General features: G+C 52.8%; 34 protein-coding genes and 2 pseudogenes. 15 read left to right on the top strand and 21 right to left on the bottom strand.

What is annotated here, in order from left to right; translation table 11 throughout:
* Positions 1-94 precede the first annotated feature (94 nt).
* From PsAD37_RS29165 to PsAD37_RS14775, 4 genes and pseudogenes are all read right to left on the bottom strand, one after another.
* Positions 95-779: pseudogene (locus tag PsAD37_RS29165) on the bottom strand (IS3 family transposase); the annotation flags it as partial.
* A gap of 88 nt (positions 780-867) precedes the next feature.
* Positions 868-1173, bottom strand: coding sequence for a hypothetical protein (locus PsAD37_RS14785; RefSeq protein WP_063296809.1), 306 nt, complete (start codon positions 1171-1173; stop codon positions 868-870).
* 2 nt (positions 1174-1175) lie between these two features.
* On the bottom strand, positions 1176-1787 hold the full coding sequence (locus PsAD37_RS14780; RefSeq protein ID WP_063296808.1) for a cytochrome c oxidase subunit 3: 612 nt from the start codon (positions 1785-1787) through the stop codon (positions 1176-1178).
* 93 nt (positions 1788-1880) lie between these two features.
* Positions 1881-2804 carry a LysR family transcriptional regulator gene (locus tag PsAD37_RS14775; protein ID WP_063296807.1) on the bottom strand — a complete coding sequence of 308 codons (924 nt, stop codon included), beginning with the start codon at positions 2802-2804 and terminating at the stop codon, positions 1881-1883.
* A 149-nt stretch (positions 2805-2953) separates the two neighbouring features.
* Between PsAD37_RS14775 and PsAD37_RS14770 the strand changes: the two genes are divergently transcribed.
* The 4 genes from PsAD37_RS14770 (at position 2954) to PsAD37_RS14755 (ending at position 8339) form a co-directional block, all read left to right on the top strand.
* Positions 2954-3964, top strand: coding sequence for a TAXI family TRAP transporter solute-binding subunit (locus PsAD37_RS14770; RefSeq protein ID WP_063296806.1), 1011 nt, complete (start codon positions 2954-2956; stop codon positions 3962-3964).
* Positions 3965-4133: 169 nt separating this feature from the next.
* Positions 4134-6356, top strand: a complete 2223-nt coding sequence (locus tag PsAD37_RS14765) for a TRAP transporter fused permease subunit (RefSeq protein WP_063296805.1) — start codon at positions 4134-4136, stop codon at positions 6354-6356.
* A complete protein-coding gene (locus tag PsAD37_RS14760; protein ID WP_063296804.1) occupies positions 6353-7603 on the top strand; it encodes an FAD-binding oxidoreductase in 1251 nt (416 codons plus the stop codon). The genes PsAD37_RS14765 and PsAD37_RS14760 overlap by 4 nt, the downstream gene beginning before the upstream one ends.
* 10 nt (positions 7604-7613) lie before the next feature.
* Positions 7614-8339 (top strand): aspartate/glutamate racemase family protein, encoded by a 726-nt coding sequence (locus PsAD37_RS14755; protein WP_063296803.1) that lies wholly within the window; start codon positions 7614-7616, stop codon positions 8337-8339.
* Positions 8340-8344: 5 nt separating this feature from the next.
* Here the strand turns inward: PsAD37_RS14755 and PsAD37_RS14750 are convergent, their stop codons facing one another.
* From PsAD37_RS14750 to PsAD37_RS14735, 4 genes are all read right to left on the bottom strand, one after another.
* Positions 8345-20173 (bottom strand): LysM peptidoglycan-binding domain-containing protein, encoded by an 11829-nt coding sequence (locus tag PsAD37_RS14750; protein WP_063296802.1) that lies wholly within the window; start codon positions 20171-20173, stop codon positions 8345-8347.
* A gap of 32 nt (positions 20174-20205) precedes the next feature.
* Positions 20206-23799: a hypothetical protein gene (locus PsAD37_RS14745; RefSeq protein WP_063296801.1), complete on the bottom strand. Its 3594-nt coding sequence runs from the start codon at positions 23797-23799 to the stop codon at positions 20206-20208.
* 371 nt (positions 23800-24170) lie between these two features.
* Complete coding sequence (locus PsAD37_RS14740) at positions 24171-26357, bottom strand: xanthine dehydrogenase family protein molybdopterin-binding subunit (protein WP_063296800.1); 2187 nt, start codon at positions 26355-26357, stop codon at positions 24171-24173.
* Position 26358: 1 nt separating this feature from the next.
* Positions 26359-26820, bottom strand: a complete 462-nt coding sequence (locus PsAD37_RS14735) for a (2Fe-2S)-binding protein (RefSeq protein WP_063296810.1) — start codon at positions 26818-26820, stop codon at positions 26359-26361.
* A 277-nt stretch (positions 26821-27097) separates the two neighbouring features.
* Between PsAD37_RS14735 and PsAD37_RS14730 the strand changes: the two genes are divergently transcribed.
* The 6 genes from PsAD37_RS14730 (at position 27098) to PsAD37_RS14705 (ending at position 33432) form a co-directional block, all read left to right on the top strand.
* Positions 27098-28093 (top strand): AraC family transcriptional regulator, encoded by a 996-nt coding sequence (locus PsAD37_RS14730; RefSeq protein ID WP_063296799.1) that lies wholly within the window; start codon positions 27098-27100, stop codon positions 28091-28093.
* A gap of 65 nt (positions 28094-28158) precedes the next feature.
* Positions 28159-28686 (top strand): AAA family ATPase, encoded by a 528-nt coding sequence (locus PsAD37_RS14725; RefSeq protein WP_063291973.1) that lies wholly within the window; start codon positions 28159-28161, stop codon positions 28684-28686.
* 163 nt (positions 28687-28849) lie between these two features.
* Positions 28850-29518, top strand: coding sequence for a response regulator transcription factor (locus PsAD37_RS14720; protein ID WP_063296798.1), 669 nt, complete (start codon positions 28850-28852; stop codon positions 29516-29518).
* A complete protein-coding gene (locus PsAD37_RS14715; protein WP_063296797.1) occupies positions 29515-30828 on the top strand; it encodes an ATP-binding protein in 1314 nt (437 codons plus the stop codon). Before PsAD37_RS14720 ends, PsAD37_RS14715 begins: the two co-directional genes overlap by 4 nt.
* Before the next feature lie 205 nt (positions 30829-31033).
* A complete protein-coding gene (locus PsAD37_RS14710; RefSeq protein WP_063296796.1) occupies positions 31034-32350 on the top strand; it encodes a ferric reductase-like transmembrane domain-containing protein in 1317 nt (438 codons plus the stop codon).
* Between the two features lie 209 nt (positions 32351-32559).
* Positions 32560-33432: a DUF1989 domain-containing protein gene (locus PsAD37_RS14705; protein WP_063296795.1), complete on the top strand. Its 873-nt coding sequence runs from the start codon at positions 32560-32562 to the stop codon at positions 33430-33432.
* Between the two features lie 37 nt (positions 33433-33469).
* Here the strand turns inward: PsAD37_RS14705 and PsAD37_RS14700 are convergent, their stop codons facing one another.
* Positions 33470-34456 (bottom strand): zinc-dependent alcohol dehydrogenase family protein, encoded by a 987-nt coding sequence (locus tag PsAD37_RS14700; protein ID WP_063296794.1) that lies wholly within the window; start codon positions 34454-34456, stop codon positions 33470-33472.
* 299 nt (positions 34457-34755) lie between these two features.
* Here PsAD37_RS14700 and PsAD37_RS14695 point away from each other — a divergent pair, with 299 nt between their 5' ends.
* The 5 genes from PsAD37_RS14695 to queF all read left to right on the top strand — a co-directional run bounded on the left by PsAD37_RS14695 (position 34756) and on the right by queF (position 40045).
* Complete coding sequence (locus PsAD37_RS14695; RefSeq protein WP_063296793.1) at positions 34756-37512, top strand: hypothetical protein; 2757 nt, start codon at positions 34756-34758, stop codon at positions 37510-37512.
* A gap of 219 nt (positions 37513-37731) precedes the next feature.
* On the top strand, positions 37732-38430 hold the full coding sequence (gene queC, locus PsAD37_RS14690; RefSeq protein ID WP_063296792.1) for a 7-cyano-7-deazaguanine synthase QueC: 699 nt from the start codon (positions 37732-37734) through the stop codon (positions 38428-38430).
* Positions 38430-38786 (top strand): 6-carboxytetrahydropterin synthase QueD, encoded by a 357-nt coding sequence (gene queD / locus PsAD37_RS14685; protein WP_063296791.1) that lies wholly within the window; start codon positions 38430-38432, stop codon positions 38784-38786. Before queC ends, queD begins: the two co-directional genes overlap by 1 nt.
* Complete coding sequence (gene queE / locus PsAD37_RS14680) at positions 38765-39505, top strand: 7-carboxy-7-deazaguanine synthase QueE (RefSeq protein ID WP_063296790.1); 741 nt, start codon at positions 38765-38767, stop codon at positions 39503-39505. Before queD ends, queE begins: the two co-directional genes overlap by 22 nt.
* Before the next feature lie 72 nt (positions 39506-39577).
* On the top strand, positions 39578-40045 hold the full coding sequence (gene queF, locus PsAD37_RS14675; protein WP_057465235.1) for a preQ(1) synthase: 468 nt from the start codon (positions 39578-39580) through the stop codon (positions 40043-40045).
* A 128-nt stretch (positions 40046-40173) separates the two neighbouring features.
* Here queF and rbsK read toward each other — a convergent pair whose 3' ends face one another.
* From rbsK to PsAD37_RS14620, 12 genes and pseudogenes are all read right to left on the bottom strand, one after another.
* A complete protein-coding gene (gene rbsK, locus PsAD37_RS14670) occupies positions 40174-41091 on the bottom strand; it encodes a ribokinase (protein ID WP_063296789.1) in 918 nt (305 codons plus the stop codon).
* A gap of 9 nt (positions 41092-41100) precedes the next feature.
* Positions 41101-42096 carry a LacI family DNA-binding transcriptional regulator gene (locus PsAD37_RS14665; protein WP_057465237.1) on the bottom strand — a complete coding sequence of 332 codons (996 nt, stop codon included), beginning with the start codon at positions 42094-42096 and terminating at the stop codon, positions 41101-41103.
* A 69-nt stretch (positions 42097-42165) separates the two neighbouring features.
* The gene (gene rbsB, locus PsAD37_RS14660) at positions 42166-43047 is read right to left on the bottom strand and encodes a ribose ABC transporter substrate-binding protein RbsB (protein WP_063296788.1); all 882 of its coding nucleotides are present in this window, start codon (positions 43045-43047) and stop codon (positions 42166-42168) included.
* 29 nt (positions 43048-43076) lie between these two features.
* The gene (rbsC, locus tag PsAD37_RS14655) at positions 43077-44021 is read right to left on the bottom strand and encodes a ribose ABC transporter permease (protein WP_063296787.1); all 945 of its coding nucleotides are present in this window, start codon (positions 44019-44021) and stop codon (positions 43077-43079) included.
* 5 nt (positions 44022-44026) lie between these two features.
* Positions 44027-45520, bottom strand: a complete 1494-nt coding sequence (locus tag PsAD37_RS14650) for a sugar ABC transporter ATP-binding protein (protein ID WP_063296786.1) — start codon at positions 45518-45520, stop codon at positions 44027-44029.
* A 41-nt stretch (positions 45521-45561) separates the two neighbouring features.
* Positions 45562-45981 carry a D-ribose pyranase gene (gene rbsD, locus PsAD37_RS14645; protein ID WP_063296785.1) on the bottom strand — a complete coding sequence of 140 codons (420 nt, stop codon included), beginning with the start codon at positions 45979-45981 and terminating at the stop codon, positions 45562-45564.
* A gap of 378 nt (positions 45982-46359) precedes the next feature.
* On the bottom strand, positions 46360-47196 hold the full coding sequence (kduI, locus tag PsAD37_RS14640; RefSeq protein WP_063296784.1) for a 5-dehydro-4-deoxy-D-glucuronate isomerase: 837 nt from the start codon (positions 47194-47196) through the stop codon (positions 46360-46362).
* A 91-nt stretch (positions 47197-47287) separates the two neighbouring features.
* Entirely contained in the window at positions 47288-48046 is a 759-nt protein-coding gene (kduD, locus tag PsAD37_RS14635; RefSeq protein WP_063296783.1) for a 2-dehydro-3-deoxy-D-gluconate 5-dehydrogenase KduD, read from the bottom strand.
* 11 nt (positions 48047-48057) lie between these two features.
* Positions 48058-48525, bottom strand: coding sequence for a hypothetical protein (locus tag PsAD37_RS14630; RefSeq protein WP_208991887.1), 468 nt, complete (start codon positions 48523-48525; stop codon positions 48058-48060).
* 236 nt (positions 48526-48761) lie between these two features.
* Positions 48762-49748: pseudogene (locus PsAD37_RS14625) on the bottom strand (ABC transporter permease).
* 97 nt (positions 49749-49845) lie between these two features.
* Positions 49846-50019 (bottom strand): hypothetical protein, encoded by a 174-nt coding sequence (locus PsAD37_RS28795; protein ID WP_208991886.1) that lies wholly within the window; start codon positions 50017-50019, stop codon positions 49846-49848.
* A complete protein-coding gene (locus tag PsAD37_RS14620) occupies positions 50013-50426 on the bottom strand; it encodes a hypothetical protein (RefSeq protein ID WP_063296782.1) in 414 nt (137 codons plus the stop codon). The genes PsAD37_RS28795 and PsAD37_RS14620 overlap by 7 nt, the downstream gene beginning before the upstream one ends.
* Positions 50427-50588: the final 162 nt, after the last annotated feature.

Genomic DNA, 50588 nt, shown 5'->3' with positions numbered 1-50588 from the left:
CCCCGTAGCGGGAGACATGGCATGATCTCATTCTCCTTTCTAAAGTTGCATTCCAAACATATGCCTCCTCGGATAATCCGAGACGAGGCGCACCGTAGCTGATGTCAGCTCCCCACTTCTGATTGGGGCCGGTACAAGTGAAGTCCTGTTCCAGAAGGTTAGGGGCTACAGGCTTGTTGTGATGACTGTCTGTAGTTCTCTTGAATTTCTTTTTCCTCTCCACTTTCAGAGAGTTATCACGCATCAGGCGAACCACGCGATGCCTACCTACATTAAGGCCGTCAGCGCTAAGTTCAGCTGCAATGCGCCGTGAGCCATAAGCTCGGTTTGAGGCTTCAAACTTGTCCTTGATATGAGCAAGGAGCACCATATCCTCACGTTGTCTGGCGCTAGCAGGCCGCTTTCTCCAAGCATAATATCCGCTGCAACTGACACTCATAAAGGCGCAGAGGCTAGCAGTCGAATAAGACGCGTTCTGTGCATCGATAAACTGATATCTCATCGACTTGTTTCCCTGGCGAAGAACGCTGCCGCCTTTTTTAATAAATCTCTCTCTTGCCGTAATAGCTCGTTTTCTTTGCGTAAACGGCTAATTCTCTACTGGCATCCTCATGTGGTCCTGACAGCAAATCCTGATCCCGAAATTACTTGATCCAGCGGTTCAAGGTAGCTGGTCCCACGCCCAGATCAGCAGCGATTTCAGGAATGGGCCGACCACTCACTTCCACCAGCCGTACCGCTTCCCGTTTAAACTCTTCCGTATAATGTTTTCGACCCATGAAGTCCTCCTCAATTTATCGTATCAGAAGGCTCTCCAGTTTTCCTGAGCCAGTCCAGTTTCTGCTTTTGGCAGGTGTGTTCAGGTCTTTATTGCGTAAGCGCTGCTGAGCCGTAGGTGAGCAGTGCTGCACAAATCATTGTTAAAGTGAAAATCATAGAGGTGAGCATGGAGAGCCATGCAGGGCATCTGGTCAGGCCAAGGTATCGGGTCAGGATGATCCGCGCCTTAAACAGGATCAGCGCAGCGATGATCAGCGGGCCCACATAAACAAGCAATTCGCTGCTAAACAAGCTGAGGCCGTAGCCGAGCAGAGTGAGTGCAACCAAGACTACCCAGGCTTTGAGCAGATCGTTCATCTGGATGCTTTTAGAGGGTGTTTTGTTGGTGTCCATGATTACAGCCCCTGCCCCATGAGATAGAAAATGGGGAAAATGATCACCCAGATCAGATCAACCATATGCCAGAAGGCTGTGCCCGATTCCATATTATCCTCGGTGGGCCACAGGGCGATTATGCTGAGTATGATCAGGCCAAAGATCACGTGGGCCAAATGGAACCCGGTGACCAGATAGTAAAGCGTATAGAATGTGTTGGTTTCAACATTGAGGCCAAGGGCAAGCTTTTCCTTGTACTCGAAAATCTTGAGCGCGATGAACACGACGCCAAGACTTCCTGCCCCCAGCAATGCCAATCTTGTCTTCACAATCTCTTTGATTTTAGCAAAGCGTACCGCGATGGCGGCGAACAAGCCTGAGGTGAGCAGGATGATTGTGTTCAAGGTAGCAAGAGGCACGTTCAGGTGCGTGCGCGCCTCGCGGTAAATCTCAGGATTGAGCAGCTCATTGCCGGCGAAGGCCCACAGCGCTCCGCCAAACACGAGGATTTCGCTGACGATCAGGATCCACATCATGGGATCGCCGGGCAGATTTTCCAATGCCCATGGGGAAACAGGCTGGTGATAGACCCGTTCTGCAGTCTCGTTTTCTTTCTGGCAAGCCTCGTCCATTACGCCCTTCCAGCCGATATGAGTGTTTGAGGCAAAAGTAGATCGGTTTGCCTGCGTGGTCCTTGTTGGAGCGCTAACTGTAGCTGCTCTTTGCTATCTGATTGGCTGATTGATGGTTTGTTCCACCCAGTTTTGCCAGGAGGAGACGAAAGAGCTTGCCAATCGGGACAGTGGACGCTGGTGCGGCACGAGGATGGAGTAGCCAAAAGGCACTGTTGGCTCGAAGGGCAAAAACACGATTTTGGAGGCATCCCCGCGGCTGCGCTGATAGCTGACCGCACTCAAAGCATCGACAACTGCACAGATCTGTCCTACTTCGACGAAATGGAACAGTGGCAGGAAGTATTGAGTATCGATGCGGATATCAAAATGCGCGTCACTGGATTGGAACGCGGTTTTGGTGGCCTCAAAGGTGGAATGGCTGGGCTGGAGCACGCCCATGGGCACACCGTCCAGATCCTTCGCGTGGATCACCTTCTTGTTTGCCAGTGCTGATGTTTTCGGGACAGCGCACAGGCAGGTGCATGGGATTGTGGTGTTGTGAGACAGGACATCCTGCTCCGTGCCTACAGCTGCATCACAAAAGCCGATGTCAAAGCTTTGTGCGGCGATCAGATTGAGGATTTGCGGTGAGCTGCGCGTTGCCAGAGTGACCTTCACCTGCGGTTTGTCCTCGATGAAGTTGCTGATGAACTCGGGCAGCAGATAGGAGGATGGACCGGGCATGGCAACGATACTCAACGAGCCTTGCACCTGATCGCGCATGTTGCTGAGGTTCTGCTCAACCGTCTTCAAACGATCCAGAATGCCTGAAGCCTCCGAGAGCAAATAATGGGATTCTGGGACAGGAATCAGTCGGCGCCCTTCACGCAGAAAGAGCGGCATTCCCAAATCATCTTCCAGTGCTTTGAGCGATGCGCTGACGGCGGGCTGGGTGCGATGAAGATTTCGTGCAGCGCGGCTGACCGATCCGGTTTTCATAATTTCGCGGAAAACCGCCAGTTGCTGCAGGTTCATGGGCACCTCAATATATAAACAAAATCTATCATAACCATAATATTTCGAATTTGCTTTTATGAATAAGGCTAACCACCATGAGGCCAATAATTATAAATACCTATCACCTTGAATTGGGCTTATCTGAATTTATTAGAGGGGGGATACTCATGGGATTATTCAGTAAATGCGCCGGGATTGCGCTTGCTTGCACGATGATCAGTGGTGCAGCGGTTGCGCAGGACATCAAATTTTTCCGCATTGGTACGGGAGGTGCTGGTGGAACCTACTTCCCGATTGGCGGGATCATTGCCAACGCAATTTCCAACCCACCGGGCTCTCGTCCGTGTGATCAGGGCGGCAACTGCGGTGTTCCAAATCTGGTGGCGATCGCGCAGTCAACCAACGCGTCAGCGCACAATGTGAACGCCATTCAGGCGGGCCAGATGGAAGCAGGCTTGACGGGTGCTGCGACACTTCATTTTGCCTATCATGGTTCTGGCAAGTATGAGGGCAACGCCAAACCAGACCTTCGTGTGATTGCGAACCTTTACCCGGAAGATCTGCATCTTGTTTTGCCAAAGGGTGGTGAACTGGACAACCTTGCGGACCTGAAAGGCAAGCGGGTTGGTATTGCGCAGGCAGGTTCTGGAACACAGATTGCAGTTGAGCTCATTCTTGGTGACCACGGCGTCAATCGTGACAATATTGATGAGGCAGAGCTCAACAACTCTCAAAGCGCTGAGCGGACAGCTGATGGTCAGCTGGATGCTTACTTTTATGCTGCAGGAACCCCGGTTGCTGCCATGATCCAGCTGGATAACACCAAGGGCATGGATCTCTATTCCTTCACTGAGGCAGAAGTTGCTCAGGCGAACAAGACTGTTCCCTATTACATTCCCTCCACCATCCCTGCTGGCACTTATCCGGGCGTGACGCATGACATCAACACGGTGGCAGTGAGCGGCATGTTTGTGACCAATGCTAATATTGATGAGGAACTGGTCTACGAGATCACCAAGGCGCTTTGGTCCAAGACCGCCCGTAAACTGCTGGATAACGGACATCCGAAGGGCAAGGTCATCACCATGAAGAGTGCGCTTGACGGCATTGATGGTATTGGCGTGCCGCTGCACCCGGGTGCAGAGCGTTACTACAAAGAAGTTGGCCAGCTCGATTAATCACAGTCTGACTTAAAACGGCAGCGGGAGTGTTCTTCCGCTGCATTCTGTCGCCACCGGTGGTTCAGCCTTGCCGCATGCTTTTGTTTGCGCAGCTGTTGGTGTTGGGATGAGATAGCCCAACACGCTCTTACCACCGCATGACGCACCCCAGACCCGGGAGGGTTCCATGCCCCTACAATCGCACCTTGATAACAAGGCTCTGGAAGAGCTGGAGAAAAAGTATGACTCCGCTCTCCATACCCGTGACAACGGGCCAATCCTGACAAAAGTGGTTTATTGGGCGACCATTGCCTATGCGCTCTATCACTTCTGGACCGCCGGATTTGGCACGCCGGTTGATTATGTTCACATGGGCATCCATCTGGCCGGATTGTATTTCTTCATTTTTCTGGCGTTTCCGTTTCTCAAATCCGACCGTGCCTTGGCCAATACGCCCGGTAAGTTCTTGAGCTTTGGTAATGTCCCGCTCCTTGACTGGGTGATCATGATACTGGCGATGATGGGGTCGCTGTATCTGTGGTTCAGCTGGCGCGGGTTTGACCTTTTTGGCATCCAGGTTTCTGAGCAGGCCTTGCGACAAGGCAACCCAGCCGGACCGGATATCTTCTTCGGCACAATCATCATTTTAACAGTGCTGGAGATCGCGCGCCGGACCATTGGTATCGTGCTGCCGCTGATCATTCTGGTCTTCATCGGCTATGCGCTTTTGGGGCCATATATTCCGATCCAAATCCTGAAGCATCCGGGCGTGGACTGGCGGCAGTTCGTCAACAACATGTACTTCCCGTTTGAAGGCATTTTTGGCGTTACGCTCTGGGTCGTTTCAACTGTTGTGTTTCACTTCGTGCTGTTTGGTGTTGTGGCGCAGCGCATGGGGCTTGGGCAGTTCTTCGTTGACAATGCGATGATCCTAGCCGGACGCTATACAGGCGGACCTGCGAAGGTTTCCGTCGTCTCCTCCGCCTTCTTTGGCACAATCTCCGGCTCTTCCATCGCCAACACGGTTTCCACCGGTTCGCTGACCATTCCCAACATGAAGAAGCTTGGGTATCCGGGGCACTTTGCGGGCGGTGTTGAAGCAGCGGCCAGTGCGGGCGGTCAGATAACACCACCGATCATGGGGGCTGCGAGCTTCCTGATGGCTGAGTATCTGGAAGTGCCGTACACCACCATCGTGATTGCAGCGATTGTGCCTGCCCTGATGCACTATATCGGCGTCATGTCCATCGTGCACTTCACTGCAAAACGCCTTGGGCTGGAAGCCTACCCTAAGGACCAAATCCCGCAGTTTGTGCAGGTTTGGCGTGAGGGCTGGTTTACCGTGCTGCCACTCATCGGACTGCTCGTAGTGCTGTTTTCTGGCTACTCGCCTAACATGGCTGCGTTTATTGGCATTTCGCTTTGTGTTGTTGTTGGCTTTTGTGCCATCGATAAGCCGCTGTCTCTGGCTGTGCCACTTGCCTTGCTGGGCTTCATTTTCTGGAAGGCCTCGCCTTACTCCGGTGAAGGTTTCTCGCCAACGATGGCCGGAGTGCTTGGCGCACTGACCTTGCTGGGGTGTTTGCATCGCAATGAACGGCAGAGCTTTAAAGACCTGTTCGACAGCTGCCATGTGGGCGTGCAGTACGCACTGGCCGTGGGCGCTGCCTCTGCTGCTGTTGGTATTGTGGTCGGTGTGATCAACACGACCGGTGTTGGCTTCCGTCTTGGCTTTATGGTCACCAACGGCGCTGCAGATATGGCAGCCTCACTAGCTCCGCTGCTTGACTGGACCTCTCTGGAAGTGTTCGGGCAAGCCTCCATTCAACAGTTCCTGTCTCTGGTTCTGATCGCTATTGCCTGTATTTTGATGGGTGCTGGTCTACCGACAACAGCGCTTTACATTATGCTTGTCGCGGTGGCTCAACCGGCTCTGGCACAACTGGGCGTGCCTGCTTTGGCAACGCATATGTTCGTGCTTTATTATGGTGTTATCTCCGAGATTACACCGCCGGTTTGCGCCTCGGCCTATGCTGCGGCGGGCATTGCAGGGGCGAACCCGTTCAGGACTGGTGTGAGTGCCTTTACCTTGGGGCTTGGCAAACTCATGGTGCCAATGGTGTTCGTCTATGCGCCAACCATGCTGATTGTTTTGCCAGAGTACTTCACCCTCGTCTCGTTCTTGCAGGTCACGCTGACCTGTGCGCTGGGTGTGTTTGCTATTGCAACAGCCGTTTCCGGTTACTTCATGGCTCCGCTCAACGGTCTGTGGCGTGTGCTGATGGCTATTGGCGGATTGATGCTGGTTGCTCCAAGTCTGGGGTCTGATCTGGCTGCAATTCTCATCATCGCGCCTGTCTTGTTCCAGCAGGTTTCCAGCCAACGCAACTTGCAGGCGGCCACACAATGACAGAAGCTGTAGTACCTGACGTCACTGTGCTTGGTGCGGGGTTGGTTGGCATTTGCTGTGCTTTGTCGCTGGCCGAGAAAGGCTTGCGCGTGCACATGGTTGACCGGGATGCTCCCGGTCAGGCCACCTCTGCTGGCAATGCGGGGATTATCTCGCCGTGGTCCGTGGTGCCGCAATCCATGCCGGGTCTTTGGAAGAAGGTGCCCGGCTGGCTGATGGATCCGCAAGGTCCGGTGACGATCAAGCCCAGTTACCTGCCTCGCGTGGCCACATGGGGCCTGCGGTTTCTCTATGAGGGACGACAGGAGCGCATTCAGCCGATTGGCGATGCCATGCATGCTCTCAATCATGACTGCATTGAGCTTTACCGCCATCACCTTTCAGGCACAGGGCACGAAGGACTACTGCAAGACAGCTGGTATGTGCATGCATTTCGGGATGCCTCCCAGATTGATCTGGATGGCCCGGATTATGCCATGCGCCGCGCTGTGGGGGCTGAGATTGAAGAGATTGGAGCTGCGGCCTTACGAGATCTGGAACCTGCTTTAACCCATGAGTTTGAGGCCGCCATTCTCATCAAGGGACAGGCTCGGGCCGTTTCCCCCGGTAAGATCGGCGAAGTGCTTGCCGACAAACTACGCCAGATGGGCGGCACCATTGAGCAAGCCGAGGTGCACTCCATCACGCCAAACGACGGCGGCGGCTGGAGATATGTGACGGAGACAGGCGCGCATTTTGCACCGAAACTGGTGCTTTCCATGGGCGTTTGGTCTGCCAAGCTGCTGAAACCACTTGGGGTCAAGGTGCCGATGGAGGCTGAGCGTGGCTACCACGTGTCCTTCAGCAATCCCGGTGTTGCCCTCACGCATTCCATCATGGATATGGACATGAAGTTTGTCGCCTCCACCATGGAGAGCGCCATTCGGGTTGCCGGAACGGCTGAGTTTGCCGGGCTTGATGCGCCAATCAATCAGAAACGGCTGGATGGTTTGATGGAGCTTGCAAGCAAGCTGTTGCCTGACTTGCGGATGGATGACATCAGCACATGGTCCGGCCAACGTCCCAGCTTGCCCGACAGTTTGCCTTGCATTGGCGAAATTGACGGATTTCCGGATTTGATTGGCGCGTTTGGCCACAGTCATTACGGCCTGATGATGGCCCCAAAAACTGGAAGATTGGTTGCCGATCTAGTGACCGGCACCACCCCCAACATCAATATGACCCCCTATCACGTGACACGGTACTAAAGGATTTCGCATGACCATTCATCCTGGTGGCCAGAACATTTGCGGCGTTTCAATCGGCGTTCTTTCACTGGAAAGCTATTTCCCCAAGCCTCCCGGTCACATCAAGAACCCGTCGAGCCTGCCGTTTACAACAACCTATGAGATCCTGCATGGATTGACGGTACAGAAACTGCTGGCTGATCCCTCGCCTGAATTGCTTGAGCCGATCCTCAGCGCCGCCAAACGGCTGGAAGATCAGGGCGTGCATGCGATCACCGGGTCCTGCGGATTTCTGGCGATCTTTCAAAAGGAGATCGCAGCGGTGGTTTCTGTTCCGGTTTTCGTGTCTTCGCTCATACAGGTTCCCCTTGCCTACCACATGACCAATGCACCCGTTGGAGTCATCACAGCGTCCGCAGCCTCTTTGACGGACAAGCATCTGAAAGGTGTGGGTGCAGCCCATGTGCCGATTGTGGTTCAGGGACTGGATGATGCCCCTGAGTTTTCTGCTGTGATCTTACGCGGCGAACGCACACAGATGGACCTTGACAAGGTGACAGAAGAGCTGTTTGCTGCGGCAGATGACATGATTGAGCGATCACCGGATATTGGTGCCGTGGTTTTGGAGTGTACCGACCTGCCGCCTTATGCGCATCAGTTGCAAGCGCGTATCAAACGGCCAGTGTTTGACATCATCACTCTTGCCAGCATGGCACATTCGGTGGCGCATCGGCACGCCTTTCCCGGATTTATCTGAGTGTCTCACACCCCTTCCATTTCACCTTCATAAGATGGCAGAGGTGGAATGATGTCATCGGTGCACAGGTAGAGGTTTTGCAGGTTGAGCAAGGGCATGGGGTTTTCCGTTAGATTGGACATGATGTTCATGGCAATGTTCAGCTGAGCTGCGTTGCAGGATGGTTTATGCGCCTGTGCCCACGCCGTGATTGAGTTGGCAAGGTTTTCAAGGATATCGCCCTCAGGTTCGCCGTTGTTCTGGATGGTGACGGGGGTTGGCGGCAGAAGAGCGATTGGCAGATCGATTGGCTCTTCTGTGAGGCCTTGGGCAAGATGATAGCTGTAGCCGATATTAAGCTGCAGCGTAATGTCGCCAGCATACTCACCATGAAACAGCACGTAGAAGAGATGTTCCAGATGCTCCTTCAAGCTCCGCTGATAAGGCTCATTTGTGGGGTTGCCGAGGTATGCGATGTTGAGCGGTTGAAAGCTGGACAGTGTTGGGTGGCACGGGTTTTTAAAGGTAGCCGTCGGCGTTCTGAATACAAAGCCATCTGCGATTTTGCCGTGGATGTAGCTGTTGCGGATCATATACATGGAAGCCAGTGCATCCTGCCGCGCGAGCACCTGCATGCCCGGCATGACAACCTGGCGGTCACTCAAGGGCTGCGCAATATCCTGTGTCAGATAGGTTTGCTTACCCTTTGTTTTCTGCGTGTAATAGTAGGTGTAGGTCAGCTTTCCATCTACACATTCGCAATTGTCCTGGTGGCTTGTCCAATCCGGGATTTCGACCACAGGGTCTCCGGTTAATCCGGCAGGCTTGGTACAGTCTTCCAGGATCAATTTCACGATCCAACGCTGAGATGTTTGCTCCGTTGGAGTGCTATAATCCTGATTTTCCTCCAGAATGCTGAAACTGACTGTTTCGCTGCCCTCTTTTTGTGAGGTTGCTGCAAGCATCGCAAAGCTGCTGCTGGCGTTTGCTTTGCAGATTATGTCTTCGTTGACCTTGATGATCACAGCCAGAGCCTGAGCCGCTTTTTCGATGGCATCGGCTGACTGATTACCAGCGTTTATGATTGGAGCAAATTGGTCCAGCGTCGTGGTGAGGTTGTTCTGGATAGTGATGAACTGCACGAGTTCGGCAAAGGCATCCATAAAACCGGTGAGTTCACCTTGCGGTTTGTCTTTGAGGTTGAACTGGATTTGGCCATGAGCTTTGTCCTGAAGGTAATGGAAGTTCAGGCCGTAAGTGTATTCGTAGTTCCATTTGGTGATCTGGGAGAGCTTCTTAGCCTTCGTGTCATAGGCAGGGCCCGCTTGAGAGACCATGCGCGGTGTTTCCGGGAAACTGCGCAGCAAGATGGGCACTTTGAAAGACCCAAGCGGCTTTTCAAGAACAGGAGTGCCTTCCGCCTGGATCGGAGAGAGCCAGCTTGAGGCTTTGTAGTCGACTATGCCCTGAACCGGGCTGATCTGATGTTCGAGAGACGTGACTTTGTAGCTCAGATCCAGAGCGAGGCATTCCGTTGTCTCTCCCAGTTTTTCTGAGGCCTGAAGCAGGAAGGTGAGCGGTTGCTCTGCACCATCCTGCAATTTCAATTTGGCAGACGTGAGCGAGAAGAGGCTTGAAAGGGATTTAGCAGGTTTTGGCTCCTGCGCGTCTTCCTGTGCATCCGGTGGGCAGTCTGCCACGCTGTTCAGGTTGATGTTGCCGTAAAGCTGCGGCGTTTCTTCATCGCCTGTCAGCGGAATGTTGGCAGTGATATCCGCCCCGAATGAGAGGACAGCTTGTGTTGTGTAGAGGTTGGAAAGCTCTTCCAGCAGCGTTTGTTTGAAGGTTTCTTGTGCGGAGGCTAGCCGCGTACTGGTGCCGTCCTGATAGATAGGTGCCAGCATGCGTGCTGTGATCTGTGCAAGGCTTTTCTTTTGCTCCGTCAATGCCTCCATAAAGCCGCTGACAACTGCAGGGCTCTCACCAGCGCAGGAGACACTCTGCGGTTTATTGGCTGCGAGTTTGTCGATGAACAGGATTGAGGAGGAGTATTTTGGAGACAGCAGCGCGTCAAAAAATTCAAAGTACTGCTTCAGCCAAACGTCCATCTCTACATTCGAGAAGGTGCTTTGAATCGGAGTACTTGTGAACTTTCCTGTGCTTGCGTCAAAGTCGTCCAGTCCGGCGTAGGGATAAACCGAGGCACTGCGGGAGATCAGCGTGTTATTGACCGGAAGCGGTGCGTATATTTCTGGCTGGCTTTCATCTGAGATGTGGAAGGAGATTGGATCTCCTTGCTCTGTGCCGACACGAACGCCCCAGGTTGCGTTGGAAGACACGCCAGCAGACGGCGCATATCGGTTGATGCCGGAGGCGACCATCATCATGAAATCCGGACCATAGATAGACTGCGCTACACACTGCGCAAACTCTGCCAGAATGTCTGGCTTTGGCTTCGTCGGCTTTTCGGAGTTTGCGCCACCTTTTTTAGATTTCGGCGCACTGACGGATGTTCTGATTGCTATGGTGTTGGCAACAGATCGTGTCAACGGATCGGCTGCGTAATCACCGACCGCTATGCCGTGGGTTCGTTTGAAGACAAGCTGTGTTGTGATCTCAATGATTGGTTCCTGATTGAGGCTGCTCATTGACACGGTTACAGGCAATGAGAGCGGCGGAATTGTTTCAGAAGTATCAGTTTCTTCCGGGTTGCTTTGCTTGATCAAGAATTGCTCGATGTCTTGCCACCAGCCGACCAGCTGCTCAAGTTCGTGTGCTGAGAGCTGATAGGTGTTGAGCGAGAGTGTCGAGTTGACCTCTATTGCAAAACCGTTGGGGTCATTGAACTGGGCCAGCATATCTTCAACAATGACCAGTGCTGAGTGCGCTCTTTGCTGGGCGATCTCCGGGTTTTGACCTTTTTGCAGGATGAACGGCCCACTATCAAAGCTGAAGGTGATGAGGATCGTGAAGTTTTCCGGGGTCGTTTCGGCGCTACCCTCAGGCTGCACTGTCCAGTTTGCAGAGGTCGAGGGCCACTGAGAGAGCGGGATGATCTGATCTGTGTAGCCCTGAAGCGCCGGCTTGCTGTTCAGCTTTCCTGCGGGCTTTGTGGGCTCGTCCAATACCGTGAGAATTGTATTGCCGTAATAGTCGTTCCAGCTGAGTTGAGTTTGCAGGAGCAATCCGTTGGCACTGTACGGGTTCAGTGCTGTCCCTTCTGAGGCATTTTCGGGTTTTACAAGGCTGAGATACGAAATTACGCCATGATACATTTCCGCATCGCCAGCAGACGCTTCCAGAACGTATCGGATCTTTCCCTCATTGGGCGAGGTGGACTTGCCTGAAGCACCAATGGGCAGGCCCATATTGCTTGGTTTGAAGTCCTGATTTCCCAGAATTTTATAGGCCAGCAGGCTGTAGTTGTTGAGGAGCAAGGCCGTAGCATAGTCGTCTCCTGTTCCACCCTTGGGTATCTCCGGCGCCTGCTCACGTTGCGCATTAATCGTCTGAACACCGGGGTGCTCACCAGGTTGAACAGTCAGCGGGCCAGCACGCACCGTGAGTATTTGACCGGTGACGAGCAGTTGCTCCATTTCTGCGTTTGTACTGGCAACAACGATGGGCTCTGTGCCAAAGTAATCTGCGATGTCTGACAGGCATGTGCAGCTCGACAAGTCGTTGCTCAAAGTCTTGGAGCCAATTGTCAGTTCAATCACAGGCAACCGTATTGGTGCACCCGCTGGAACTGTTTCGCCAGTCAGGCGTGGGTTTACCTGCTTCAGGGCCTCAACGCTTGTCCCAAAGCGCAAGGCGATACTTGCGAAGGATACATCACCGCTTTGAGGAACCCGATAGGTACCTTGCTCGATGCTGATGGTTTTGCCCGGTATCAGCTGGATTTTGCCGTTCGCTGATGTTTCCTGACCTGAAGCCAGAGTGTTGGCGATGAGTGAGTTGAGGTTGGAGTGATAGCGCAGTGCAATGCTTGCCAGTGTATCATCATCAGTGGTCATGTGCTCCACCAACTCGCCTTTGGCAGCTGCGGTCAATGATGTACCTGAGCCGGCGATTGGCTGTGCAGTTGCGAGCCCGTTGATGTAGGCGTGCATGTACTCCTGATCTTCATGGATGATGACCAGAGACAGCGTCGCCTCACCTTTTTCGTTAAAGATATCTGGCGGCAATCCTGTCTGCCCGTCATCTGCTGTGTAATAGAGATAGAACCCGCCAGAGTTGGTGACGCCAGCTTCCCAAAGCAGTTTGACCAGTGACATGGGCGTATTGAGAAGCGTCGGGCTCTGGCTTTCCTTTGCCGCCTCAGACAACAGCTCTCCGGTTGGATTTATCACCGTGGAGAGGTTGGTTTGCGACAGGCCGAAGGTGACATTGCTGCCGCCCTCACCCACAAAATGTGTACCGCTGCTTTGTGAGCCCTTGCTGTAACCGAGCGTGAGAGACGCAAAGCTATGATCCTCAGGCAGACTTTGCAGCAATCGCTCCAGAATGACTACGCCAGCCGAACTCACCCCATTCAGCTCATAGGTTGTTTTCAAGGCCGCATCCGGCGCCGCTTTGGCTTCTGCCGCTGGAGCGCTCGATGTTTGCACTGGCAGTTTCTTGATGGAGAACTCAATTGTTGATGCCCAGCCATAGTTCGTCAGTGGGGCTTTGATGGCCTTCCCCGTAGCAGCATCCATCGACACTTGTTCAACAAGGAGCTGAGGAGGCACAACAGCGCTGTTTTGCGCGCTGTTGGCACCAAGTGTCGTTAGTGCTGCAGAAAGTGTCCACAGACGCAGATATTGGGTGTTGGATGGCTTTTGAGGGTCGTGTGTAGGAACGTTGATAGGCTCTGCACTTTGCCAATTGATGAAGTGCGGGATTGGGAAGGCGCTTGGTTGCTGCTCAACCTTTGCAAGGAGAGATAGTTCCTCTGGTCCAGCCGACAGGTACTCTGTCTTCCCGTAGGCCGTGACGGCTTCTATGCGTTGATAGTCCTTGCTTGCAGTCGCCTCGCTGTCTGATGGTACATCCACATCGTATTTCAGGGTGGTTTGGTCATTTCCAAGTGTGATCCAATCTGCATCCTTTGGCTTGCTCAGCAGCAAGGAGAGACTGCTTGTAAGAGGTGTAGGAATGGCGAGCTGTTGACCGGACAGAGCGAACAGGCCAGCCTCATTTGGCAGACTGAGCTTTCCAGCCTCATCCTTTTCAACCCAGATGCCCTCAACAAGTGGTGTAATGCCATCTGTTGGCAGACGCATGCCGTGGAAGTAATAGCGTGAGGCCATGCCTGACAGGTGGGTTATGCCACCTGTACGCTGAACTTCCTTGATGAGCTCTCCAACAGGGAACTGAGGTAGATGCACGATGCTCAGACCGCCAGCATCTGATCCTGCGTTGGAGCCTGATGCACCAGCAAACAGATCTGCAACCTCTCCGTTTGCATCTATTGCCAGTGCTTCAACATCGGTTTCAAACTTTTGCGCGATGGATGAGAGCGTGTCTGCGTCTGCTGCCTTTTGCGTGAATGCAGGCATCTGCAGAGTAGATCCGACAACCAGAAGGTTCTCTTGTTGCTGTATGGTGTCGCTGTTGGTCAGCTCGTCGATTGTGATCCCAAGAGCAGAGGCGACTGCACACAGTGTTTGCCCTCCAGAGATGATGTGCTTCTTCTCAGTTCCATCTGATGCTGTGTAATCGATCTGCGCACCACTGCGTAAAAGGCCAGCGACTTTCTTGTTTTTACACATGAGGTCAGAGGCTTCGACAATCGCCTTGTATGGGTTGTTACTGGACAGCGTTTGGAAGGAGCTGCCCGCCGGTATGACAAGCGGTGCTGTTGGGATTGTGACGTCCGCACCTTCTGTCAGAGGGTGGCTGTTGTTGGCTTTGAAGAGATCGGTGAGTGTGAAATCTGCGCCAGAAAACGCACCTTGTTTGTTGATCCAACTCACAATGGCATTGGGTGCTTCTCCAGCTGTGAGTGGATAATTGAAGTCGCGCAGACCGCTCAAAAGGCTTTGCATCATTTGCTTCATGATAAGCATGAAATAGTTCTCATAAATATATGATGCAATTGACATTTCATCGCCAGATGAATCTACTTCAGAGGATGGTTTCTTGCTCTCTTTTTCCACCTGAACACTGAGCTGATTAAAGTAATCTGTTAAGTCCTTCAGATATTTGGTGGTTATCGTATTGTAGTCTGCAAAGGCATAGGAGAGCGCCGTTTTGCTGCCTTGTTCCAGCGCGATACTGAGCGATGGCACCATTGGGAAATAGGTTGCCTGCGCTTCACCCTGGCGTGAGGGTAAGCCAATATCAAGCATGAATTGTTGCTGTAGGAAGGAAGTGATGTCCTGCTGCGTCGGTGCGTCTGGCGAGGTTTCCAATCCGCTCAGGCTATCCAGTATGGCGTTGATCTCAACCGCACTGATCATGTTTTTGTCGATCTGGTCTGCACTGTGGCCTTCATCACCCATCGTGGCAGCTATAAGCCAGCGGGTCACCATCTTGGCCAGAGCCTCAAAACCAGTATCAGCTTGCTGCCCTGCTGCTTTCTCATAGAGTTCCGTGTCTTCCGGCGTTGCGGGGGCTGGTGCTGTAATGAACAGATTGGCGACGTAGCATGGCAGTTGGGGTGGACGGGCCTGTTCAGAGGATGACCAATTCTCATCCTTTGCCAGGGTCAAGCCGTAACCCAGATGGATCTCCAGTGGGTTTTGAGAGGGGTCTGCGGCGGGTTGCAGGTTTGCCCAGTTGAACTCAACGGGAACCGTCTCATAGGCCCCCGTCAGCATTGGCAAGCGGCTGTAGAGTGTTAGGCGGTCCGCTATCGGTGCTGCGAGCAGGCCTTCATAGGCTTCTGAATGATCCAGCCAGGGCGCGTCTTTCGGGTTCTGGATTGCACCTAGTGTGAACGTGGTGTGGACGTGTGCGGAGAAGCTGAAGCTCACTTTGATGGTGAAGAGGCCTAGATCAATCTTCGCGGATGCACGGACATCCACTTTAGCCGAGATTGTCAGCGGGATCGGCTCATATGAGGCGAACTGGATCTGGGCGCTGACTTCGATCCTGATGTTGACCGAGGCCTTGATGATTGCAAAATCAATGGAGCCATAAAGCTTGCCGATGATACCGAAGGTGCCAGTGAGGGAGAAGAAGTATTCTCCCTGCAATGACAATGCACTTCCACTGCCTGAATGCGTATCATCATAGGCGTTCCACTTGGCTAGAATGCCTTGCAAAATACCAAAAGCAATCAAACTGAAACCGGCTTTTAGAATGCCCATTTCAATAGACTTACCAAGCCCCAACTGCGTGCCGAAACTAAAGACCAGATTGGGGTTGAAGAAGCCCAGCTTGGATGTGGGCAGTCCCTTTACAGATGCGGCTGGTAACTTGCCAAAATAAAACCCTCCTCCGCCTTTTACCGGGATGCCTGGTGGGACAATGGCTTCAACTGAGAAAGAATGCGAGAAGTTGTTGTTCCAGGGAAATCCCACATCAATCTGGAAGTCGCCGTTGGTGTAAACCTCGATGCCGAATGTTGGCAGTGTGATTGTGACGGCGCCAACATCAATGCGACGCATGATTTCTGGCAGTTCGATTGAAGCGGAGAATTTGCCTAGCCCTGGTGAGACTTTTTTGTAGATGACCTGAAAATCCAGACCGGAAAAGATCTTTGCTGCTTTGCCACTGCAAGCAATCCGCAGCGCATAAAGGCTGGGGTCTGTGAGGACCACCTGAAGTGTGAAGGTGTACTTTGGGCCGCTCTTTTCCAGCTCGCCTTGATGTTCTTGCCCCAGCTCTTTGCTGGAATCGATCCTCAAAACACCGAAGTCAGTTGCAAACAACCAGTTGATATCACCAGCAAAGCCGATATCCAGCACTTGCCCCACTGAAGGTTTGTGAAGATCCGCCAGTATATCGACAGCCTGCTGTACCGTGGTGACATCTTGCAGACCTTTGACGTCTACATGCTGCCCACCAGCGAGCAAACGCAGGTCAAGATACTTGTTGCCTGCGCCGCCGGGACTTGGCGTCGTAGAGGGCTGATCAGCTCTCCATGGCGGCAGTTTTGTTGTTTCTAGTCCGGTATGAGGCAGCCAGAGAAAATCACCTTCCAGCTGAACGAAAACACCTGCCCCCTTCTGATAGATGAGCGAGATACCCGTTACTGAGGCGATCAAGAGATCGATGGGGCCGATCTTCACATCAAACTCAACGCTTCCGGTTTTGAAATTCCATTTGAGTTCGAAATCGGAAAGTTTGACGTCATTCAGCAGGTCAAAAGGTGCAGCGAGACCAAACTTGGCACCGGTCATCCATTCCACAAAGGTTTCGACCATGGCACCAAGTGTAGTAGTATCTGTGAACTTGATCGTCGCAGTCTGATCATCGTCTACTTCCGCCGAAAACTGACCCCATGTGATGCCGAAGTGAGAATGGGTTTTGGCATACTCGTAAAATACCGTGAGTTCGATATTTTCCCAAAGGATGTCGGCAGTCAGCAAGGCATATTTGCCGTTTGCTTTTGCCGTTTCATACCGGACCAATGATCTTTCCGGGGTAATGAAGATAACCTCGTCATGGTCATCAAGTACCGGAATGCATGCTTTACTGCCGGTTAACAGCAGCTCACGCCCCCCCGTATCTCCAATTTTTGCTGTGAAGGTCGCATCACTCGGAAGCCAGTCTGGTCCGTTATTTTTGAGATCAACAGTGCCCCCGAACTCGTAGCTGGCCGCTGATGTTCCGGTGCCCGTTGAGAAGGTCACATTTAGGCCTGAGACGTCGATATCAAGAGCGCTGGTCGCCCAGCCACTTCCAAGGTAGGCAGAAATGATCTGACTGATCTTGATGGATGTGTCGCCCTGTTCCCCGCGGAACGTCCAGAGATGGTTTTGCGTGTTAAATGTGGCTGTCACATTAACCGGGACGGGCTGAACATTTGGCAGACCATCAAACAGCGTTGTAGAGGCTTTGATGGAGCCTACCGAGTTGGTTCCAACGCCTTTGACTTGGATGTAGATGTCGTTGAGCTCAAACTTTGCGGGTGGCCAGGTGATCTGCCAGCCTTTCAGATTCACGCCAGCTTCAACGGAATAGGTACTGCTGTTCTTGTTCTGCCCCGGAGAATACTCCAGTGACAGGTTTGCAATATCGGCATCAACGTCAAGGTGGTAACCGCTTGGCAGCAGTGCATTTACAAAGCCCGAGACAGGCAGGTTTGCCCCATCCGGGCTGAGTGTTGCCGTTACTGTGGTTTGCGGATAGGTGGCAGAAAGATCGAGAATTGCTTGGTTGCTGCTTGAAGCGATCATAGCATCTGTGGATGCCACCCAGCTTATCTGACGCTTGCCGGTTGGCTGTGAAGCGGTGATCTCAAAACTCAGGTTCTTCAGGCTCAATCCACCAAACAGATCCCATTCCTTGCTGTCTTTCAGGGAAACCTGAAAACTTTCTATTCTCTTGTTTTTTGAGTCATAGTTGAAGCGAAGGCCATCCACACTCAGCTCATTCAGGTCGGCGAATTCTGAGGGGATCGAGTTTGCAAAGTTCATCCCGCCGATGAGTGCGAATAGGGAGTTCAGTGACGGGGCTGCCTCCTCTGCAAATGCCCCCTGCACCACCATCTTGTTTTTGGCAGAGCTTGGGAAATCCATGTTGAATGGAATGAGCGTATCGCCGACCTCAATGGAAGTTTGCACACCGCCTGTGAGACGCGCACCATTGCTGGAAAACTCAACGGACAGACCTGTGTCTTCCAGTGCGAACCATTCGACGCCTGGTAACTCAAGCTTTTCCAACGAGAGTTGGAGTTGGACTTTGTAATTGCGTTGGTTTTTACTCGCTCGCCCTGTGCTGGAGACGGTAAGTGTGACTTCCAGTTCTGTGCCGAGAAAATCCGAGGTCTTTCCCTGTACGATGATCTTGCTGAGCTTTTTTGAGGTGTAGACGGGTTTGATCGTCACAGGGCTTTTTGCGGAGCCAATTGTCAGTCCGCCTGAGCCCAGTACTGTTTGCAGGAAGGTGTGGAACGGTCCCTCTTTCAGCACATTGGGGATCAGAGCGAGCATCCCATTTTTTGTATTTTCCGTCAGCGAGGTTTGCAGTGTTTGCAGATCAGAAAAAATACTGTCGGAGACGCCACTTGCGACTGAAACAAGAGCAAATCTGGCCGCTAAAAAACCGAGCGCTTGTAAGAGCTTATCGTTTTGAGGTGCGGTGTAATACTGTTTGAGGCCGTCAAAATACTCGAAGTACTCACCCTTTTCTGAGCGAAACTGGGTCACCATATCCGATATGGTTTGCGCCAGTTCATTGGGCGGCATGGTTGCTTTGTAGCCCTCTTGAAACGCGGATGTTCCGAGAGCAATCTGGTTTTTTGAGGTATCTAAAAGCGTTGCGGTGGTTGGTGTTGTGCTGCTGGCGGCTTTGCCCTTGCCGTTTCCAAATGTGCTTGGATAAGGGTTGGACGTGAAATTGCCGAGTTTGAAGAACGGCTTACCCAGGTTTACAGCCAGATTGGCGCTTTGAGTACCTTCCAGAACGCTTGGCAATGTGGCTGCGCCATACAAATAGTCAATCGCGTCTGGCGGCAGATCAGACAAGGTGGTGACAACCGTTGCACCTGGTTTCAGTTTGCTGAGGAAAGCAGCCCCAGCAGAGCCTGACAGGTCTTTATTCAGGTAAATACCAGTACCTGAGCCAGAGGTATTTCGGAACACTTGCTGGTTCTTGCAGTAAGCGTTGATGTTCTTTGTCAGCTCATCACGAGACGTGCTTGTGCCCTGCTTCACCGCGTTCTTTTGAGGAAAGTATCGCGCAAGTGTTTGCCATGTGGAATTGCTCAAATCATCCAGAACAGCGATGACAACGGGCTTTTTGGTAAAGCCTTTTTGCTTTTGCAGAAGGGCGGCTGCGGCGATGAGCTCAAAAGCAATCCCTTCTGCATTGCCGACAAGTGATGTTTTGTCTATCGATGAGCCTGGCAGGCTCGCAACCGGAAAGAACTCGATGCCGGATTGGCCTGATTTTCCAAGGGCATTGCTGATGTTCTGCGCCGCACTTAATGCCTTGGTGTTGACCTCCGGGGTCTTTCTCAGGTCCGCCCAGTTGAGCTTTGTGGTCAGGTCCTGTTTGAAACTGCGATAGGCAAACTGTGAGCCTTGCAGAACGAGCTGATCATCGAGGTTTATGGTCTGTTTCAGGCCCGGTAGCACCACCAAGGAGTTGGCGGAACAGGCCTTCCCAGCCTGCGTGCAGGTTTCGGCTGTCCAGAGATAGGGTTGTAGCAGGACAAAGTAGCTGCATTTCACTGCAGTCGCGATGCTTGTGTTGTCGATGTTTGGAATATTACCGCCGCCACATAGACATAGCGGCATCGTGCCAGACAGGCCTGGTACGGAACGGTGGGTTATCTCGCCAACGGTGGTTTCCTGATAAGCGTGAAAGGTGATTGTAACGCCGTCCAGCGTCATTGATGTGTGGGTAGTCGGGTCAAAGCCGGGTAACAGCTGCGCCAGTTCCTGCAGGAGCATTTTTTGGCCACTGTCGTAAATCAGGTCCACATCTACCTGAAATCCAAGGGAAATCATTCGCCTTAAGAGATTGATGGTGTTGGCGGCACTGCCTGATCTTTGGTCTTGAGAGAGGAAGTAGCGCAGTTTTTTACCACGCAGAAAATCCGTGAGCCCTCCAATAATGTGACTGGAGAGCGTTGCATTCAAATCCTGTGCAGCAGAGGCGAATAGTTGCACCAGATTGGCAAGCTCTGAAGACAGGCTCTCTTCGTCTGGCGTGGCTACGCGCTCGAGTGGTTCGATTGGACTGTGCTCGTTCATCTTGCTGCACCAGTGCTGATTGAAGGAGTGATTTATTTGCTGTCAGCGGGCTCGTTGTTGTAGACCGCGTACCAGGCCAGACCTGTGGTTTTGGCCGAGCCTTCGTTGCTCTCATCTGGGTCTGAGAACAGATAGAACGATGTGGCGCCGCTTGGCGGGATCTTGGCCAGCCCCAGAAATTTGATAGCGATCTCATTGAGAACAAACATGTATTGCTTGTTGGCATCAGCCTCTTTGTTATTGGGGTTTTCCGTGTAGAGCAGCTGGATCGGGCCGTAGGACATGGAAAGCACGTTCTGCAAGCTGATGAGCGAGGCACCGTTGGAGGAGCCCGGCATATGGATGGCAGTCTTGGATTTGTAGGTATCGCCCGTGGAGTCTGGTGACCATGCCAGCAGCAAATCAGCGGTGAGGCCCAGTTTGCCTGCGAGGTCTCCGGCGGTGCCGAGGCTGACTTCGAACTTGAGGCCGTTCCATGTGTCTGACAGACCTTGCTGGCGGACGCTGGTCACAACATCCAAATATCCCATGGAAGCTGGCGTCTTGTCTGCGCTGTCGGAGCTGACAAACCCTTTCAATTGCAATGGCATAGTGGCGACCAGGCTACCGCCGCGAGGCGTGCTGTTTTTGCTGTCAAATGTCAGCTGAGCGCTGTCCCAAGTGATCTTCTGGCTTTCGTAGGCATTCGTTTGTGTGAAGCTCATTTGCAGGCCGAGTTCGTTAAACGCCAGTCCATTTTGGCTGGTTTGCTGGTCTGGCTCATTGCCAAAGGAGAACAAGTCAACTGGCTCGTTCTTGCCTGCACTGAGGATCGCGAAATCGAGGAAGCCGGTGAAGGCGAAGCGGATGAGTGGTTCTGTTTGATTTTCCTGCGTTTTTTCGTGTTTGGAGATGGTGTTCATTCGCGCGGATGTGAACTCTACCTGCTCCAGGATGTTGTTGTCGACCGTGAACAGATAGGGATGGGTTGCGGCCATGGTGTAGGACGGGTGGTTGTTGTTGTCCTGATAACTCGCTTTCATAATCAGCGACTTGTACTGGCTACCTTTGGGCTGTGGTCGGCCTGCCGGAAAAACGGGCTTTGAACTGACCGTATTGCTGCCAAAAATCCTGGTCATGGAGAGCTGTGCGAAGGAGGAGAACTTCTTTATAGCCGAGTTCTCAAAAAGCACTTTGAGCGAGAGCAGGATGAAATCATATGTGCGCGTTGCAGAGGGCACAACCGGCTCCGGGCTTGTCGCTCCCTTTGGTACAATGAGGTCATTGTCTTCGTAGTAAATCAGCCCATAGACTGAGCTTTGCTTCTTTATTTCGATTTTTTCACCGCTTGCACCTGCCTTGATCTGATTGATGCGGATGGCGAGGTGGTGGGCATAAAACTTTGCCGGATCGCGCACACCGGCCACAATCCCAGCCAATTGCTCGGGCGGTGATTTGATACGCGCGCGTAGCATAAGTACGCCGGTCCAGTTGGGATCAGCGGCAGTCTGGTTGAAGCTTTCGAAGTACTCTGTTGCCGGGTTTTCATAGGCTGCTTTGAAGTAATCCTGAAGCCATGAGGAAACGTTGACCAGCTGGGCTTTGTCTGGTGTGTTTTGGCGTTCGGTTGTTGGAGCGGCGAAGGTTTCTTTCTGGGTCCATTTTTGCGGATTGGAGATGAGGTTGTCTTTTTCACTGCCCTTCGGATCGTAGAGTGGACCGCGTATTCCTTTAATAATCAATATGTTGGCGTAGTTGCCGAAATCTGGTGAATTGCCGACGTCGGCTTCGATCTGCCAGTCTTCAATATTCAGCGTGTTGAGGAAGGTTGAGCCTGCTTCACCTAATTCTGATGGGTTTGCGGCGACCAGAAACAGCTGATTGGTCTGGAAGGCCTCTATGAGTTTTGGGGATAAATCTTTGAAGGCAAAATCGGAAGGTGTTGGTACTTTGATTTGTGCGAGCTTGACTTCCTTCCAGTGACTGGCGTCTGTGGGTGATTGTAGCGTGGCGATCACGCCCAGTGGGGTGGTCAGGGTTGCATCCCCCGCTCCTGCTTGCGCCTTAGCCTCTCTGGCGTTGGACTGAGCGTTGGTCAGAGACGCAATCACCTTGCGGCGGGTTGGCGCAATGATGCTTTTTTCAAACAGGGCGACATCACACTGAGAATAGCTCGGGTCGCCCTCATCCGTGCCGGCGTAGGGGAACATGGGGAAGGCCTGTTCTTTCATTGGCGGCAGTGTGTAGGCAGGACTGACAGTGCCCAGCAACTCCTTGTTTTCCCGCCAGATTTCATCATCATAGCCGTGCAGTGCGCTGCCGTGGGGCTGCGCCACATAGGTGATGGATGTCTCACTCTTTTCTGCGGTCTTATCTGGCGGGAACACCTGTACGTACGACGTTTTGTAGTTGCCTTTGAGCGGTGCTCCTTTGGGTGCAGGGCGCCCAACGGGAGACGACAAAGGCAACGGAAATACCGGTGCGTAGGCAGGCTGATCGGGTACAAACCGCAGCCGTGCTCCCTCTGAGAGCGCGTGTTTTGCAACGCCTGGTACTTCCAGAAACTCCGTGCCGCCCAGTCCGCACATGAAGCGGGCTTTTGTATCGTCTTTCGCGAGCGGTGCGCAGACGAGGAAATCTCCAACAGGACTGGCGATAAAACTATGAAGTGATGAGGCATTCTCGTAGCTCGGGGTGAGGATAATTCCTGCAGGCTGTGCATCAGTCATATGACTGTCAGCGGTGATACTTTGTAAAACAACAGGAGCGCCGTAGGTGGTTCGATAGAAGCTGTTCAGGGTTGGTCCCTGCCCGCTCTCCTCTTCGGCGCGGAAATAGAAGGCGCAGCGGTTGGGATTTGTTCGATTGTGCGTCGGGTAGATGTTCAACGCGTCGGTGACGTCCACAATGAGCGTCATAGGCAGAGGATTACGGCTGCCATTGTCGCCTGTGCCTAAGGCGAAGCGTTGGCGATTGACGCCGGTTTTGGTCTCCGCATCTTTCGTAACCCATTGAAAACCCAGATTCCATTGATCATGAAGGGCGCCGCGCTCGAACTCGGCATCAAACACAATGGCACCGCGATCCGGGCCGGAGCAGCGGATGTCTGCCTTGCTCACCGAGCCCGTATCCGGACTGAGATATCCTCCCAACTGGATGGCAGATTCTGAGAGTTGGAGGTTCTCTTCATCTTCAGAAACACCAATGTAAGCGCTTGAATAGAACTCGATGGTGAGTTCGGGTGCCAGAAGGTAGGACAGACTGCTGGTTGTCACTGTTCCCGCTGCATTAATGGAGAAGAAGGCCGGGCGTTGGCCGGTGTAGTCACGAGGGACTGGAAGCGGTGTTAAGTCTCTGGGAAGCCACATGAAACCGCGCAGTACATTCATGCTTTGCAAGTAGGCATGCAGGCCGGATACCAGGTCCTGTTGACTGCTCTCTTTGCCTCCACATTCAAGTGGATCCGGGCAGTAGAGGAAGGAGCCTGAATAGGTTTTGCTGGTGAGCGCGTCTTTGAGCGAAATGCGCTTGGGGAGTTTGGCTTTTCTGGTGGCTACCTTGCTGACAACAAACGCAAAACCACCGGCGTTGTCGCCAGAGTTTGGAGCCAGATAAAGGCTTTTGCAGGTTTGTTGCAGGAAATCCATTGCTCAGCTCCCAAAGCCCATTCCATCAACGGGGATAAAGACAGAATTCGGGAGCACTGCTCCGCGCTTTTAAGGGGAACATAGGGTGCAGGCAGGCTTCAATTTGCGACAATTGAAGGTTCACAAAGTGAGCTGAAAAGGTTTCATCCGTCAGAAGCAGTTTTCGCTTCACAGATCAGAATATATTTGATTTTACTCATAAAAAACAGAGTGTTAGTGCGCCTTACATACCAAATAAGTTGTGAGCTGAAAAATGATCGTGTTTTTGTGCGTTGGTTTGCGTTTTTTACGTGTGAGCTGCGTTTTTTTGTAAAACGCACAAAAGGCAGGCTGATGGATATTCAGCCTGCCTTTTGCTCTGCCAAATCAGTTTAGGCGAAGTTTATGCCTACCTTAGTCATTGGGAGTTCGGTTACACGTGGTCCTTTCGCTGCAATGGCATTTGCCAGTGCTGGAGCGGATGGTGGTGTGCCCGGTTCGCCGACGCCTGTTGGGGCTTGTGTGGAGAGGACAATGTGCGTTTCAATCTCGCCGATATCTCCGATGCGGAGAGGTTCGTAGTCCGGGAAGTTTTGTTGGATAACTTCACCGTTCTCCAGAGTGATCTCATCGCGCATGGCGTGGCCAAGGCCGTAGCCGATGCCGCCTTCCATCTGTGCCTTGATCACATCCGGATTGACCGGGATGCCGCAATCAACTGCGCAGGTGACTTTTTCGATCTTCACGCCGTTTTCTGCGTCACCTGAAATCTCGACAACTTCGGCAACATAGCTGCCAAAGGATTTGTGGACCGCGACGCCTTGAGAGCGACCCTCAGCGCCTTTGCCCCAGTTGCTTTTTTCAGCAGCCAGTTTGAGAACGCCCGTCAGTCGTTTTTGATCTGGCGTATCGCCTGCCAGATGTGCCAGACGGAACTCAACCGGATCACGGCCCGCTGCTGTTGCAACGGCATCCATCATGGCTTCCATGACGTAGGCGGTGTGGGTGTGACCAACGGAGCGCCACCACAAAACGGTTGTGGCTGGTTTGATGTCCGTCAGGCCGGCAAACATGCCCGGAATGGAGTACTGCGTCGGGGTGACGCCTTCTACGGAGAGATGATCGACCCCATCATGAACCGAGAACGCCTCAAATGGGGTGCCCTTGGAGATGGATTGACCTGCAACGCGGTGATCCCAGCCAGCGATGTTGCCATCTGCATCAAGACCAACACGAACCTTGTGCGCAAATGCCGGGCGGTAGTAGCCACCGGTGATGTCATCCTCGCGGGACCACACCAGTTTGACCGGGCGGCGGCGATCCGTCATCACAAAGGAAAGCGCTGCTTCTACCTGATAGTCAACCGTTGGTGTTGCACGGCGACCGAACGAGCCGCCAGCGAACATGGTGTTGACCTGCACCTTGTCCATTGGCACCTGAAGGATTTGCGCAATCGCTGCATGTGGTGAGGTTGGCATCTGACAGCCGTCATGCAGGATCACGCCGCCATCTTCTGTCGCCTCAATGGTGCAGGTGAGCGGTTCCATTGGCGCATGAGCAAGCAGTGGGAAGTAGAAGGTCTCTTCCACCACCTTGTCTGCGTTTTCAATCGCATCTGCAATCTCGGCCTGATCGTTTTTGGTCAGGTTATATTCCGGCGCTGTGTTGAGCGCAGCCATCAGCTCTTTGTAGACGTCTTCAGAACTGCGGCTTTCAGCTGCTGAGTTGTCCCAGGTGACTTCCAGAGCTTCACGTGCTTGAAGAGAGGCCCATGTGTTTTCTGCGTAAACCGCTACGCCCGCCTTGTTGGGCAGTGTGGCTGCACGGATGAAGCCTTTGACATCCTTCGCGGCGCTGTCATCAAAGGACGTGACAGTTGCACCTTTGCGGGTAGCCCGCTTGATGGTGACGACCATCTGATTATCAAGCTGGATGTCCATCGCGTATTTGGCGGTGCCGTTGATCTTTGGCGGTGTGTCCTTGCGGCGCACATTGGCGTTGCCGATCAACTTAAACTCGGATGGATCTTTCAGGCGCGGGTTTTCAGGTGCTGTCAGCTTGCTCGCGGCGGCTACGAACTCGCCGATTGGCGCTTTGTTGCCATCACCTGAGATCACGCCATCTTCCAGCTTGAGCTGAGCGGCGGGCACATCCCATGCCAGTGATGCGGCTTGCAACAGCACCTCACGTGCTGCAGCGCCAGCCTGACGATACTGCTTGAAGCTGTTGAACATGGCGGTGGAGCCGCCGGTGCCCTGAACAGGACCGAACGCGGTGTTGTTGTAAAGCTTGGGATTGGAGGGGGCGAACTCATACTCGATCGCATCCATGCTGACGCCCAGCTCCTCTGCGATGAGTGTGGTGAGGCCGGTTGATGGACCCTGCCCCATTTCAAAGTGCTTGGCGATGGCGGTGATAGTGCCGTCTGCAGCAATCTTTACAAACGGGTTGAGCATGGTGGTTTCCGCGCTATTTGCAGCGGCGATAACACCTGATGGGGCAACACCAATAACAAGAACGGCAGCGGCAGAGGCTGCGGCACCTTTAAAGAAGCCGCGACGAGAAGAAGAAACATTCATATCAAGCCTCCATAATTTCTGATGCACGTACGATGGCGGAGCGAATGCGCTGATAGGTGGCGCATCGGCAGGCGTTGCCGTCCATGTAATCGTCAATTTCTTCCAGTGTCGGCTTTGCGTTTTCAGAGAGCAGGCCAACGGCAGACATGATCTGGCCGGACTGACAGTAACCACACTGGACCACGTCCAGCTCTGTCCATGCCTGTTGCACGGCTTGTGCTGGCGTGGACTTCAGGCCTTCAATTGTGGTGATCTCAGAATCTTCAACATCTTCAATAAATGTTTGGCAGGAGCGGACCGGCTCGCCATCCATATGAACAGTGCACGCCCCACACGAGGCGACACCACACCCGAATTTTGTTCCGGTGAGCTTGAGTTCATCGCGGATCACCCAAAGAAGCGGGGTTCCTGGTTCAGCGTCGACCTTATGCGTCTCGCCGTTCAGCTTTAAAGAAATTGCCATCAAAAAAAATCCCTTTTTTGATCCGTAGCGGTTGGCTGGGTCAGCAATAATCTCAGGCATTGTTTGAATGGGGCAGTGTTGTATGCGGAATGCGCTTTTCTGCTTTTTGAGCCTGAAACAGATGATCTGTAGTTATCCCTAGCACTCGCCTCTCTCGCTTTCAGTGGCAAATCGCGCCAAAGTACTGCCATATCGCGCCACTATGTAAATTGGTACTGGCACACCTAGCAAAAATTCGAGATGAAAGAGTGGCAAGACCAATGAGACTGAACCGAGCATGACGAAACACGCACATCTTTACCCAGGCGCTGCCATGATGGCGCAAATTATTCAGTACCTTGACCTGCCTGTTGACCGGGTGATGCGCCGTGCGGGAGTTTCAATCGAGCAGTTGGGTCCGACGGCCAAGGGCATCACACAGACGCAGTATTTCGCCATCTGGCATGCGCTGCATCAGGAATATGGCGGCAACGATCTGGCCGTCAAACTTGGGCACACCATCAAGCAAGGCAGTTTTGTTCCACATGCCTTTGCGTTTTCCTGTAGTCCAAACATTGAGGAAGGCGTGAAGCGTCTTGCGCTGTTTAAGCCTTTGATTGCGCCTATCCAGCTGGAAGTTGAGCGCACGGACAGCACAGTCTCCATCTTGTTTACCTCCAGCGATCCGACGGAACCGTTTCCTGAAATTCTGGCTCAGTTCGAGATTGTCTACTTCACCAATTGCAGCCGCACCTTTACCGGAGAGCAGATTGTGCCGCTCAGTGTGGGAGGCCCTGTTGGAGACTTGGACTGGTCTGCTGTTGAAGCGGAATGCGGAGTGAAGGCAACCCCTGCTCCGGTGGCGCACATCACCCTTTCCCTACAGGATGCCACTCGTCCGCTGATCACGCAGATGGAAGGCATGTGGGACACGTTTGAAGATGGGCTGCGCCAGAAACTGCAGAGCACTGGCAGTTCTGATGAAATGTCCCGCCGGGTGAAGAATGCCTTGCTGGAAAGCCTGCCAGCGGGCCAGAACACCATTGACGTCATCAGCCAGAACCTGAACGCCAGCAAGCGGACCTTGCAGCGTAAGCTGAAGGAAGAAGGCAAGAGTTTTCAGGACATTTTGAGCGAGACCCGTGCCGAACTCTCCCAGCACTATCTGGTGCGCAGTGATCTGAGCATTCCGGAAATCTCCTATCTGCTTGGGTACAAGGATACCGGCTCGTTCTTTCGCGCGTTTCACAGTTGGACGGGCAAGACACCGATGGAAGTGCGTGGGATTGCTTAAGAGCGCTCTAATTTAGCCTCTCATGAAGAAAGCTTCATGAAACCTTGGGCTGGTAAGAGCCCGGCATGGCTATTCTATTTGTTCTTTCGGGATTGCCTGGTGTTGGTAAAACAACCTTGGCAAAGGCCCTTTCTCCGCGCCTGCAAGCCGTTCATTTACGTATTGATTCACTTGAGGCTGCCCTCAAGACCTCCGTTCTTGCGATTTCACCAGCAGAAGATGCTGGTTATGTTGCAGCAGCAGCCGTTGCCAAAGACAACTTGCTGCTGGGCAATAATGTGATTGCGGATGCGGTGAATCCGATTGAGATTACCCGCAACATCTGGCTGGAAGCGGCGCTTGGTGCTAAGGTGAAAGCGCTCAACATTGAGGTGATCTGCTCTGACGAGGCTGAGCACAAGACACGTGTTGAGACCAGACACAACGATATCTCCGCTATGTCTCTGCCCAGCTGGGAGGATGTACAGCGGCGACGCTATGAGCCGTGGAAGAAGCACCGCCTTGTGGTCGACACCTTTGAAAAACCCGTTGAGGAAAGCGTTGAAGAGATCATCGAGGCCTTCAGCCAGCTGGTGCGTTACGGGTCTTACTGATGTTTTGCACCTTTCATAGTCCTGACCGCAAGCCCCTCATATTTTCCTTAGTTTCATAATGGCCTAAGAGATTTCTTCAGGCACAATTCAGTTTCATGTTCTTTGTAGATGTGAAAGAGTTGAGGCAAATATTGGGTGCACTTCGCCCTACTGGAAGGAACACATGCGCGTATTGTTGGTTGAGGACGAGCGGCTGATCGCGGATGCGATCAAAGCTTTTCTGGAGCGGCATGAATTTATAGTAGACTGGGTCGATGATGGTCTTTTGGCAGAAGACGCTCTGAGAACCGGAGAATTCGACCTGGTTATTCTGGATCTGGGTTTGCCGGGACAGGATGGACTGGAGTTTTTGCGGGCCGTTCGTGATGACAAGGCAGATGTGCCTATTCTGATCCTGTCTGCTCGGGAAACCACCAAGAACCGGATCGACGGGCTTAATCTGGGTGCGGATGATTATCTGACCAAGCCGTTTGATATGGAAGAGCTTCTGGCCCGATGCCGGGCGCTGGTGCGCCGGTCTGCCGGACGGACGCGGATGCTGCTGCAACATGGGGTGTTAACGCTTGATCTGGATCAGCAAAAGGCCTGCTACGAAGGCGTTGAGGTTGTGCTGCAGCCCCTCGCCTTTAGACTGCTGACAATCCTGCTGGAGCGTCGTGGCCGTGTGGTTTCCAAGTCAGACCTCATGGAAAAGCTCTATGGCTGGGAGGAGAATGCGGAGAGCAATGTACTTGAAGTTTATGTCTCTCAGATCCGCAGGAAAACCACGTCCAAGCTGATCCGGACCATCCGCGGCGTAGGCTATATTGTTGATGAGGACGTACCGGCATGAAACTTTCCTCCATCCGCAGCCGCATCCTCATCTTTCTGATCCCGCTGCTGTTTGTGGTCTGGGGCGTCTTTTCCGCCATTGTCTACAATATGACAGAGGAAGAGCTTTACGAGACCCATGATGCGCAAGCCTTTCAGCTTGTCAGCGCGATTGCACAGCTGGAGGGGGACACCATTTCTCCCAAGCATCTGGATGATCATCATGAACTTAATGATTACTTCGTGGTCATCCGCGATGGAGACGGCAACGATTTATATAAGTCATCCGACCAAGTACAACTACCCCAGTATCTCAGGCCGGGTGCTCAGGAAATTGAGCATGAGGGCGACAGCTGGGTGATCTGGAATTTTCCGGGCCAAAAGACTGACAGGCAATACATCATCGGTATCGTGTTTGATGAAGCCATTGAGCTGGCCGACCAGACTGTTGCCACGGTTTCCATCCCTTTGGGGCTGGTGCTGGTGTTTTCCATCATCGCAACGGTTTTCATCGTCAAACGCGGGTTACGTCCGCTCACCACTCTTTCTGAGACATTGCAAACTCGGGAGCCTGAGAGTCTTGGTAAGCTGACAACGGAGAAGCAGGCAGATGAGCTTGTGCCGATTGTAAACTCCCTGAACATGCTGTTTGACAAGATTGAAGACTACCTTGCCCGCGAGCAGCGGTTTATTGATGATGCGGCACACGAGATCAGAACACCGCTGACCGTGGTGAAAGCCCAGTGTCAGGTGATTGAGCGGGACGCGCTGGATGATGCGACACGGCTGCGGTTTGACAACATCATTGAAGGTGTTGACCGGGCCACACATCTGGCCGCCAAGCTTTTGGAACATGCTCGTGCAGGTCAAGATGCCCACAAAGAGATAACAGAGCACGACTTGCTGCCTGTTCTTCAGGAAAGCCTTGCACAACAGGCCCATGCGGCACTTGATAAAAATGTGGAGCTGCAACTGCTTCAATCAGAACATGTGGCAGCCGTTGTTGATCCGGAAGATCTGGGCGCTGTGCTTGGAAACCTGATTGGCAATGCAATCCGGCATACACCGTCTGATGGTGAGGTGATCGTGGTTCTTGAGCGCGGTGACGATCATATTCAACTGAGTGTTGAAGACAGCGGACCGGGTGTGCCTGAGAAATACCGTGAGAAGGTGTTTGAGCGGTTCTTCCGCATGCCGGGGCAATCAAGTTCAGGTGCAGGCCTTGGTCTGTCTATTACGCAAACTCTGTGTCGCCGCAATGGGATCGAGATTTCCCTTGGCAAGAGTGAGCGACTGGGCGGGGCCTGTTTTATGCTCAAACTGAAAAGGTAGTGTCGTAAACTTCAGGTAGGTTTCAGCTTCCAAGTGAATTTAGGGGAAGCACTCAGATTGAAACCTACTCCGAGGCTGCATCTGTAGCTTCATTTGGGGTGGTCTGATTATGAATGGTGTGCGATGCCCCCCAACGGTATCACTCACCCTTCATAGCCAGAGTTTCCTCTGAGTGCGCATCGTTAACTCAGATGAGCGTACCGGAATGAAACCGATTGGCCTGACCTTCATTATCGCCAGCATCCTAGTCCCCCTTTTGATTTTCTCCCAGTTTGGCAGTCAAGCAGACTCAGGAGCTTTGCTGAGCCAGTATTTTGGCATGGTCTCACTGATCTTCATGGGGCTGGTTCAGGTGATGGCCACACGGATGAAAGGCGTTGAGGCTCTGTTTGGCCCGCTGGACCGCGTATATGTCTTGCATAAATGGCTGGCTATTTTCGCAATTGCTGCTGCTTTCCTGCATGAAAGCATTGATGCGGATGCCCTTTCAAGCGGCGATACGGATGGACTGGCGAAAGAGCTGGGTGAGATTGGGTATAATGGTATTTTAATCCTCGGGCTTGGTTCTCTGGCGACCTTCATCCCCTATAATATCTGGCGTTGGACCCACCGTTTGATCGGTATTTTCTTCGCTCTTGCTGCTGCGCATTTCCTGATGATCCCCAACGTGTTCTCTTGGAGTGATCCGCTTGGTCTTTACGTCGCCTTCTTCTGTTTTGCCGGTGTCGCGTCCTTCTTGTACCTGACTTACAAAGGCATGGCCGGGCGCACAAAGACCTATGAGGTAGAAGATGTTCAGATTTACGGGCGCATCACCAGTGTGACATTGAAACCTGAAGGCAAGCCAATTTCTCATGATGCCGGTCAGTTTGCTTACCTCTCCTTTGATCAAGAGGGCATGAGCGAAGTGCATCCTTACACGATTGCATCTGCGCCGCACGAAGACGGAAGACTGCGGTTCTGCATTTCTGCGCTGGGCGATTACACATCCCGTGTGCACGAGCTCCAGATCGGCACAAAAGCTCAGATCAGCAAGGGATATGGCGGGTTCCGCCCAATTGCTTCCAATCGGGACCAGATCTGGATTGCGGGCGGTGTCGGGATCACACCTTTCCTGTCATGGGCGCAGACTTTGAGGGGTGATGAGACTGGACAGTTCTACCTTTACTATGGCGTCCGTAACCGGTTGGAGAACCCGTTTGAGGAGGAGCTGGACGCGCTGCAAAGCCGTCTGCCGAACCTTCATGTACAGTACTTTGAGTCTGACATGGGCGAGTACATCGACGCGCGGTTGCTGAAAATCCTGCAGGGAAAATTCTTTGATGTGATGCCAATTGCGTTTTGTGGTCCAGAAGTTATGCGCAAAGCATTGATACGGGATCTGAAAGCCCTGAAGTACCCAATGCGCTTGTTTCATTATGAAGAATACCAGATGCGCTCCGGCCTTGGTTTCCGAAAACTGTTTAAGTTTCTGCTTCAGCAAGTTAACCGGCATTCCGGCAAGTTCGCCCCGGCCAAGTAGAGCTTGGCCAACATGAGGATCGCTGCATTGCCTGGCGGTGCAGCGATCAACTCTTTCAAGCCAGATACAAGGTTTAGTTGTCTGGCTTCATGGTGCCTTCGAAAGGTGCCGGGACTGAAGGGATCAGTGAAATTATATCAATATATTAATTGAAATTTGGAGGGTTCAATCAGAACCAATAATTCTGCTCTTTTTAGGATCATTGGCTCATGACAAAAATCGCCTCCCGCTCGATTACGACCGACATTCCTGCTCCTTCCGAAGATCGTCGCTCCAAGTCTCCTATTGTTTGTTACGAAGTAGATCATTTGCCTGCCTATAACGCTGAGCTTTATCAGCAGGCAAAGGAGAGCCTGGAGAAGATCGACGAAGTTGTCGTGCCACCGCGTGATGGCGGTCATTTCAAGGTGCCTGCTGGCCACTTCTTCCGGATTGTGAGCGTTGAAGGCCCGCAGGTTGGCGATCTCAACTTGTGGAATGCCAATGACATTAATGAGCGGTTTTTCAGCGGCAAGACCCGTCAGCTGCACGCCTCGCACCTTTCAACCGGAGATCGGCTCTGGAGCACCATGCCGTATCTGCGCCCTATGGCGACGATTACACAGGACACGCTGGACTGGTACGGCTGGGATGAGGATGGCGCGGGCGTCCATGATGTGATTGGGACGCGCTGCGACCCTTACACCAACCATATGCTCAAGAACGTGGATTACAACCATTGTTGCCACTCCAACCTGACCCGCGCACTGGCAGATGCGAAAGGTCTTTCCATAGATGGTGCTGAGCCTCATGTGCATGATGTGATGAATGTTTTCATGTGCACGGGCTTTACCCGCGATACTCACCAGTACTTTATGAAAGCCAGCCCTGTTCGTCCGGGTGATTTTATTGAGTTCTTTGCGGAGATCGATCTTCTGGGTGCGCTTTCCACCTGTCCGGGTGGTGATTGCGGCAGCAGTCACTCTGACGACAATACGCCGTGCTATCCGCTTCTTGTCGAGATCTTCAAACCGGCAGAGGGTAGCTTGAAAGGCTGGTCCGCCGCAAAACGCAGCGGTTATGCTGGCGGGCACCAAGCCTGATCCTGTTTGATTTGGCCAGTGGCAGTTGTTTTTCGTGTTACGGCACGAGGACAGCTGCGCCGGATAACCGTCCCCCTCGCAAATCTTCCAGTGCCTGATTGGCCTGTTCAAGTTTGTAGGGAATGCAGTGGGTTTTCACGCCTGCTTTTTTGGCGAGGGGAAAGAACTCCAGCCCGTCTTCTCGGGTCAGGTTGGCAACGGAAACAACCTCCCGCTCCTCCCACAACAATGCATAGGGCATTTGCGGGATGTCGCTCATATGAATGCCGCCGCACACCACGCGCCCACCTTTGCGCAGAGCTCTCAGCGCTGTTGGAACAAGTGGCCCCACGGGGGCAAAAATGATGGCCGCATCTAATTTTTCGGGTGGCTGGTCTTCAGAGCTGCCTGCCCAAGTGGCTCCAAGCTCTCTTGCAAAGTTCTGCGCCTGCGTGTCGCCTGATCTGGTGAACGCATAGACATCACGGCCTTGCCAGATGCAGACTTGCGCGATGATGTGAGCAGCGGCACCAAAGCCGTAAATACCTATCTTTTTGCCTTTGCCAGCCTTTTTTAAAGAGCGCCAGCCAATCAATCCGGCACACAAAAGTGGAGCAAGGGATACGGGATCGGCTTTGTCGTCCAACTCAAACGCAAAGTGACGATCTGCGATGGTGTGCGTTGCAAAGCCGCCATCGCGTGTATAGCCCGTGAATATGGGATGATCGCAGAGATTTTCCTGATGGCTTTGACAAAATGAACAGCAGCCGCACGTATGCCCGAGCCAGGGAATGCCTACTCTCGTGCCGATTGTGAGGTCATCAACACCTGCCCCACATGCCTGTACCCTGCCGACAATTTCATGGCCGGGAATGAGCGGGAGCTTTGGTTTCGTCAGATCGCCATCCACGACGTGAAGGTCTGTCCGGCAAACTGCGCAGGCTTCAACCTCAATCAGGATTTCGCCGGCGCGCGGTGTTGGTGGCGCAGCACGTTCCTGCAAGACAAGTGGCTTTCCAATTTCGGTCAGAACCATTGCTTTCATGAGGGCATTCCTTCTCACGCAGGCTTGGATTGTGCTCAGATTATACGCTGTTGTCCTAAGAAAGTCTGGCGTGGTGTTTGCGATTCCCCGTTGTTGCTCTGTGCCGCAGAATTAGATCAAGAATAAGAGAAAACCGAACCATTTATCACAACGCATATTTCATCTGGGTCCGTCATAACAATCTGGTGCGCGTGCACGCGACGACTTGTTGGAGTGGAGCCTTGCAGAGATGCCATGTGCGTCTGCCCGCTGGTTTTCCTGTTTGTGTACCTCTCATAATTAAGGTGAGTGAACCTCCGATGCCCGGAAATCAAAATACCGATACTGGCACTGACACCAGTCCTATTCCTGCAGAAGACCAAATGAACCAGAGCGAGGAAACCTGGGCTCAGCAAATCTATAAGCTATGGGGCGAAATGCTTCCAACCTGGGCAGATGCATTTGGCGAAGTTTATGAAGCAGAACGGGAACGGGAACGGGAAGAGCTTGCACAGGCAACAGCCCGAATGGATGAAGATGACCGTCGTCAGGCTGAGCAGGAGTTACGACACGATGCTGCTTCTACATTGGCATTTGAGGATAGTGAACGTTTCTTCGAACTTAAAAATGAGATGACCTTACTCGAATCCAATCCCATGGAAGCGATCGACATGCCAGATTCACCTGACATGTCGCTGAGTAAGGTGATCATCGATCAGATCGCAGCTTTCAAATTGCAGAAGGAAGAACTTTTTCTGGAAGTTCAGGTCTTTAAGGGTCTGGAAGCTGAGAAGCTGGCTTTCACAACCGCGAATGAGCTGGTTGGGATGCTTATAGACAAAGCCTATATTCAAAGCGGCGTTTACAACTTTGCCGCTTGCGAAGTGACTCTGTCCGAGATGGAACGCAAGCTCAAAGACATGAAAAACCTTCTTCGAGATGCCCAAGTGCATCCAGCAACCTATGTCAGTAACGAAGACCAGGTTCTGATTGGTCAGGATGTTAAGAAGGTGAAGGAGATCATCTTTAATTTGCAGGACGCTGGTTATACTGGATTGGGAACAAGCCTTCTCATCGAAATGAACCAGTATCAGGATGCGGTGTCACGGCCATCAGATGCGCGCTGGACAGAGCTTATGTCAGATGCGGAGGCCTGTAAAAAAGCTCTGCCGGAACTGCGCAGCTCGGCCAAATACATTGAGACCCTGTGCGAAAGCATGACCATGGCGCAGCCAACAACTGCTGCTGCAGATACGCTTGAAGAACTCCGTGACTATCAAAGTGAAAGTTCCCGCGACCTTTCATCAACCCTGCGCGTTATCGCGAGTCTCAAGGCTAAGGCTGAACGCCGTGAAAGGTGGATCAAACAAGAGGAATGGGCCGAGAAAAATCTGGATGTACGCACCCAGGCCTATCGAAAACAACTTGAGAAGTTTGTCGTGTTTGATGCAGACCATCAGGTGGTTACCAAAGAAAGCAAGACTGAAGCCCGTGCTCGCGCTGTTGATACTGAAGGGCTGGATAAAGATGTCATGGCAACAATGCCGAAGCGACCCCGCGGCAAGGATGTTAAGGCTGTTCCCCGTGCGACGATCAACAAGCTTTTGGAATCTTTTGAGTTTTTAGATGAAATGCGGTTATCGGGTGTGACAGGTATGGAAGCCATTGCACTTGAAGAGTTTATCAAGACAGAAGACATTCTGGAAGGCATCAACTCCAATCCAACCGGATATGATGACCTTCAAACACGCACGCAGAAGATGCTTGATAAAGTTGCAACCACCAAATCCGGCAAGAAAGCGATTTATTACGTTGAAGCCAAGATGAACCTTGAAGAGGATATCCGTCTCTTACGCGAACAAGCACCGGATATGAACATCAACAAGGCTCTCGGTCGGTGCAACAAGCTGGAAGGTACACGATTTCATCCACTCCTGAGACAGCTCGAGGAATCCCTCGCCTTCAGAGAGGTCTTTGAGATGAAGCTGGAACCGATTGAGAAGATATTCAAGGAAATTCCGGGCTTGCTTGCCAGGCTGGGTAAAGCTCGCCCTGAGCTTGCCATGAGATTCAAGAAGATCTGGCAGCCCAAGCAGGAGAAAGTCTATCACGGTGAGCTGGAGCTGGAACTGAAACAGGCGAAAGTCACCGCTCATAACGCTGCCACTGTTGATGATGTGAAAGAAGCCATCTCACAGGTGAATACCGTCAAGATTAAAGCGGACAAGTATGTTGAAGAGCTGAGAGCTCGTGTAGCGCTGCTTGGCGAGGATGTGGATGGACCTGTCACCACCCCTGAAGGGGATGAGTTCTTTGAGAAAATCGAAGAAGACTACAAAAATGGTGTTCAGCTTGAGATTGACCGCAAGGTTGCCAAGGGCAAATTCAATGAAACCTCTGGCCCTATGAAGGATGAGCTGGAAATGCTCACCGCGAAGTCCAAGAGCTGGAAAGGTGCAAAGGCACTTTTGAAAGGCTTCCCCCGTATTGACGAGGCCACTTTCGATCCGACCCGTTTCAAAGATCTACTGACAGAGGTAAAGCTGCTTGAACAGGAATGCGCAGTAAACTCCTCTTATGATGAAAACATGGACCGGCTGAAAGAGCTGAAGGGCATGTATGATGCCATGCGCGGCGAGCTGACAGGCTTTAGAGAAGACATCGCCAAGGATGTCGTTAAAGCCGCAGAGAAGGCTATCACGCGTATGGAATCTGCAAAGGCGTTTGCTGAAGGTGACTTCATCACCGGTGTAGCCAGCCAGCAAGAAGCTGGCGAAGATTACGTCAATGCGGGCAGTTTAAAGCGGTTCACCACCTGCGTATCAAAGCCAATCATACCAGGTGAACTGCGAACGTATGCGCAGGTCATCGGTGACAGCAAGAAATCACTGACAGAGCGCAAAAAGGCCCGCGAAGAGGCGTTACGCCTTGTGCGGCCCTTGCTGGCACGGCTCGACAGCGACAAGGCGATCAAGCTTTACAGGCGGCATCCCTTCAGCGAACTGGACAATGACATCAATGTCCTGAGGCCCGTTCTGGTGCAGCTTGAAGTTAAACTGCTGACCCTCGCGTCCTGATGCATACGAACCCTGCGGCACCGCATGTGGTCGCAGGGCACATTACGCGCAACTTTAAAGTGTTATTTGCATTTATACTCAGCAGGTTATCCATGAGATGTATGCAGAGGGTGAATTAGTCCTTTTCCTTGAGGTTTTAGTCTGGTAGTTACCGATTTGCTCAGCAATGAGTGCCGGTCGCAGCCTACCCGGCAACAGCGAAAACAAGGACTAAACCTTATGAAGACTATCGTAATCTGCTCAGGCGGATTGGATTCGGTCACGCTTGCCTACAAGGTTGCGCGTGAAAACGAATTGCTCGGCCTCGTCTCTTTTGACTATGGCCAACGGCACAAAAAAGAGCTGGACTATGCAGCGCATGCTGCAAAGCAACTTGGTGTGCCACATCATATTCTGGACATGAGCCAGATAGGAGCGCATTTAAGCGGCTCCGCTCTAACCGATGATGTTGATGTTCCCGACGGCCATTATGCCGAAGAGAACATGAAGGTCACTGTGGTTCCCAACAGAAACGCAATCATGCTGTCTATCGGCTTTGGCATTGCGGCTGCTCAGCAGGCCGATGCTGTGGCTGCGGCGGTTCATGGGGGTGATCATTTCATCTACCCGGACTGTCGCCCTGACTTTATCAAAAGTTTTGAAGCCATGCAGAAGCTGGCTCTGGACGGCTATGCCAATGTGAGCCTTTACACGCCATTTGTAGAAATCTCCAAAGGTGCCATCGTTGCAGAAGGTGCCCGGATCAACGTGCCGTTTGAAGACACTTGGTCCTGCTACAAAGGCGGAGAGAAACATTGCGGGCGGTGCGGCACCTGTGTTGAACGGCGTGAAGCCTTTGATCTGGCAGGTGTTGAGGACCCAACAGAATACGCGGATCCCCACTACTGGAAATCCGTAGTGGAACGAGCGGAAGCCTAATGTACAAAATCACCAAGGAATTTCACTTCTCAGCGTCGCACCAACTCTGCGAAATGCCGGAGGGGCACCCTTGCGCGCGCCTGCATGGCCACAACTACATTGTGGTGATTGAACTTGCCAGCAAGAAACTGGATGAACACGGCTTTGTGGTGGACTTCATTGAGTTGAAGCCGCTCAAGCGTTTCATTGATGATGAGCTGGATCACCGCCACCTCAATGAGGTGTTTGGACACGATCAGGTCACCTCTGAGTATCTCGCCAGGACCATCTATGAGTTCTGCAAAGGGCACTGGGCGGAAACCTGCGCAGTGCGTGTGAGTGAAACGCCGAAAACATGGGCGGAATACCGACCATGAGTAAACTCAGTATCAGTGAGATCTTTGGACCAACCATTCAGGGTGAAGGTGCTTTGATTGGTGAACCGACCGTGTTTGTACGCGCTGGCGGCTGTGATTATCGTTGCAGCTGGTGTGATACATTGCATGCGGTGGACAGCGCTTATCGTCATACCTGGGACCAGATGGACAGTGCGGACGTCTGGCACAAGATTGAGGAACTGTCCGGTCATCAACCGATCACGGTTTCCCTTTCTGGCGGCAACCCTGCCATTCAGGATTTCTCAAAGCTGATCTCACTCGGTAAAGCGAAGGGTTACAAATTCGCAATCGAGACGCAGGGATCAGTTGCACGGGACTGGTTTGCAGATCTGGACACGCTGGTGCTGAGCCCGAAGCCGCCTTCCTCTGGTGAAACTGTCAATTGGGACAAGTTCGATGCCTGTCTGGATGCAGCCCTCAACTCGACCACCTGCGTGATCAAAGTGGTTGTGTTTGATGATGTCGATTACGACTGGGCCAAGGACGTTGGTGAGCGCTACCCTTATCTGCCGATGTACCTGCAACCGGGGAACCATACCCCTCCTCCACCTGAGGAGGATGATGCGACCATTGACATGGACGGCATCATGGATCGCATGCACTGGCTGGTGGACAAAACTGTTTCCGACCAATGGTTCAAGCCACGCATTCTGCCACAGCTGCATGTGCTGCTGTGGGGCAACAAGCGCGGTGTTTAAAGCATATTCCGGCAAGTTGATGATCAGCCTTTGATGACGGAAATGCATGAGAACGAAGAATTCGAGAGAACAATGAGCAACGACGATATCTATAAAAATCTGACCATGCTGGGCGGTGATACTGTTCAGCCGCAGTCCCCTGAAGAAGCGGTTCTGGAACGGGTTCCAAACCCACAACAGGGCACGCCTTATGCAATTCGCTTTACAGCACCTGAGTTCACCTCCCTGTGCCCGATTACCAATCAACCGGATTTTGCTCATCTGGTGATTGATTATGTGCCGGACCAGTGGCTGGTTGAGAGCAAATCTTTGAAACTGTTCCTGACATCCTTCCGCAACCACGGTGCGTTCCATGAAGATTGCACTGTGTCCATCGGTAAGCGCCTTGTTGACACACTGAACCCGATCTGGCTGCGCATCGGCGGTTACTGGTATCCGCGCGGTGGTATTCCGATTGATGTGTTCTACCAGACCGGTGAAGAGCCAAAAGGCGTCTGGATTCCAGAACAGGGCGTGCCGACCTATCGCGGTCGCGGCTAGATATCTGTTTAGGATGTACTCAGTTGGGGTTGCGAAAAGGCTGCCAACCCCAACTTTGCTTTTCTGAAAGGCCTTAGAGCATAGCGAATTCTTGTCATTTGATTGAATTCAATCAAATGGAACGCGCTCTATGCACCCATCAGAGCTTCGACTTCAACCAGTGTTGGCGCGGATGTGGCTGCACCATGTTTGGTGGTGGAGAGTGCACCGCACGCTGCTGCGAAACGGACTGCTTCAGCCAGAGATTTGCCGCTATCCAGCGCATACGCCAGACCGCCGTTGAAGCAGTCTCCTGCTGCCACAGTGTCGATCGCGTTCACCTTGAACGGCTCCACGAATCCTTCACTTGTCTCATCCTTGAAGTAAACGCCGCGTGCGCCCAGTTTCACAACAGCGGCCGCAACGCCCTGTTCATGCAGCAGGTTTGCAGCATGGGCTGCTTCTTCTGCATTGGATGGGCGGAAGCCTGTGAGGATTTCGGTTTCTGTCTCGTTCGGTGTTACAACGTCTACGTTTTGCAGGAAACCTTCCGGCAGACCATCGACGGGTGCAGGCGCTGGATCGAAGATCACTTTGCCGCCTGACGCGCGGACTTTTTTAGCGGCGCTCAGGCACGTTGCGACCGGAATTTCCAGCTGCATCAGCATGATTTTAGCGTTCTTCAGCACATCTGATGTGCGTTCCAGATCGCTTTCGTCAACAGCAAGATTTGCGCCACCAATCACGGTGATGCTGTTTTCGGAATTTGCGTCCACACCGATCACCGCGATGCCGGTGCCGTGGTTTTCATCCAGATGCACATGTTCGGTTGAGACGCCCATGTCTTTCAGGTGCTGGGCTGCGATGTCGCCAAACCCGTCTTTACCGATGCGGCCTACCAGTTGTGCATCACCACCCAGCTTTGATGCTGCAACGGCCTGATTGCAGCCTTTGCCGCCCAGGTTGATGGCGTAGCTGTGTCCATGCAGTGTCTCGCCCGGCTGCGGCAACCGGTCAGAACGGGTTGTGATATCAACATTGATGGAACCGACAATGACGATGGACATGAATACTTCCTAGTTAACAACAGAGCTGCGGACGATCAGTTCAGGCACCAATTGGATGACTGGCGGCATCTCTGTCTTTTCTTCCAGATGATTGATCAGCGCTTCTGCAGCGCTCAACCCAAGCTCGAAGCTGGGCTGTTTGATGGTTGTGAGCGCTGGCGCCATGTAGGAGGCGTACTCGACATCATCATAGCCGATGACGGAGATATCCTCTGGAATGCGCAGGCCACGTTCGTGAATGGCGCGGTACGCCCCCATTGCCATCAAATCGTTGAAGGCAAAGATGGCTTCGGGCTGGCTATCAGCGTCCAGTATCTGCTTCATGCCTTCATACCCGCTGGATGCGGTGAGAAGGCCTGCGGCTTGCCACTTGCTTTCTACCGGCAACCCGGCAGCGTTCATGGCATTTTCAAAACCTTTGTAGCGTTCAATAGAACGGGGATGATCTTCCGGCCCCATAAGACAGCCGATTTTGGTCAGGCCGCGCTTGATCAGGTGTTCTGTAGCCAATCTGCCACCCAGTACGGAGTCATCCTGCAAAGTGCAGGCGTTTGGGTGCGGGGCAGAATCCAGAATGGCTTTGGGCAGTTTGCCGAGCTTGCTGATCTGCTGGTACAGCGCCGGGTCTGTCTTGGTGGTCATCACCATGAGGGCATCAATGCGGCGCTGAAGCAAAGTGTTGAGGTTTGCCAGCTGCCTGTCGGACTGATGACCTGAATTGCACAGGATAAGACTGAAATTGTGTTGGTAGCACCCCTCTTCCACACCGCGCACAACGTCAGCAAAGAAAGGGTTGGAACTGCTTGAAACCAGCATGCCGATGATGTTGGTGCGCTTTACCTTTAGCGCGCGCGCCATCATGCTTGGCTGGAAGCCGAGAGCCTGAATAACTTCCTCGACTTTTTGTTTGGTCAGGGGTGCAACGTAGCGCGTCTCGTTGATCACGTGAGACACTGTAGATGCGGATACCCCCGCAGCTTGTGCAACATCCTTGATACTGACCATTTCCGCTCCGGTTTTAAGGGTCGGGTCTGGCGCTTACGCCAAACCCGATCTTATTCAGATTACTTGCACTTACTTGGTAACAAGCTTCAGCGCAACTGGGGTATACGCATCAACTTTTTCACCTTTGAGGACTTTGTCCGCAGTGTCGACGCCGATGGAACCGATCATGCCAGCTTGCTGTGCAACAGTTGCCAGCATTGTACCTTCTTCAACAGCTTTTACGCCGTCGTCAGTGCCATCAAAGCCAACAACGAGGATGTCGCGGTTAGCCGCTTCGATTGCCTTAATCGCGCCCAGAGCCATTTCATCGTTGTGTGCGAAAACAGCATCGATTTCTGGCTGTGCCTGCAGGATGTTTTCCATCACGTTCAGGCCTTTGGTGCGGTCGAAATCTGCTGGCTGTACAGCAACAAGCTCGATGCCAGAAGCGCCGTGCATTGCTTTTTTGAAGCCAGTGCCACGATCACGTGCAGCAGAAGTACCTGGAACACCTTCCAGCTCAACAATCTTGCCACTGCCGCGCAGGGTTTCAACGATCAGCTCACCAGCCATTTCGCCGCCGAGGATGTTGTCGGAAGCCACGTGGGATTCCACCGTGCCACGTGCTGCGCCACGGTCGAGTGTGACCACTGGTACGTTTTTGCGGTTTGCAGCGCGGATGGAGCTGGAAACAGCGTCAGAGTCTGTTGGGTTGATGAGCAGGATCGAAACGTTCTTGCTCAGTACGTCTTCCACGTTTGCCAGTTCTTTTGCTGGATCGTTCTGGCTGTCGAGGACAACAATTTTGTAGCCGAGCTCATTTGCGCGTGCTTCAGCACCTTCTTTCAAGGTCACAAAGAACGGGTTGTTCAGGGTGGACACGACCAGAGCCAGTGTGTCCTGTGCCATTGATACTGCTGTGGAGCCGAGAAGAAGAGCAGCACCTGCTGCCAAACTTACTAGTTTTTTCATAGAAACCTCCCGAGGTTCAGTTTGATTGCTCACGCGTTTGATTTGCCACGGCTGTCGACGACAACCGCCAGAAGGATAACCGCACCTTTCGCGATCATCTGGTAGTAGGATGAAACATCCATAATATTCAGTGCGTTATTCAATACACCGATAATAAGGGCACCAATGATGGTGCCGAAGATCCGGCCTTTACCGCCCGCAAGACTTGTGCCGCCAAGAACCACAGCTGCAATTGCGTCGAGCTCGTATCCCAGACCTGCTGTTGGCTGTGCAGATTCAAGGCGAGCTGTCAGGATGATGCCTGCCAGTGCTGCGAGTGCTCCGCTGAGGGCGTAGACAAGAATTTTGACTTTTTTGACATTGATGCCGGACAGACGGGCCACGTTTTCATTGCCGCCAATGGCATAAACGTAACGACCAAAGCGGGTCTGGCTGAGAACGAACCAGCAGAGCGCAAAGATAACCACCATCAGGATCACCGGGTTCGGAATGCCGAACATGTAACCGCCACCAAACTGATAGAAGCTTTCAGCCACATCAAAGTAACCGGTGGAGATCGGGCGGCCTTGCGTATAGACCAGCGTCGCGCCGCGGATCATGGTCATACCAACCAGCGTTGCAATAAACGGCTGGACATTGAAGTAGCTAATGATCACGCCACTTGTTGCACCAAGGCCCGCGCCAACCATGATGGTGGCAACCAGTGCGATGATGAGCGGTGTGTCCATGCCGATGAGGCTTGCGCAGATGGCACCCGCAAAGGCCAGAATGGAACCAACCGCCAAATCGATACCCGCCGTCAGGATCACGAAGGTCATGCCCATGGCGATGACTGCGTTGATTGATGTCTGACGCAGGATGTTGAGCATGTTGTCGATGCCAAGGAAGTTGGCATTGGCGAAGGACACTGCGGCCATCAGGATGATAAGGCCAATCAGAGACTTGTTTTCACTGATAAAGTCGTTGAGCTTCATCTGTTTTACCCGTTTGTTTGGCCAGCAACGGCGCAGCGCATAATGTTTTCTTGAGTGGCTTCGGCTCGTGCGAACGATCCGGTCAGCTTGCCGCTGGACAAGACGTGGATGCGATCAGAGATACCCAGAAGCTCTGGCATGTCGGAGGAGATCAGCAGGATGCAGAGCCCTTCTGCCTTCAGCTTGTTGATGAGCGTGTAGATCTCGCGTTTTGCGCCAACATCCACACCGCGTGTGGGTTCATCAAGAATGAGGACCTTGGGTTCCGGCACCAGTGACTTGGCGATGGAGACCTTCTGCTGGTTACCACCTGACAGATTGGAGATGATTGTGTTTGCATCTCTGGTCTTGATGGCGAACGCTTCGATGTATTCGCTGATGGTGACGGCTTCAGAGGCTTTGTTGACGAACCCGAGCGCATTGCAGAACCGGTCCAGCCCTGTGAGGGACATGTTCGCGCCAAGCTCCTGCGACTGAACGAGGCCTTCCTGTTTACGATCTTCAGTGACGTAACCGATCTGCGCTTTCACACCATCCTGTGGTGATTTGAGGCGGATTTCCTTGCCGTCGATTTTGACGGTGCCGCTTTGGATTGGATTGGCGCCAAAGATCGCCTTTGCAAGCTCGGTGCGCCCTGCTCCAACAAGGCCTGCAAAGCCGACAACTTCACCTGCATGTGCAGTAAAGGAGACTTCCTTTGCGCCGTGGGCAGTAAGCTTTTCAACTTCAATACGTACATCACCTGGAACGGCTGGTACGAATGGATATTGATCGGAGAGTTCACGGCCCACCATGTGGCGAATCAGGTCGTCCTCGGTGATTTCAGAGACCGGCCCCTGATGGACCATTTCACCGTCACGGAGGATGGCGATGTCATCACACATCTGGAAGATTTCGCCCAAACGGTGTGAGATGAACACCAGACCTTTGCCTTGCGCCCGCAGCTCGTCCACGACTTCAAACAGGATTGCTGTCTCAATATCGGTGAGCGCGTCTGTTGGCTCATCCATAATGATCACTTCAGCGTTCAGCGAGAGCGCTTTGGCGATCTCAACCATTTGCTGCTGTGCGATGGAGAGCTTACCCAGTGGCGTTTTAGGATCGATATCCTGCTTCAGCTGAGCGAGGTACTTTTTGCTTTCCCGCTCGATCACATCCCACTGGATTTTGCCCAGTTTGGTGGGTTCCCTGCCCAGATAGATGTTTTCAGCAACGGACAGTTCAGGCAGCAGATTAAGCTCTTGGTGGATAATGCCAATTCCGGCATCCATGGACTGACGTGCCGTGGTGAATTTGACCTCATTGCCCTTATAGATCACCGTGCCTGCATCACGCTGATAGATGCCCGATATAATTTTCATCAGGGTTGATTTACCGGCTCCGTTTTCACCGGCCAGCGCCACAACGCGCCCAGCCTGGATCGTCAGATCAACGGATTTGAGCACGTTGATCCCGGAGAAGGATTTTTCAATTCCCTGAAGTTCAAGAAGGGTTGTCACTGGGTGTCCTCTCCCAAAGCCCGAATTATCTCAGATTTCCCTCAGAACGTTACGCCTGAATAAAAAATCACATTGGCGTAGGGCGTGCATTCTCCCGTGCGCACCACCGCCCGGCATTTACCAGTTAATGCCTTGAATTCCTCATGAGAGACAGTTGTGGTCTCTACGCTGTTGCCCTGACACTTTGCGATTTCAGCAATCAATGATTGCAAGCGCATGTGATAGGCTGGCTGGTGTTCAATCAGCTCTTCAGCAATGACAACCCGCTCTACCTGCATCTCAGCTGTGATCGCGCTTGCCGTTTCCAGCATGCCTGGCAAACCCTTTGTAATGGCAAGGTCGATGCGCTCGACATCCTTGGAAATTGGGAGCCCGGCGTCTCCAACACACAGACCATCCCCATGGCCCATATGAGAGATAATGCTAGAGACCGGAGCGTTTAAAAGTACGCCCTTCTTCATTGCAGCAGTTCCTCCGCGTTGTCTCGATTGAAGAGACGTTAGCAGGCGCGCATGGGTTACGCAACCGTTTGCGCAAACGTTTGCGCGAGTCAATTTCTGGAATTCTTCCAGTTTAATTCAGGCATACTGAAAGAGCGTCTGACCTGAACAATGAGAGGTAAGTGCAAAAATATCAGAGGTTATATGGCTTTATTGCGGATGCACTCTGGCCGCCTGAAGCACGCTAAAAGCAAGAGCCTGTCCGACAACTGAGACAATTTGCGCCTATTTTTCCGTACTTAGATCTTGAGGATATTGAACCGAACATCCTTCAGGCAAGCAAAAAGCCCCGCTTCTTTTCAGAGCGAGGCTTGAGTCATTTCAAAGATTAGATGTTGTTTACTTCAGATCAGGAACTGCAATGTGGTCCATGTCGGTGAACTCCTGATTTTCACCGGTCATTCCCCAGATGAAGGTGTAGGACTGGGTGCGGACACCGCTATGGATGGACCAGCTTGGGGAGATCACTGCCTGTTCGTTGTGAACGAATAAATGGCGGGTTTCCTGCGGTTCCCCCATCATATGCACCACTGCGGCATCCTCCTTCATGTTGAAGTAAAAATATACTTCCATACGACGATCATGGGTATGCGCTGGCATGGTGTTCCAGATGGAGCCCTGATGCAGTTTGGTCATGCCCATGAGCAGCTGACAGGTTGGGAGTACATCCGGCACGAAGTACTTGTTGATCGTGCGCTCATTGCAGTTTTCAGCATCGCCCAGAGTGACCGGAGAGGCTTCTGCCAGTGTGACCTTCTTGTTTGGATAGGTTTTATGAGCCGGGGCGCAGTTGTAATAGAGCTTGGCCGGGTTCTGCTTATCGATGCTTTTGAAAGACACATCTTTTGCGCCCATACCAATGTAAAGCGTTTCTTCCTGTGCGACTTCGTAGGTTTCACCATCTACTGTGATGACAGCCGGGCCGCCCACGTTGATGAAGCCGATTTCGCGACGTTCCAAAAAGTAGGAAACGCCCAGCTTCTTGCCGTAGTCTGCCACCAATACGACTTCTGTGTTCAGTGGCATCACACCACCTATGATGATGCGATCTACGTGGCTGTAGGTCATGGTGACTTCATCGGCAGCAAATATGCTTTCAATGAGGAACTCACGGCGCAGGCCTTCTGTATCCAATGTTTTAGCTTGGTCGCTGTGAATTGCTTGTCTTACTTCCATGGTGATCTACTAAAATTCGGCAATTGAGCGCACTTTTCCAGTCGCTCAGTTTTTCAACTGCGCGTTATTTGCTTTTGGCTTTGTGTTTCAGTTAGCGGGCGAGCCAGCCGCCATCGACAGCAATGGTGAAGCCGTTGACATACGAGGCTGCCTCAGACGCGAGGAAGACGCATGGTCCTGCGACATCCGTCGGTTCGCCCCAGCGCTCTGCCGGGATGCGCTCAAGGATCGCTTGGTTTCTGTCTGGATCGGCCCGCAAGGCGGTGGTGTTGTTGGTCGCCATGTAACCCGGCGCGATTGCGTTGACGTTGATGCCGTGCTTTGCCCACTCGTTTGCCAGCGCGCGGGTCAGGCCCAGAACAGCGCTTTTGGAGGCGGTGTAGGATGGCACGCGAATACCGCCCTGATAGGAAAGCATGGAAGCAACATTGATGATTTTGCCACCGTTGCCCTGCTTCACGAACTGCTTTGCAACCAGCTGAGAGAGGAAGAAGAGTGAGCGGATGTTGAGGTTCATCACCGCATCCCAGTCGTCTTCTGAGAAATCCAGAGCCTCTTCGCGGCGGATGATGCCTGCGTTGTTGACGAGAATATCAACCTGACCAGTGGCCGCGACAGCATCAGCAATGATGCCCGGCAGCGCTTCCTTGTTACTCAGGTCAGCACGCAGATCGAAGAACTTGCGGCCAGTTTCCGCCATCAAGTCCACTGTCTCTTTTGGCTCAACCACGTTGACGCCGACCACATCACAGCCCGCCTTTGCCAGACCAACGGCCATAGCCTGACCGAGGCCTGTGTCACAGCCGGTTACGATTGCGGTTTTTCCATTCAAATCAAACTGTTTCAGCATATGTCCTATTCCTAAACAACACTGTGAGAACTTGCAGGTTTGCTGAAGCAAACGTTGGTTACGTGGCCGAGTTCCGCCTCTTCCGTCGACCAGCCCTTCGGCAGCGGTGCGGGTCTGTGGATCACGACATCATTGCAACGGACGTTGTTGGCATGATCCAGCCAGAGGCCCGGCAATCCGTTCAGATAGGGTTCAAGGCCAAGGACTTGCCCTGCCTCATTTTTAACCCATGCGTTGCGGCGGCCTTGCTCGGGATTATCAAGCAGGTTCACATCGTGCGGGCTTGGGCGCAGATCGAGATAGTAGGCATCCGAGAACTTGCCGGTTTCCAATGTGAGTTGGATGTTGCTGAGCGAGACACTCTCGATCTTCTGGGTTTCGTGACCAACAATGTTAATCGTCCCTTGTGCTCGCCCCGTGATGCCATCGGCAGATACATCGCGCACGTAGCCAGGGACATCACCTGCCACACGTGGCAAGGCGTTGATGGTGATGGCCTCTCCACTGCCCCAGAACCCGTCCGGCGTTTGCTCACACTGGACTGTACAGTTGGAGAAGCGAATGCGCTCGATATCGCCGCCATCGCGGGAGAAAGTGCTGAGCGTCCCCCATTTAGCTCAGGGTCAGTGGCTTAGCGGTGTAGGAGGAGTTCTCCTTCACCTCGACTGCAGGTTCAACAGCAGTATCACTTAAAGTTTGCTCTGACATAGTGCCCTCACGAATGACGAATGCGTGGATCGGTCAGCACCAGCAAGATGTCTGAAAGCAACGTGCCGATGATGGTGAAGACGCTCAGTATGAGAATGAAGCCACCAGCCAGATACATGTCCTGATTCTGCAAGGAGCGCAGAAGCAGTGGGCCGGTTGTTGGGAGGTTCAGCACCACGGCTGTGATGACATCGCCAGAGATGAGTGCAGGCAAAGCCCAGCCAACGGTGGAAATGAACGGGTTGAGTGCAACGCGCACAGGGTAGCGCCAGACGACCTGTCGTTCGCTTAAGCCTTGTGCGTAGGCGGTCTCAACATACGGCTTGCCCAGCTCTTCCAGCATATTGGCGCGCATGATGCGCAGCAGGCCAGCAGCACCGCCGGTAGACAGTACAAGCACCGGCACCCAGAGGTGGGAGAGACGGTCAACGAACTTGGCAAAGGACCACGGTGCATTTTCGTAGGCTGGCGAGAACAATCCACCAACGTGAAAGTTGAAGTAGAGGAAGCCCATCCACATCAGCACCAAGGCGAGGAGGGAGTCCGGAATACCGCGCTCGAGGAAGCCAAGAACGGTGAACAGATGATCGAGGAATGAATACTGACGCGTGGCGGAATATACGCCGATAGGAATAGCGATCGCCCATGTCATCAACAATGAGAGCATGGAGATCAGCAGGGTGAGACCGATACGGTCTCAGATCAGCTCAGATACCGGGAGTTTCCAGTCGAGAGACAGCCCGAAGTCACCATGAAGCAGAATTCCGCCGATCCATGTGAGGAACTGCTCGTACATTGGACGGTCCAAACCAAACTCATGACGTATGTGAGCAGCTGTTTCCGCATCAATAACTTCGCCAGTTTCTACCAGTTCTGCAATGTATGCTGTTACGTAATCACCCGGTGGAAGCTGAATGATAACGAATGTGGCAATCGTAATAACGATCAATGTCGGGATCGACCACAGTAGGCGATGCGCAATATAACCTGCCATATCCCTTTTCCGTTTTATTGTACTTGCAAGGAAGCATTGAAGTTGTGAACTGGTGGCGGCATCGGAATCGCCGCCGCCAGTTCAACCGCAAGGCAGGTTAATCTTGGGAGAAATAGAACTGCTGCGGATATGCGAGGCCAACGCCGCGTAAAGCGTCGTCGTGGACGAACCCCGCAGGGAAGTTTTTCAGGCTGTTTTTGCGCACGTAGACTGCAGGCGTTTCTCCAACGAGCCCCACATGCCAGCCGTATTGCTTGTGCAAGGTCACCATCTGCTGCGCATAGGCATTGCTTCTTCAAGGTTATGTGCGGTCTGGGCGCTTTCCCAAGCTTTCCAGACTTCTCTGATCAGATGATCTTTCGGCGGCTCTTCGCCGGCCTTACCGTTGGTGCTCCACCAGTTGAAGTAGCTTGGTGCAAAGCCATAGCGACCGAGGAAACGAAGCGGGCCAGCTGTAATGACGGAGGAACGATCAAACATATCGAGGACCAGATCGAAGTCTGCCGTATCAACGTGCTGCTGATACAAGGTGCGATCGATAATACGCACCAGAACTTCAATGCCAACATTCTGCCAGTAGGTACGGACCACTTCGAGCAGCTCACCCTGGATGTCCCAGCGGGTTTCCAGCACGAGGCTGAGACGACGACCATCTGGGTTCTGTGAATCGGCATGCAAAATTGACCCGGTTAGGTGGGTTATGAGCGTTTAAGATTGACCCACCTGTTTGTTAGGATCCGTGCATTTAGCGCGGGGCATGAACGGGTGATATTGATGGAAAGTGCAGCCAAGATCCGCCGTCTTGTTTTACGGGATGGTCGAAGTGTCCGGTCGGTCAGT

Source organism: Pseudovibrio sp. Ad37 (assembly GCF_001623075.1).
Taxonomy (GTDB): domain Bacteria; phylum Pseudomonadota; class Alphaproteobacteria; order Rhizobiales; family Stappiaceae; genus Pseudovibrio.
Note: the sequence above shows the minus strand (reverse complement) of the source record. Positions and strands in the feature narration are given on the sequence as shown.

Bases quoted from the DNA above. Each gene is read 5' to 3' on its own strand.
- PsAD37_RS14785 (WP_063296809.1), bottom strand. From the start codon at position 1,173: ATGGACACCAACAAAACACCCTCTAAAAGCATCCAGATGAACGATCTG.
- PsAD37_RS14780 (WP_063296808.1), bottom strand. From the start codon at position 1,787: ATGGACGAGGCTTGCCAGAAAGAAAACGAGACTGCAGAACGGGTCTAT.
- PsAD37_RS14775 (WP_063296807.1), bottom strand. From the start codon at position 2,804: ATGAACCTGCAGCAACTGGCGGTTTTCCGCGAAATTATGAAAACCGGA.
- PsAD37_RS14770 (WP_063296806.1), top strand. From the start codon at position 2,954: ATGGGATTATTCAGTAAATGCGCCGGGATTGCGCTTGCTTGCACGATG.
- PsAD37_RS14765 (WP_063296805.1), top strand. From the start codon at position 4,134: ATGCCCCTACAATCGCACCTTGATAACAAGGCTCTGGAAGAGCTGGAG.
- PsAD37_RS14760 (WP_063296804.1), top strand. From the start codon at position 6,353: ATGACAGAAGCTGTAGTACCTGACGTCACTGTGCTTGGTGCGGGGTTG.
- PsAD37_RS14755 (WP_063296803.1), top strand. From the start codon at position 7,614: ATGACCATTCATCCTGGTGGCCAGAACATTTGCGGCGTTTCAATCGGC.
- PsAD37_RS14750 (WP_063296802.1), bottom strand. From the start codon at position 20,173: ATGAACGAGCACAGTCCAATCGAACCACTCGAGCGCGTAGCCACGCCA.
- PsAD37_RS14745 (WP_063296801.1), bottom strand. From the start codon at position 23,799: ATGGATTTCCTGCAACAAACCTGCAAAAGCCTTTATCTGGCTCCAAAC.
- PsAD37_RS14740 (WP_063296800.1), bottom strand. From the start codon at position 26,357: ATGAATGTTTCTTCTTCTCGTCGCGGCTTCTTTAAAGGTGCCGCAGCC.
- PsAD37_RS14735 (WP_063296810.1), bottom strand. From the start codon at position 26,820: ATGGCAATTTCTTTAAAGCTGAACGGCGAGACGCATAAGGTCGACGCT.
- PsAD37_RS14730 (WP_063296799.1), top strand. From the start codon at position 27,098: ATGACGAAACACGCACATCTTTACCCAGGCGCTGCCATGATGGCGCAA.
- PsAD37_RS14725 (WP_063291973.1), top strand. From the start codon at position 28,159: ATGGCTATTCTATTTGTTCTTTCGGGATTGCCTGGTGTTGGTAAAACA.
- PsAD37_RS14720 (WP_063296798.1), top strand. From the start codon at position 28,850: ATGCGCGTATTGTTGGTTGAGGACGAGCGGCTGATCGCGGATGCGATC.
- PsAD37_RS14715 (WP_063296797.1), top strand. From the start codon at position 29,515: ATGAAACTTTCCTCCATCCGCAGCCGCATCCTCATCTTTCTGATCCCG.
- PsAD37_RS14710 (WP_063296796.1), top strand. From the start codon at position 31,034: ATGAAACCGATTGGCCTGACCTTCATTATCGCCAGCATCCTAGTCCCC.
- PsAD37_RS14705 (WP_063296795.1), top strand. From the start codon at position 32,560: ATGACAAAAATCGCCTCCCGCTCGATTACGACCGACATTCCTGCTCCT.
- PsAD37_RS14700 (WP_063296794.1), bottom strand. From the start codon at position 34,456: ATGAAAGCAATGGTTCTGACCGAAATTGGAAAGCCACTTGTCTTGCAG.
- PsAD37_RS14695 (WP_063296793.1), top strand. From the start codon at position 34,756: ATGCCCGGAAATCAAAATACCGATACTGGCACTGACACCAGTCCTATT.
- queC (WP_063296792.1), top strand. From the start codon at position 37,732: ATGAAGACTATCGTAATCTGCTCAGGCGGATTGGATTCGGTCACGCTT.
- queD (WP_063296791.1), top strand. From the start codon at position 38,430: ATGTACAAAATCACCAAGGAATTTCACTTCTCAGCGTCGCACCAACTC.
- queE (WP_063296790.1), top strand. From the start codon at position 38,765: ATGGGCGGAATACCGACCATGAGTAAACTCAGTATCAGTGAGATCTTT.
- queF (WP_057465235.1), top strand. From the start codon at position 39,578: ATGAGCAACGACGATATCTATAAAAATCTGACCATGCTGGGCGGTGAT.
- rbsK (WP_063296789.1), bottom strand. From the start codon at position 41,091: ATGTCCATCGTCATTGTCGGTTCCATCAATGTTGATATCACAACCCGT.
- PsAD37_RS14665 (WP_057465237.1), bottom strand. From the start codon at position 42,096: ATGGTCAGTATCAAGGATGTTGCACAAGCTGCGGGGGTATCCGCATCT.
- rbsB (WP_063296788.1), bottom strand. From the start codon at position 43,047: ATGAAAAAACTAGTAAGTTTGGCAGCAGGTGCTGCTCTTCTTCTCGGC.
- rbsC (WP_063296787.1), bottom strand. From the start codon at position 44,021: ATGAAGCTCAACGACTTTATCAGTGAAAACAAGTCTCTGATTGGCCTT.
- rbsD (WP_063296785.1), bottom strand. From the start codon at position 45,981: ATGAAGAAGGGCGTACTTTTAAACGCTCCGGTCTCTAGCATTATCTCT.
- kduI (WP_063296784.1), bottom strand. From the start codon at position 47,196: ATGGAAGTAAGACAAGCAATTCACAGCGACCAAGCTAAAACATTGGAT.
- kduD (WP_063296783.1), bottom strand. From the start codon at position 48,046: ATGCTGAAACAGTTTGATTTGAATGGAAAAACCGCAATCGTAACCGGC.
- PsAD37_RS28795 (WP_208991886.1), bottom strand. From the start codon at position 50,019: ATGGTGACCTTGCACAAGCAATACGGCTGGCATGTGGGGCTCGTTGGA.